Raw genomic sequence first — 46,731 nt, forward strand, 5'->3', positions numbered from 1 at the left:
GCCACGAGCTTGTACTTGGTGCCGCGCTCCAGTTGGGCGCCGGGCTTCCAGGACGAGCCGTCGGACGATATGGCCCCGGCCACGGCCGTGCCGGATTCCGCCTCGGTGAGCTTCACATCGGTCAACTTGCCACCGGTGACCTTCACACCGGTGTCGTGGATTCCGGCGTCCATGGCGCCGTCCTTCGACGAGACCTTGATCCTGGCGGCGGAGGTGTCCTTGGCGGTCGCAGCATCCGCCCCGGGTTCCTTGCCGGCGCCGCTACAGGCCGACAGGGCCAGGGCCGCCGCCGCGAAGAGGGCGGCCACCACCGGCGTGCGGTGCGTCCGATGCGTACGGTGTGGGGCGCCGGACGTCTGCCGCTGCGCCGACCGGGGCAGCCGGTGCGGGGCACGGGGCCGAGCGGGCGTGGGGGTGTCCGGCGTCGTCACGAGCTGCTCCCTGCAGGGGTGTGGTGGTTCCGTGCCCCTCAACGGCAGACGCAGGCGCACTTCGGTGAGGGACACGGCCTCCTTGTGTCCGAAGGCTTCACCGCCACCGGGCGGCGACCTGCGGCAAGTTCACCTCGAAGATCTAAGAGACGAGCTTAGAAATCGTCGCCTTCGGGAGAGCCGCGTACTCCGAGGAGGAAAATCATGTGCGTGTGACACCTTGCGCTGTCACGCTACGCAAGGTGAATCGTGAACTGGTCTCCAGAATCGCCCATGCCGACCACCCGATAAAGGCCCCGCTCGACGATGCCTCGGTACACCGGCTGCTGGAGCGCGGCCTCCCGCGCGGCAACGAGCGGGTACTCGACCTGGGGTGTGGGGGCGGGGAATGGCTCCTGCGCGCCCTGGCCATGCACCCCCAGCTGCACGCCGAGGGGGTCGACATCTCCGAGGGGGACCTGGCGCGGGCCCGGCAGGCCGCGACCGGGCTCGGCGTCCAGCAGCGCCTCGTACTCCACCACCAGGAAACCGAAAGCTTCTCCTCGCCGCACCCGTTCGACCTGGTGCTCAGCGTCGGGGCCACGCACGCCTTCGGCGGTCTGCTGCCCACCCTGGCTGCGGCACGCCGGCACCTGGCTCCCGGGGGACATGTGCTGATCGGTGAGGGTTTCTGGGACCGCGAGCCCTCACCGGAAGCCGTCGAGATGCTGGGGGACTTTGCCGACCTGGCGACCACGGTGGACCGGGTCGTCGCCGACGGGTGGACACCTGTGCACGGCCATGTCAGTACCCGCGGTGAGCTGGACGCATACGAATGGGCCTGCTGGGGCTCGCTGGCTTCATGGGCCCTGGACCACCCTGCCGACCCGGACAGCGCGCAGGCACTCGGGACGGCCGCCACCCGGCGTTCCGAATGGCTACGCGTCTACCGCGACACCTGGGGTTTCGTCTGCCTGGTCCTGCGCCAAACCTCCACCTGACGGCTGACGGCTGACGGCTGACGGCTGACACCTCACGCCGGAGCTGGTCGGTCCCGACGTCGTCCCGCGCCGGCACGGCGCTCATGCCGACCGTACGGGGCCCATGCCCTCCACCTCGAAGGCCACCTGGTCCTCGTAACACCACCACCACGCCTCGCCGGGCTCGTAGGACCGGATGAGCGGGTGGCCGGTGGCGTGGTGGTGGGCCGTGGCGTGCTTGTTCTTGGAGGAGTCGCAGCAGCCGATGTGGCCGCAGCCCTGGCACTCGCGCAGGTGCAACCACACATCACCCAGCGCGACACACTCCGGACAGCTGTCGGGGCTGTCAGGGCTGACCTCCGTCACCTCATCGAGGTGCTGACAGATCAGGCTTCCCGTCGTTCCGTCACTGAAAGCCATGGTGCCTACTCATCCCTCGCCCGGCTGCCCCCCTCGCCCGGCTGTGACGCCAGGATCCGTACTTCCACCGTGCCACTCGGCGTCATCCTGTCAAACGGTGGGCCGGACCACCTCAACGGCGACCGACCAATCCGGATCCCGGCCGGCGACGAATACCCGAGGTGAGGACGTCCTGACAGCCGTGCTGCGCTGTGCCGTGCGGCTGCCCTGCGATTCACCGGTTCCCGGGCTCCCGGCTCAGGGCGCCGGACAGTTGGAAGGAGTGCACGTAGACGCGCCTCGCACACCTCCCGCTTCCCCAGTGAAGGGACACCCCCATGGCTTCCGCAGCCCCCCGAATCGGCATGCCGGTACCCGACTTCACCCTGCCCGGCGGTGTGCTGACCGGCGATCGCTTCGAGCGTCGCGACTACACCCTTTCCCTTCAGCGCGGCCGCCCGCTCGTCCTGGCGTTCTATCCGGGTGACGACACCAGCGTGTGCACCAAGCAACTGTGTTCCTACTCCGGTGGCCTTGAGCAGTTCCAGGACCAGAACGCGGAAGTCTGGGGCATCAGTCCGCACGACGTGGACACCCACGATCGGTTTGCGCGCAAGCACGACCTGCGGATGCCGTTGCTCGCCGACACCGACCGCGGCGTCGCCCGCATTTTCGGCGTCGCCGCCCCCGGCATCGGACTGCGCAGGGCCGTGTTCCTCATCGGATCCGACGGCACCTTGCACTGGAAACACATGGCGCTCCTCGGCGCCACCTTCCAGCCTCTCGACACGCTCGCCCGGCGTCTCTCCGGCATGACAACCGCCTGACCGGGTGGGGGCCGGGCGCGGATGACCGCCCGCGCCGTCGGCCGCTGAAGTCGCAAAGAAGGGAGGGAGCGATTGACCGATCCGCTCCCGGCGAGTTCTGCATACGGATAGTGAGTACCCGGCGACAGCAAGTCACGCCTTGCACGGTTCCAGGCGCATCGAGTGCCCTCGTGGCCGAGCGGAAGGCCGAGCGGAAGGCCGAGTGCATGGCCGACTGCATGGCCCAGTGCATGCCGAGTGCGTGGCCGTGGCCGCGTCCGCTGCGGAGCCGGCATCCGCTGCACCCGGTCTCGACCGGCCATGTGTCCCGGCTCCCGGGCGTCGTAGCTGTTTCCGTGGCCGGTGTGGCCTGGGCACGAGAGGAGCGATTCCCAGGTCGTTGCCGGACGACCGCGATTACGTCCCGGTCGGCCGTATCGGCAAGCGCCGGGTGAGGTAGGGGGTCATTCAAGGCCATCGATGGTCCTCCGGCGCGAACAGGGGGGAAGGGACGAAGGGTGCGCGAAGTTACCGATCCCTTGCTGGACCTCGTCCGATGGCACAGTGAGCCTGTCGTCGCCCAGACGCTCCGCTCGACCGTGGCCGCCGTGATTTCCTACGTCGTCGCCCTGCTGCTGAGCAGCGAGCCGGCGCCGCTGACCGCACCCCTGACCGCCCTGCTCGTCGTCCAGGTCACCCTGTACACCACCCTGACCACCAGTGTGCGCAGGGTGAACGCCGTCGTGGTGGGTGTGGTCATCGCCATCGGCTTCAGCTCCCTGGTGGGTCTGACCTGGTGGAGCCTGGGGCTGATCATCCTCGCGTCGTTGGTGATCGGGCGTTTCGTCCGGGCCGGTGAGTTCGTGCCCGAGGTCGCGATCAGCGCGATGCTGGTGCTCGGGGTGACGACGACACGGGTGGCCGCGACGGCCTGGGACCGGGTGTTGGAGACGCTGATCGGGGCGGCCGTCGGACTGCTCTTCAACATGCTGTTCGTACCACCCCTGTGGGTGCAACCCGCCAGTGAGGCCATCGAGGGCCTCGCCGGCCGGATGAGCCGGTTGCTGCTGAGTCTCGGCGAGGAGATGACGGGCCACACGCCCGTGGCGGAGGCGGCAGCCCGGCTGCACGAGGCGCGGCACTTGGATCACGACATCGTGCAGGTGGACGCGGCGCTGCGGCAGGCGGAGGACAGCCTCCGGCTCAATCCCCGGGTCAAGGAGGGCTTGCTCTCCCGTGTCGTTCTGCGCACCGGGCTGGACACCTTGGAGATCTCCGCGGTGGTGCTCCGTACGGTGTGCCGCACCCTGACCGACCTCGCCAAGGCGCGGACCGACGAGCCCCTCTTCCCGGCGGCCCTCGGCACCGCCCTGCGGGAGCTGTTCGGCCATATGGCCCGCGCGGTCGAGAGCTTCGCGGTCCTCATCACCACGCAGGTCAGGGCCAATGCGGAGGAGGCCGAGGAACGGCTGGGCCAGGAGCTCGCCGCCAGCCGTGAGAGCCGCGAGATCGTCGCACACCTGCTCCTCGGCAGTGTGCAGGAGCATCCGCGCCAATGGCAGCTGCACGGCGCGCTGCTGGCCGAGATCGACCGGATCCTGGACGAGCTGGATGTGACGAAACGATCCGAGCGGCTCGTGGAGGAACTGAACCGCCAGGCCCGCGAACAGCGGGAGAAGTACCCGTTGGTGGACAAGCTGCGGGGCCGGTTGCGCCTGGGACGGCCGGGGCGCCGCGTCATGGACGTTGCGGACTAGGGGGCGTCGTCCTCCGTCCGGCTCACGAAGCCTGATACGGCGAGCCCGGGCGTGGCCACCCAAACCACGCTCGTTGTGCTGTGGTGCCGCCCGGAGGGGCCGACGGCACCACAGCAGATCCACCCCCTCAGGCGCTCACGCAGGGGTTGCCTGATGCCGCGTTCAGCAGCGCGATGATGTCAATGGAGTTGCCGCACAGATTGATGGGCACATGGACCGGAACCTGGATCACATTGCCCGAGACGATGCCCGGTGACCCGGCGGCGACGCCTCCGGCTCCACCGTCGGCGCCGGCAGGGACGGCGAGTGCTCCCAGCAGAGCGGCGGTTCCGAGAACGACTGCAGCGGTACGGCGCATGGGTATTCCCTTTCCCAGTAGAGCAGTTGGGATGACTCGGCGGCTGGGCGAGTCGCGGGAGAGCTGCCCACGCGCATTTGCCTGCATGTGCCTTTCACTCGAACGAGAATGCCTCATCGATCCGCCTCATCGATCGGCCTCATCGGTCCGCCTCGTCGATCCGGCTCATCGATCCGGCTCATCGATCCGGCTCATCGATCCGGTTCTTCGGTGCGAGGGTGTGGCGGTGGACGGGCGGCAGGCCGGGCAGACGGCCGGGCCACACGACGTCCAGCACCTGGGCACTGGGCGTGAACAGCCCGCAGGGCAGAGTCGGCAGGTCGGCGACGTCGTGCCATTCCCAGCGGTGGATGAGCTTCGGCTCTCTGACGGCCGGCTCGCCGCGGAAGGCGACCACGCGCACGGCAGCGGTTACCCGCGGGATGCCGTGGATGCTGTCCATCAAGATCGCTAGCAGCCGCGCGTCGGCCACCTCGGCGTGCAACCCGGTCTCCTCTTCAAGCTCGCGCACGGCAGCCTCGACGAACGATTCGGCGCCGTCGTTCTTGCCCCCGGGCAGCTCCCATACCCCCCGCACGGACCGGCCCAGCAGTACACGGCCCGCTTCGTCCGTGACCACGACGCCCGCACCGGTCAGCGCGTGCGGGGACGGGCGCCCCTTGCCGCTGAAGGCCACCGCGCACGAGGCAGGGTCCCGCAGCACGATGATCGCCAACCCTTCGGCATCACGCCGTTCGACCGTGCGCCATCCGGCAGACAGCAGACCGATCTCGTCCTCGTCGAGCGCAATATCGCGTCGCTCGGCAGGTACCGCGTCCACGACCGGCGTGATGACCACCATCGTGCCGCCGGGGCTCAGCCGTTCACGCAGCCGGTACATGACGCGCGTGCGGTCGTGGAGGAAGGCGTAACTCAGCCGGAACACGATCAGGCCGTACGAGCCGTGCAGGCCGTCGAGGGAGTCCCGCTCGATGTCGCACTGCACAAACCTCGCCGTGCCGGCCGCGGGCGGCGTCTGAGCGGCGATGGCGATGGCCGAGGCTGCGTAGTCGACGGCATCGACGGTGTAGTCGAGGGTGGCGAGGTGACGGGCAAGTTCTCCCACGCCGCAGCCCACGTCAAGGGCGCGGGCACCGCGAGGAGAGGCTGAGGCAAGATCACGAAACAGGGTGTGTTCAGCCTCGCCCAGCGGCCGGAAGGAACGGCCCTCGCCGTAATGGGTATCCCATTCGTCCTGCGCGACGTATCTCATGGTGGAAACCCTTCGGCCTATGGGGGATACCGGAATCGTGGGAACGGGCAGTGGGCATACCCCGGTTGGCGTGCCATGACCCCCACACAGGCGGCAAGCTGCCTTCCCCGGCCGGCCCGGAGACGTGGAGCAGACCCTCGCTGAGGGCCGACCTCGCCAACGCCCAGGATCGCCGCGCGGGCTGCCGGCGGGCGGCCCGTCGACCGGCTGCGCGACCGAGGTCGTCGTCCGGTGGGCCGGGCTCGACGTCCTCGGGTACGTGTCGGCGGACTCCACGTTCAAGAAGCGAGCGTGACCTCGACCAGCTGAGACCAGTTGGTCCGCGTCCCCTCCCGGGTCGCCTCGGCGAACCGCGCATCGCCGAGGCGGCATCGCGCGGTCTGCTCGATCCGGGCCACGTCCGGGTGGGAGCGGTCCGGCAGCCCGCGCACGCCCGCGCTCGCCGCGAGCAGCCGCGCGGCCTGCTCGTGGTCGTCGCGGCGCAGTGCCAGGTCCGCGACCCCGACGAGTACCTGCGCGGTCAGGGGCGCGTATCCCGCCTCGGACGCCGCCTCGCAGGCCGCCGCGCGGTGAGCCCGGGCCTCGCCGAGATCGCCGGCGAGGTAGCCGAGCAGGTCGTGCTTCATCGCGCGGATGTTGGGCTGCTCCGCTTCGTCGCCCAGTACGGCGGTCGCGACGCCGAGTTGCTTGTACGCCTCCTCGGCGTTGCCGCCCCACCGGGCGAGTTCCGCCTTCGACAGGGCCAGCTCGGCCAGCGCGTCCGGCCAGGTGACCCGCTCCGCGCACCGCTGCGCCTCGGCGAGGGCGGCCGCGCTTGCCTCCTTGTCGCCCAGCAGCCAGTACAGCTGCGCCTGCCGCGACCGCATCCGGATGACATCCTCGGTGGCACCGACCTCGGTGACGACCGCGATCGCCTGCTCGTAGTGCTCACACGCACCGGCGAACTCGCCGCGCACGGCCCTCCGGTCGGCCAGCTCGGTCAGGGCGAACGAGATCCCGAACCGCTCGCCGAGCACCCGGAACTCGGCGAGGGCCCGCTCCAGGTGCGCGTCCGCGTCCGGCCCGTCCTGGCCGAGCACGATCCGCATCTTGCCCAGCTGCAGCCGGGCCAGCGCACGTACCCAGGGGTCCTCGTTGTCGAGCAGCGGTTCGAAGGCGGGAAGGAACGCGTCCGGCGTCTGCAGCAAGCGTTCCAGCGCGGCGACGAGTGCCAGCAGCGGGGAGCGGCGCCGGCTGCGCGTGCTGAACCGGTGCGCCTTGCGGATCCACTCCTCCGCCTGGCGCTCGTCGCCCCGCCCGGAGCTCACGAACAGCACGACCAGCGCGTATGCCATGGCCCGGACCTCGTCGGTCACTTCGCCGGGTGTCCTGGCGGCCGCGGTGATCAGCTCCATGCCCTCGGTCCGGTGCCCGCCGAGCCACCAGTACCAGCCGGCGCCCGCCGCGAGCCGCATCGCCGCCTGCGCCTCGCCCGCCGCGAGCGCGCCGCGCATCGCCGAACCGATGTTGTCGTGCTCGGCGACGAGCATGGCCAGCCACTCCAGCTGCTCGGCGCGGCGCAGGTGCGGCTCCGCGGTCTCGGCGAACTCGGTGAAGTAGGCCAGGTGCGCATGGCGCGCCAGGTCCGATTCCCCCGCCTCGGCGAGCCGTTGGCCGGCGTACTCCTTGATCGTGCCGATCATGCGATAGCGCGGGGCGCTGTCGACCTCGGCGAGCAGCAGCGACTTCTCGGTGAGCGCGGTGAGCAGTTCGAGCACCTGCTCCTGCTCGACCGCTTCGCCCGCGCAGACCCGTTCGGCCGCTTCCGGGCTCGCCCCGCCGGAGAACACCGAGAGCCTGCGCAGGACCATCCGCTCGGCGTCGGTGAGCAGCTCCCAGCTCCAGTCGACTGCCGCGCGCAGCGTCTGGTGCCGCGGCAGTGCGGTGCGGCTGCCGCTGGTCAACAGGCGGAACCGGTCGTCGAGCCGGTGGGCGAGCTGGTCGATGGACATGGTGCGCAACCGGGCCGCGGCGAGTTCGATCGCCAGCGGCATCCCGTCCAGCGCCCGGCAGACGCGCACCATCGTCGCCAGCGTGGGGGCATCGACCGCGAGGTCCCGGCGCACCGCGCCGGCCCGGTCCCGCAGCAGCTGAACGGCGGATGAGGACTCGATCTCGCCGGGGCCCGCGTCCCCCTCCGGCAGCGCCAGCGGCTCGACCGGCCACAGCGCCTCCCCGGTGATGCCGAGCGGTTCCCGGCTCGTCGCCAGGATCCGCAGCCGCCGGCACTCGCCGAGCACCCGGTGGGCGAACACCGCCGCGGACTCGATCACATGCTCGCAGTTGTCCAGGATCAGCAGCGCCTCCCGCTCGCGGATCGCGGCGATGAGCCGGTCCGTCGGCTCCGCGTTCGCAGCCCCGCCGAGCAGGGCGTCCCGCAGGCCCAGACCGGCGAGCGTCGACTGCGCCACGTCGCCGTCCGCACCGATGGCGGCGAGCTCCACCAGCCAGGCCCCGTCCGGGAGGTCGCCGACCAGCGTGCGCGCGGCCTCCGTGGCCAGCCTGGTCTTCCCCGAGCCGCCCGGCCCGATCACAGTGGTGAGCCGGTGCTCGGCGATGAGCTCGCGGACCGCGGCAACATCGGCACCTCTGCCGACGAAGGTGGTCAGCTCGGCGCGCAGGTTGGTCCTGCGGCCCTCCTCCCGCCGCCCCACCTCGCCCCGCAGCAGCGCGAGGTGCAACGCGGCCAGCTCCGGCGAGGGATCGACGCCCAGCGCGTCGGCCAGAGCCTCCCTCGCGCGCTGGTACACCAGCAGCGCCTCGCTGTCGCGACCGGCCGCGGCGAGCGCACGCATCAGCGCGGCGACGAGCCGTTCCCGCACCGGGTGCGCGGCCACCAGATCGGTCAGCTCCATGACCAGCTCCGCACCGCGCCCGAGGGTGACCTCCGCGCCGGCCCGCTCCTCCGTGGCGGTCAGGCGCAACCCCTCGAGCCGGACGACCGCGGCATCGAATACCGCGCTGTCCTGCAGACCGACGTCCTGCATGGCCGCACCGCGCCACAGCTCAAGTGCCTCGCGCAGCAGCCGCACCCGCCGGGAACCGTCCTCGGTGCAGGCCTGGGCCGCGGTGACGAGGCTTTCGAACCGCACGGCGTCGACTGCGTCGGGCTCCAGCGCCAACCGGTAACCGTCCGTCCGGCTCTCGACCACCCCGTCCGGCAGAGCCTTCCGCAGTCGGGAAACCAAGCGCTGCAGGGCGTTCGTCGCATCGGCGGGCAGGTGCTCCCCCCAGATCCAGTCGACGAGCGACGCCTTCGGGACCACCTGACCCGGCTTGAGCGCGAGGGCGATCAGCAGCCCACGCAGCCGCGCGCCCGGCACGTCGGCCGAGCCGCCGTCGTCCGTGCGCACCTCGAACGGACCCAGCATCCCGATCTGCACCCGCTGATTTTGCCACGTGCGTTCGGCAGGCACCCAACTGCTGACGCGCTACGGGACGTTGTCGTGGTGACGGCCCCTGCACAGGCGCGCCTCACTGCGGCTGCTCGCTCCTCGCCGAGGGGCAGTGCATCTTCCCCGAGTCCCCCCTCCACATGTTTCGACCAGGGCACGTCCTGTGGCACTTCATGCGGGCTTCGCCGCTCTCCGGAATGACCCACAGGAAACGACCCAGAGGAAACTACCCGCAGGAAACGACTCACAAGAAACGACCCACAAGAAGTGACCCACAAGAAGTGACCCACAAGAAATGAGCCACGAGGCAGGCCCCAAGAGCGCAGTTCCTGCACGGGTGACGCGCTCGGCCGACGGCCTTACCGGGCCGTCTCCGTCCAGGTGACCGGCAGTTCGTGGACGCCGTAGATAGTCATGTCGGTCCTGAGTTTCACCTCCCCGGCGGGGATGGCGAGCTTGAGGGCCGGGAAGCGGCGCAGCAGTCCCTCGAAACCGGCGCGCATCTCGATGCGGGCCAGTTGCTGGCCGAGGCATTGGTGGATGCCGTGGCCGAAGGACAGGTGACCACGGGCCTTGCGGTGGATGTCCAGGGTGCCGGGGTGGTCGAAGCGCCGGGGGTCGCGGTTGGCGGCCAACAGGGAGACAACGACGGTCGATCCCTTGCCGATTGTCTCACCGCCGAGTTCGATGTCCTCCGTGGCGTAGCGATAGAGGACGTCGACAACGGACAGGTAGCGCATGAGTTCCTCGACGGCATCGGGCAGCAGATCCGGGTCGGCGCGCAGTTCGGCCAGCTGTTCGGGGTGCTCCAGCAGCGCGAAGGTGCCCAGTGCCAGCATGTTGGCGGTGGTCTCGTGGCCCGCGAGCAGCAGCAGGAAGGCGATGCCGGTCAGTTCCTCGACGGTGAGGTCGTCGTGGCGGGCAAGGTCGGAGAGTATGTCGTCGCCGGGGGCGGCGCGCTTGCGTGTGACCAGCTCGGAAAGGTACGTGGTCAGTGCGCCGTACGCGGCCATCTTCTCGTCCAGCGACACGTCCTTGACCAGGAACTTGGCGGAGTTGACCTGAAAGGTCTCCCGGTCCTCGTAGGGGACACCGAGCAGTTCGCAGATCACCAACGAGGGCACCGGCAGCGCGAACTCCTTGACCAGGTCGACCGGCGGGGTGCGGCGCGCCATCTCGTCCAATTGCCGCTCGACGATGTCGGTGATGTGCTCTTCGAGCATCTTCATCCGCTTGACGGTGAAGGCGCCGGTGAGCCTGCGCCGCAGCCGGGGGTGGTCCGGCGGGTCCATGGCGATGAACATGCCCGGAATCTGCGGGGACGGTTCGGTGGGGGCGGGCATGCCGGGGGTCTCGTACGGCACGTGGAGAATGCCGATGTCCTGGCGGGAGCTGAACCGGGTGTCGGCCATGGTCTGGCGGACCGCGTCGTAGCCGGTGACGATCCAGCCCTCGTGACCGTCGGGGAAGACCATGGGACTGACCGGGCGAGCCTCGCGCAGCCGGGTGATGTGGCGGGGCGGGTCGAAGGGGCCCGCATCGCGCTCCATGGGGAGGCCGTGCGGGACGGGAACCGTTGGACTCATCGGAGGTCCTTTCGTGGCGGGTGTTGCGACCACCCTCGCCGACGGTCCTGACATACGACAGACACGGCCCTGACACCGACCGTGCCGGAGATCCGGTCGGCCGGGGCCGGTCTTTACAGTCCGTCTGTGAGCAGTCAGAGGTCCGGCTCCGCGGTGCGGCTCGGCGGCCGGGCGGACAGCCGCGCGGATAACCCGCGGACAGCCGGGGGCGGGCGGTTCGGGGCGCGTGCCGCTGGACCCGCGTGCGCAGGCGACCTCATGCCTGGCTCGCGGCTGGGTTTCGGCGGGTCGAAAGCGGCAACCTGTTTGTCATGTCCAGACACGTTCACAACGGCAGAAGCGAAGCAGCGAAAGTCATCGTCGTCATCGCAGACCTCACCGCGGTGATCCTCGGTCTATGGATCCTGTTCGTCCTCCTCGATGCGAACCGCGCCAATGACCTGGTCAGTTGGGTACAAGCCGCGGCCGGCTGGCTGGCCGGATGGTCGCACGATCTGTTCACCATGGATACGGACTGGGTGCGGACCGTGCTGAACTACGGGCTGCCCGCCGTGCTCTACGTCCTCATCGGGCATGTCCTTGCCGGTCGGCTCCGCCGCGCCTGATGACCTGATGGCCTGGGTCACGGGATTCACGGATTCACGGATTCACGGGATTCATGGGAGCCACGGATTCACGGGCTCGGGGCCCCGGAGAGGCGCTCGCCCAGGCGGCCGCGGCCCTGTTCTGGATCTCGCCCCGGAAACGGGTCGTTTCCGGGAACGGTGCCTGTCGAGTCCCGGCCTACTCGGCTGCCGGGACAGCCCCGGCAGGCTCAGCTGGGGGGCCGGCCACCTCCTTCCCCGGGGACTCCGGACGGCGGGTCAGCCAGAACACGCAGGCGGCACCGGCCACCGCCAGAGCGCCGGCGGTCAGGGCGAGGGTGTTGTGGCCGCCTGCGAACACCGCGTGCAGGGTGTGGTCGAAGGCGGCTCGCTGCCCGGCCGGGGCGGCGGAGAGGAGAGTGCCGGCCCCGCCGCCCGACAGGGTCTGCGCGGCACCGGCCGGGTCGGCGACCGTACCGTCGAGGGAGTTGGTCATGACGGTGACGCCGAGGGTGCCGAAGACGGCGACGCCGAAGGCGTAGCCGAGTTGTTCGACTGTGCTGTAGATGCCGGAGGCCATGCCGGCGCGTTCCACGGGGACGGAGTCGAGGGCGAGGGCGGCGGCGACCTGGAAGACCAACCCCATGCCGACGCCGCTCAGGACGAGGCCGCCGACGAGGGCGGGCCAGCCGGAGTCGGGACCCAGGAATCCTTCGGCCCCGACGCCGATTCCGGCCAGCAGCAGACCGAGGACGGCGCCCAGACGGGGTGACGGCTTGGGCATCCAGCGTCCGCTCAGTATCGCCACCAGGGCCGCGGCCAAGGCGTGGGGGAGGACGACGAGGCCGGCGCCGATCGGGGCGAGGTGCTGGACGGACTGTAGCCAGATCGAGGTGTAGGGCAGGATTCCGTAGACCGCTCCCTCGCCGACGGCGATCGTGAGCATCGCGGCGGCGAACGCCGGACGGCGGAACAGGGACAGGTCCAGCAGCGGGTGCGTGCCGCGGCGCTGCACTGCGAGGAAGCCCACGAAGGCCGCCAGCCCTACGGCCAGTGGCACCAGGGTTCCCGCAGAGCTCCAGCCGTGGGCGTGGGAGGTGGTCAGGGCGTAGACGAATCCGCCCGCGGCGAGCGCGAACAGCACGATGCCGGGGACGTCCGGACGCCGCCCGGCGCCCCGGCCGGGGGCGGAGCGGGGGATGTAGCGGAAGGTCATGGCCAGCGCGAGCGCGGTGACGGGGACGTTGACGTAGAAGATCCACCGCCAGTCCAGAGCCTCGGTCAGCAGCCCGCCCATGATCGGGCCGAGCGCGGAGGCGCCGGCGGCGACCGCCGCCCAGACGCCGAAGGCCGTCCCGAGGCGGCTGCCGGAGTACAGGGTGCTGATCAGGGAGAGGGTGGTGGTGAACATCGCCGCAGCGCCCACGCCCTGCACCAGCCGGGCCGCGATCAGCCACCCCATGCCGGGCGAGAGCGCACAGGCGACCGAGGCCAGCGCGAAGACGACCAGCCCCGCGACGTACACGCGGCGCCGGCCATACAGATCGGCGAGCATCCCGACTCCGAGCAGGGCGGCGGCCACCGCGAGGGCGTACCCGTCGGCCACCCACTGCAGCTGGGAGAGGGAGGAGCCCAGGGACTCCGACATGGACGGCAACGCGACCAAAACGATGGTGATGTCGATGAGCAGCATGAACGTGCCCAGACAGACGGCGGCCAGCGGCCCCAGATACGCATGACAAAGACTCCCGCAAGGGCGAGGTGGAACAGGACCCGCCCACTGTCCGGGCACCCCCGGGACCGCCCCTAGCCGTAGCCTTGCCCGTGCAAGATTCCGGCACGGAAGCGAGGCCCAGCGGTGGATTCCAGCCCTTTGAAGGCGTTCGACACCCGTCTGCTGGAGGCCCTCCAGCTCGACGGCCGGGCCCCCTTCAGTCACCTTGCCCGCTGCCTGGACGTCTCCGAACGCACCCTCGCGCGGCGCTACCAACACCTGCGCACCCTGGGCCTGCGCATCGTCGGCCAGCCCGTCCCCGCCCGCCTGGGCCTGGTCCGCTGGCTACTGCGCCTGCGCTGCACACCCGACGCGGCCGGCACCATCGCCGATGCACTGGCCCGCCGTCCCGACACCAGCTGGGTCACCCTTGCCTCCGGCGGCACCGAGCTCTACTGCGCCGTCAACACCCGCACCGCCGACGAACGCAACGCCTTGCTCCTGCAGAAACTCCCCCGCACCCCACACGTCCTGTCCGTCAGCGCCCACTGCATGATGCGGATCTTCGTCGGCGCCACCAGCACCTGGCACGCCACCCGCTTCCACACTCCGGGCCCCGCCCCCGCGGTGGATTCCGGCATACCCGATGCCCCACTGACCCTGGACGCCACCGACCGCACCCTGTTCACCGAACTCGCCCGCGACGGCCGTGCCACCCTGCCCGAACTCGCCAAAGCCAGCGGCCGCTCGGCTTCCAGCGTCCAACGCCACCTGGAGCGGCTGCGCTCCGAAGGCGCGCTCGGCCTCTCTGTGGACTTCGACCCCCAGCTTCTCGGCTACCACATGACCACCCAGCTCTGGCTCCATGTGACCCCCGCCCACCTGCGCACCGTCGGTGAGACCCTCGCCAGCCACCCCGCCATCGCCTTCGCCGCCGCCATCACCGGCACCTCCAACCTCGTCGCCAGCGGCGTCTTCCGCACCCCGGCCGACCTCTACGACTACATCGACCGGCACATCGGCCCCCTGCCAGGCATCCAGAGCATCGAAACCGCCCCCACCCTGCGCGAGGTCAAACGCCTTGCCCCCGCCCTGCCTTGACCCGCCCCGGGCCTCCTGTACGAGCGCCGATACGCTCCGCCGACGGCCCGAGCAGGCTCCCGCGCGGTATGTCAAGGAACGTCATGTCCAGGAACTCGCCGACGAGTTCGCCGTCCCCTCAACTCAACGGAACCTTGGGCGCCTTACTGCTGCGGTTCATGGCGTGTGCGGGGGCGGGGGGCTTAGGGGGCTACGGGGACGACGGGGAGGACAGGGAGGACGGTGGTGCCGTTTCGTCCTCCGACAGAGGCGACCGGGAATCGTTTCGGGCCAGATGGCCGACGGCCGACTCCGCCAAGGCGCGGATCGCCGGATGCCAGGGGCGGGCAGGTGGCCCGGTCAGTACGAGGCGGCGTGAGGTCTGGGGTTCCAGCGGCAGCAGGACCAGGTCAGGGGGATCAGCGAGCGGGAGACCTCGGACAGGACGGTCACGCCGATACCGGCCTGCACCATGCTGATCAGGGTTGCCAGGTCCCGTACCCGGTGGGTGGGGGAGAAGCGCAGTCCGGCCAGGCCGTGGAGCGTACGGATGCGCGCTTCGCAGCCGTTGGGGGAGATCAGGAACTGGTCGTCCTCCAGGTCACGGAGGTCGACGTGCGGTTCGTCCGCCAAGGGGTGGTCCCGGGGCAGCAAGGCCCGGTAACGGTCCACGGCGAGCTCGATGCCGGGGCCGGACTGGGGGCACCTCCCAGCGGTGGCTGGGGCAGGGTCGATCAGGACGGCGGCATCGGTCGTCCCGTCCTCCAGCCAGCCCGAAACTTCGGCACTGTCACCCTCGAAGACCCGCACCGTGATCCGCGGCTGGTCCGTACGCCAGTGCCGCAGCAGGCCGGGGATCAGCCCCTGGCAGACCGTGGGTGTGGCAGCCAGCCGGACGGTGCCCGTCATGGAGTCGGTGGCCTCGGCCGCGATCTGCTCCACGGACCGGGCCGCCGACAGGGCGATGCGGGCGTGCGGCAGGATCCGCTCCCCGAGTGCCGTGGTCCGGGCAGGGGTGGCACGGACCAGCAGCGGGGCGGCCAGCATGCGTTCCAGGGAGGCGACGGCATGCGATACCGCTGATTGGCTCATGCCCAGTTCCGCGGCGGCCGCACCAAAACCACCCGCATCGACGACTGCGAGGAAAGCCCTCAACTGGGGAATGTTCACGGTCATGCGAGGGCCTCATGGGTCTATGACAGGTATGCGTTGGATTCATGGTGCCAGGCTGGCGACGCTTGATCCGTGCCGCCGACTCCGGCGGACGCGTACCGAGCACATGCGGAGGAGAGCCATGCCGTACTTCCGGGTCACCATCCCCGACCCCGACCTCCCAGCCGACGTCCAGTGTGCCCTTGCCGAGGGTCTGACCCGGCTGGCGGTCTCGGTTCTGCAGAAGTCCAGCGCACGAACCATCGTCCACATCAATCTGGTCCCGGCCGGCAGCTACTTCGTCGACGGCAGGCCCCTGACCGGCAACCGCGATGCGCACGTGGAGGCCAGCCTCACCCTGGGCACGAACAGCGCCGCGCAGAAGGCTGCCTTCATCGCCAGGGCCGGTGAACTGCTGTCGGACGTCCTCGGCCCGCTTCCCCGGTCCGGCGTCGCGCTGCACGAACTCCACCCCGAGAGCTACGGCTACAACGGCGTGACCCAGTTCGACTACTACCGTGGGGCTGGGGCTGGGGCTGGGGCTGGGGCTGGGGCTGGGGCTGGGGCTGGCGCTGGCGCTGGTGGCACCGGGGCTGGGGCTGCGGCCGGGAGCGGGGCCGTGCCGGCTGCCCCCGCTGCCCACTGAGCATCCTGCAGCCGTCCAACTGCGCTGTGCGGGTGCCTGTGGCCGGCTCTCGGCCGACCACAGGCACCCGTGCATGCGGCATGCCTGAGCCGTGCGACTTGCCCAAGTGGCAACGCCGTCCAGCACATCGAAGCGGTGGCCCACACCGCTCGACTTGCCGCCCGAGCCCTATGGCCTTGTTCGCCCCGGCGCTCCCAGCGCACTGGCCAGGCCGATCACGTCGTCGGCGACGAGGTCGACCACAGCGGGCGGGTCGACCCGCCCGGCGGCCGGCCCCCACTCCAACGGGCGCGGGATATAGGCGGTGCGGAGCCCTGCCTTGGCCGCAGCTTCGAGGTCGTCGGGGTGGCAGGCGACCATGAGGAGCCGTTGCGGTTCCACCTCGAGCAGTTCGGCGGCCGTTCGGTAGGCCTGGGGATCGGGCTTGTAGGACCTGGCCAGCTCGGCCGAGAGGATGCAGTCGAACCGGAGCCCCGCCTGTTTGGTGAGGCGTGCCAGCAGGCCGACTCCTCCGTTGGACAGCGTCGCGGTGACCACCCGGGTGTGGTGGATCAGCTCCAGACCAGGCGAGGCGTCGGGCCAGGGGCGCAGACGGTGCCAGGCCTGCACGAGCGCGTCCCGATCGGCCTCACCGAGGGCGTCGAGCCCGTGCTCGGCCAGGACCTCGTCGAGCGTGAGCCGGTGCAGATCGTCCAGCGGCCGCCAGGACAGCTCTCCAGCCAAGATCCTCCTGAGCGCCGGGCGGTAGCGGTGCCGCCAGGCGTCGGTGACAGTGGGCCAGTCGGCATGCAGTCCTGCCTGGCCGCCGATATCGGACAGCACGTCGGTCACGCTGGACCGCCAGTCGGTCAGCGTCCCGAAAACATCGAACACGGCGGCATCAACGTCCATACGACATCCCCGACCCTCAACTCGTCATGCACATCGGTAACTTGGTGCGTTAACGATCATGCCGCACTTTGCTTCCTCTTGTGCGTGATGAGGGGCGTCTCGGTTACCCCACCACCCTCGTCAAAGCGCGACGGCAGCCTTCACACACGAGATGCTGCCCGCCATCGAAGCGACGGCACCCGACCGCATCCACCCGTGTGCGCGGCGTGCGCCTGCTGCCCTGAACCGTTGTCCGCCGACAGCGTGTCGGCTGTCGGCGGACAAGGGGCAGGGCAGGGCAGGCGCAGTCCGCTGCCGGGTGTCAGCTCTTGCCGAGCAGCTTGTTCATCTGCGTGATCTCCGCGTTCTGGGCCTTGATGATGTCCGCGGCCAGCGTCTTCGCCCGGCCGAAGGAGCCCTTGTCCTTCTCGGCGCCGGCCATCTTCACGGCGCCCTGGTGGTGCCCGACCATCATCTCCAGGAAGGAGGTGTCGAAGTCCTTGCCGGACTTCTTCTTGAGCGCGTCCATCTCCTTCATGCCCATCATGCCCGGCATCTCCGAGTGGGCGGAGTGGTCCATGCCGGGCATCTCCTCGGGCACCTGCTCGTGCCAGGCGGTCAGCCACCGGGACATGGTCTTGATCTCCGGGCCTTGAGCCTTCTTGATCTTGTCGGCAAGTTCCTTGACCTGGGGCGATGCGGCCCGGGTGACGGCAAGGTCGGCCATCTCCACGGCCTGCCGGTGATGCGGGATCATGCCCTTCGCGAAGGCCACATCCGCGGCGTTGTGCGTACCGGACGGGGCCTGGGCGCTCGGCGAGGAGGCGGGCTTCGCGGGGGAATCGTTACCGGAGTGGCTGCCGCTGTCGTTGCTGCCGCATGCGGCCAGTGCCAGTGCGGAAGTGGCAGTTGCCGCAACGAGTGTGATGCGGCGCATGCGGGGACGGGTGTGCTTCATGGGTGAACTCCTGAACTCCTGAAGAAGTGCGGTGTCGGAACATGCCGGACGGCGACGCCGCCCCGGAGTGGGGCATGAGCGCCGTCAGGGCGTCCTAGATCCGCAGGAGTTGGAGTTCGGCCAGAGAGGGGGGTGCGCGCCCGCCGTTCTGGCCCTTCGATTCGCCGGTGCCCGCCGCGTCCTCGGGCTCTGCCGGGCGGACGGGAGACGGAACCAGGGCAGGGGGCATGGGTGGCCCGTCGAGAGCCCCGGACGCACAGGTCGTGTCGGCGTGATGGACGTGCCCGCCGCTGCCGCAGTCTCCCTCCCCGTCGCAGCCTCCCTTGCAGCCACAGTGCGCGTGGGCACTGGCTGCCACGGCCATCCGGTGTTCGTGCGGGGGAGGGGCCGAGGTGATGACAGGGCCGAGGGCATGCATGCCCAGCAGGCCCGCCAGCAGCGCCAGTACGAAGAGCGCGCGACACCGCCGGGCGGGCGGTGTCGGCTGGTACCGGGGGCGGGGCATCACGCCCCCATAGTAGGCAACGGGACGGACGGAGGGAGATCCGCCCGGGCACCCGGCGTGCGTCCCGGCACCGGAACCGGTGCCGGAACCGGTGCCGGGACGCACTACCCGAGGGGTGTCTACTTCACATTGACGCCCGTCCATGCGGCGCCAACCGCCTTGTACTCGGCGCTTGTCGTGCCGTACAGAGCACCTGCCGCCTTCAGTGTTGCGGCGCGTGCGGCCTTGTAGTTGGTGGTGGAGGTCATGTAGGTGGTGAGGGCCTTGTACCAGATCTTCTCGGCCTTGGCCCGGCCGATTCCGGTGACCTTGGAGCCGTCGGAGGTGGGGCTGTTGTACTTGACGCCGTTGATGGTCTTGGCGCCGCTGCCCTCGGACAGCAGGTAGAAGAAGTGGTTGGCGACACCGGACGAGTAGTGCACGTCCTTGTTGCCGACGCCACTGGACCAGTAGTCGGCCGAGGCGCCGTCCTTGCTGGGCTTGTCCATGTAGCGCAGCGGAGTGCCGTCGCCGTTGATGTCGATCTTCTCGCCGATGAGGTAGTCGCCCGGGTCCGAGGCGTTCTTGGCGTAGAACTCGGCCGACGTGCCGAAGATGTCGGATGTGGCCTCGTTGAGACCGCCCGACTCACCGCTGTAGTCGAGTCCCGCGGTGGCGGCGGTGACGCCGTGGCTCATCTCATGGGCCGCCACGTCGAGGGAGGTGAGCGGGTGCGCGTTCCCGTCGCCGTCGCCGTAGGTCATGCAGAAGCAGTCGTCGTCCCAGAACGCGTTGACGTAGTTGCTGCCGTAGTGGACGCGGGAGTAGGCCCCCTTGCCGTCGCCACGGATACCGTTGCGGCCGAAGGTTTTCTTGTAGAAGTCCCAGGTGACGGCTGCCCCGTAGTGCGCGTCGACGCCGGCGGTCTGACGGCCGCCGCCCCATACGTCGTTCGCGTCGGTGAAGAGCGTGCCGGTGCCCGAGGTGTTCTGCTTGAGGTCGTACGTCTTGTGGCTGCCGCGGGCACCGTCGGTGAGCTGGTACGTCGATCCGCTCTTGGTGGTGGTGAGCGTGACCTTGCCGCTGTAGGTGCTGGTGCCGGAGCCGGTCTCGATGGCCTCGTTCTGGAACAGCTTCTTTCCGGTGGTCGCGTCGGTGACGACGTGCAGTTCGCTGGGCGTGCCGTCCTTCTGGACGCCCTTGACGACCGTTTCGTATGCGAGAACGGGCTTGCCGGTAGCGGCCCAGATCACCTTGCGCGGCGCGGATGAGCTGCTGGTCTTGGTGTCCTGCTGCGCGGCGGCAGCGCCGAATGCGCTCTTCTGCGCGGCGGAGGGGGCGAGCGCCGCGGACGTACTGGCCACCGATATCGCAGCATTGGTTGCCTTGGTGACGCTGTGGGTGCCGTCCTTCGCCTCGTGTACCACCAGGTCGCCGCCGAGGACCGGCAGCCCTCCGTAGGTCCGCTCGTACCGGGTGTGCACCGTGCCGTCCGCGTCCTTGATGACGTCACGCACGACGAGCTTCTCCCGCGCGCCGAGGCCGATCTTCGCGGCGACGGCGGAGGCGCTGCTCTGGGCATCCTTGAGCGCCGATGCCCGCTGCGCGGTGGAGAGTTGGACCGCCGACGCGCCGTTCGCGCGGTCCGGCTGAGCGCTGGCCGAGCCGGCCTGGACGCCGATGGCGACCATGGCGGCGGAGGCGACCAGGGCGGCGGCGCGCAGGGTGTTCGTGCGGGGGGTGGACGAGATCCGTCTCAACTCGGTCTCCCTTGTGAGGACCGCGGGGTCGCGGCCCAAGAAGCGGCCGGGCAGCCGAGGGGGATGCCCGGTGGAGCAGAAGGAGTGAATCGAGGGGAGCGTGCCAGTAGTTGACACCTTTTGACAGATGTTCAACACAGAAGAAACAACAATTTCACCAATGGAGCTGCTTTGTGGTGCCTTTCGAGGTCATTTGCCACTTAGCTCCGATGCTCGGGCTTGGCCGCTGCCGCTGCCGCTGCCATCGCCGGTGGCGGCAGCGGAGGGGCGCCGCATGGGCCGGGCCGGGCGGGGCCGGGCGGGCCCGGCCCGGGCGGCGGCGAGGACGCCATCAACGGCAGGCTTCACCGGCCGGCCCCGATGCCTTCGCCCCCGCCCGTCCGCCTACTTCACGGCCGGACGGCACCGGTCACCCCGCGCCGTTCTCCTCCGGTACGACCGCCATGGCCTCGACCTCGACGAGGTATTCCGGCTGCGCCAGAGCCTGCACCCCGATCCATGAGGACGGGGGCGGGTTCTCCGTTCCGAAGGTATCGACGAGGACCCGGCCGATCAGATCCGCCTCGGGACCGGACTCGAAGTGCGGAAGGTAGAGCCGAAGGATCTGGATGTCGTCCGGAGTGCCGCCGACGGCTTCGAGAGCGATGAACACATGCTTCAGCGCCTGGCGAAGCTGTGCCTCCCGCCCCACCGCCGTCACCTCGTGGTTGCTGTCCCATGCCACCTGTCCCGCGATATTGACGATCTTTCCCGGTGGGGAGACGGCGACCTGGGAGAAGCCCCACGGCCTGCTGGAGAAGAGTTCCTGAGGCTGGAGCGTTGTACGCGGCACGTCACACTTCCTTGATCGTATAGAGCGGATTTCGCACGTGATCCACTCTATGCGGCTAACGTCCACACCTGAGATGGTCGAGCCGCACAGACCTCACGGCGGCGTTCAAAACACCCCCTCCCCTTGTCGTTCAGCCCCTGAGCACTTGAGCCTCTGAGTCCTTGAGCCTCTGAGCCCTTGAGCTTGACGGGGTCCTTGAACCACAAGTCGCGGCGTCCGGCCGCAGCCCGGGTGAGACGTCGACCGCCAGGAGCAGGCGGCGCGATATGCAGATCACGGCCAAGACGCCCGCAGGGACCGGCACGGTCCAGGTCACGGTCACGGCGCCGACAGGGATCAGCACCCAGAACGTATTCTTCACCTACGCTCCGGCCCCCGTACTCACCACACTCAGTCCGACTTCCGGTCCGACGGCGGGGGCAATGTGGTGACGCTCAACGGCAGCAATCTCTCCGGTGCGACCTTGGTGCTCTTCGGTGCCGGCCCGCCACCATCCTCACCAATACCGCCACCCGGATCACCGTCAGCGCCCCGGCAGGCACCGGCACCGTCAATGTCACGGTCAGCACGGCGGGTGGTACGAGCAACGCCCTTGCTTACACCTATGCCGCAGCTTCCGTCCCGGCCCTCAGCAGTCTCAGGCGCGGTGTCCTTCGGCGGTGTCCCGGCCTAGTTCTCGGCGATCTCCGACACCCAGGTCGTCGCGACCTCCCCGGGCGGAGCGCCCGGCACGGTGAATGTCGTGGCGCACACCCCGGCCGGAAACAGCAACGCCCTGCCCTACGTCTACGACCCGTCCTAGAGGAGAGGATTGTTCTTCTCGGGCCTTGCGACGAGTTGTACGTACGTGGACGGCCTGGTCGATCGAGGTGACGCAAGGACCAGGGACTTGGTGGACTGACGACATGACGCCGTTGCCGCACCAACTCCTCCGAGCCCTCGACCGGTTCAATGCCGCCCACCCCTGGGACCACAACGCCCACTACCACCGGTGGATCCTGCGGCAACTTCCCGAACGCTTCGGCAGTGCCCTGGACGTCGGCTCCGGCAGCGGCGACCTGGCCCGGCTCCTGGCCACACGCGCCCACGAGGTCCAGGCAATCGACTCCGACCCAGTGATCATCTCCCGGGCGCAGCGGCCGACTTCTCCGGCAACCCCAGTCACCTTCACGGTCGCAGACGCGCTGACCGGGATCCCTGCCGGTTCCTACGACGTCATCACCTGTGTCGCCACCATCCACCATCTGCCCTTCACCGAAGCTCTCACCGTGTTCCGCCGGCACCTGGCCCCCGGAGGAACCCTGGTGGTCGTCGGCCTTTCCCGGGCGCAGACGGCCGGGGACTATGTGCTCGGCGTCGCCGCCAGCCCACTGAATGCCGCCACGGGCTGGCTCAAGAACAAAGGCCGCAGGGCACCCCGCCCGGTCTCGATGACCGCCCTGACCCGACCGGCGGACATGAGCTTTTCCGACATCGTCAGTGAGGCCCATGACGCCCTGCCCGGCGCACGGCTGCGCCGTCGACTGTTCTGGCGCTACACGCTCGTATGGCATCGCCATTGAGCTGACCTCAAGATCGCCCTTTGGCGGCTGCGTCATGCCCAGCTGTTCCTGGCGGGTGGGCATGGTGCTGGCGCACCCAGGGTGACCGGGGGCGTCGACGGATGACTGCCAGTGCTCAAGTTGTCAGCGCTCGAGCCGTCGGTGCGGGGGCACCGCCGGCGGTCACACTGCCACGATCACGGCGTATGCGATGAAGAACGCTGCGCAGAGCACGACGACGACGGCGAGGATGATGACGGGGCCTGTGGCCCAGCCCCGGGTCTGCTTGTCGCGGGGGCCGGTCTCTGCCCCCGTGCTTCCCTCGCCCGGTGGGGTTTCCCCTGGGGGTACCCCGACTCCTGGCGCGAGGCCGGGGCTGTGGCGTGGATCCGGATCGGAATATTGAGAGCCCATGCCTGCAGTTTGCCCCGTTTTGCCTGAAATAAGTGACGGGGTGGCGGCGGCTCCGGTCAGGACCGGAGCGCTAGGACGACACGCCTGGATCCATGCAGTTCAGGGGTGCAGGCAGCGAAGCCGCACGCGGGCGGGTCAACGGTCGGCGATGTCCTCACGGAGGCCGTCGGAGAACTCCCACCACGACAGCGGCAGCCAGTCGCCGTTCACAAAGGCATCGACAGTCGCACCGCGACCGCGGACGGTCACCGTCGTCCCGGGCGGGTACGAGGCGCCGGACAGGCCGAGCACCGGCACCAGCAAGGTCCCGAGTCGCTGTGCTGCCACGTGTCGACCTCCCTCTTTCGTTTCTCGGTGCGGCATTGCGATACCCAGAGTGGATATCCCCTCTCACGTTACCGGCTTGCCGCATCCAGTAGACCGGAGAATCATGAGGGATAGGTCACGTCAAAAAGGGGGGAATTCTGCATGCTAACCGCCGAGCGGGAGGTGGCAGCAAATGAAAGCCGTCGTCTACAAAGGGCCGTACTCCGTGGAGGTCGAGGATGTCGAGAAGCCCCGCATCCAGCACCCCAACGAAGTGATCGTAAAGGTCACGTCAACCGCGATCTGCGGCTCTGACCTGCACATGTACGAAGGCCGCACCGCGGCCGAGCCGGGCATCGTCTTCGGTCACGAGAACATGGGGATCATCGAAGAACTCGGTGAGGGAGTCACCTCGCTCAAGGAGGGCGACCGGGTGGTCATGCCCTTCAATGTCGCCTGCGGGTTCTGCACCAATTGCGTCGAGGGATACACCGCTTTCTGTCAGACCGTCAATCCAGGATTTGCGGGCGGCGCTTACGGCTATGTCTCCATGGGGCCCTGGGCAGGCGGCCAGGCGGAATATCTTCGTGTTCCCTACGCCGACTTCAACTGCCTGAAACTGCCGCCGGGCAACGAGCACGAGACCGACTTCATGCTGCTCGCTGACATCTTCCCCACCGGATACCACGGCTGTGAACTCGCCCAGGTGCGCCCGGGCGAGAGCGTCGCGGTGTACGGCGGCGGGCCGGTGGGGCTCATGGCTGCTTATTCGGCTCTCCTGCGCGGAGCCAGCAAGGTCTTCGTCGTCGACCGGGTACCCGAGCGGCTGGAGAAAGCCCGGGAGATCGGCGCGGTCCCGATCAACTTCGCCGAGGGCGACCCGGTGCAGCAGATCAAGGACCAGACGGACGGTGCCGGAACGGATAAGGGTGTGGACGCGGTCGGCTATCAGGCGATGGCGCACGGAATGGGCCGCGAGGAACCGGCCACGGTCCTGAACTCGCTCGTCGGCACGGTGCGGGCCACCGGCGCCCTCGGTGTGCCGGGCTTGTACGTTCCGGCCGATCCGGGAGGTCCTGACGAGCAGGCCAAGCGGGGCATGCTCTTGGTGTCGATCGGCAAGCTCTTCGAGAAGGGTCTGCGGATGGGCACCGGGCAGTGCAATGTGAAGCGCTACAACCGGCAGCTGCGCGACATGATCATCGAGGGCCGGGCGACGCCGAGCTTCGTCGTCTCGCATGAACTGCCGCTTGATCAGGCTTCCTCCGCGTACGACAAGTTCGACAAGCGCATCGAGGGCTACACGAAGGTCGTCCTGCATCCGTAGACATCGCGGCGGTGCGGTTCCGAGGGGCGGGCCGGTTCCGGCTGGGCTCCGACCGGGCGTCTGCCGCCGGCCGAGGGGGCCTGACCGGGGCTCCCGGTCGGCCTGCCCCGCCTTGGCCTACGCCTCAGGCACCCCCGCCGACGCTCAAGACGTCTCCGCCCACGTCGGCGCAGGTGGGGAACCCGTCGGCCGACCCGCCGTCGCTGACCGCGGCTGCGGCTTTCTGCCGTGCCCCGTGGCAGGTGGTGGGCGGCATCTGCGGACTGTTGTTCCGGCTCTGTCTGAACCAGGGATGACGGGGTACGCGAGCTCCACCGATCAACGAAAACCGATCATCGATAGCCGATCAACGGAAAGGTGGAGGTCGTGTCCGAGTCGTACGAGTTGAACGTCGAGGTGAAGGTCACCGAGCCGGAGGTGGCGGTGGTGACCGTGTCGGGGGATCTTGACGGCGCGACCGGCACATCCCTTCACCACCAGCTGGCCAACCAGATCGTGCACGGCAGGCGGTATCTCGTGTTGGACCTGCGAGCCGTGCCGTTCATGGATTCCTCGGGGCTGAACATCCTCATCCGTGCGTCCAACGAGGCCAAGGGCCTTGACGGGAGCCTGCACCTGGCGGCGGTGTCCGATGTGGTGCTGCGCCTGCTCGATCTGACCGGGATCAGTGTGACCACCCCGGTCCACGCGAGCCCCGAGGACGCCCTCGCCGTGATCGCGTCACAGCGCTCGGCCGAGCCCGGGCGGGCGGGGCCGGCGGCCTGCCCGGCGTCCTCCGCCTCGCATCCCGCCTGACCATGACGAAACATCAAAGCCACCTCCTGACCGCAGCCCGGGCGCACCCACCGCTCCTGCTGCCGGGCGGGAGAAGACTCGTGACCTCCGCGACCGGTTCGGACGACGACGGCTTCACAGCTGTCCCGAAGGCCCTGCCCCATGACGGGCATCAACCGACCGGAGAACCCGTTCAAGGGCGTTCCCCGGACCACACTGCGGCCAAGGACTGGAACCGGAGCCCCCTGCATTCGGCGTCGTACGGCTCATGAACGACAGCATTCGAGTGCGAGAGGCCTCGACCGAGGATGTGGAAGCGATGTCGGACATCCACACCAGAGCCCGCAGCGTCTACTACGCCGCCGGTGGGGTGGCCGCAGTGGAACTGGCCGACCCGGTTGCACGGGAAAAGCGGCAGAACGGGTGGGCAAGGGTAATTGCGTCGCCCGGCATGACCGCACTGTGCGCGGAGGCCCCTGAAGGCAGAGTGGTAGGGGCCCTCGCGATGGGGCCACCGAAGGACGTGGACGTCGACGCATCGGTCTATCGGCAGTTGTTCCAGATCCACGTCCATCCGGACGCTTGGGGACGCGGGGCAGGCGGTGCGTTGCACGGTGCGTTCACCGGATGGGTGGTGGCGGGCGGGTTCGGCGGCGGGATTTTGGAGGCGTGGGAGGCCAACGCTCGGGCCCGGAGGTTCTCCGTCCAGCACGGCTGGCGGGCAGACGGCGGGTGACGGCCCGGCCCCGGGGGAGCCGACTATGTGCGGATGCGGATGCGGATGCGGATGCGGCTCGGCTGACAAGACGATTGCGGTTCAGCTGACAAGCAAGAAGGAGCGGCGGGTTCCTCGGGGTCTGGCGCGGTCGACCGGGCTGGGCCCGATTTTGGCTACGCCTACGTGCCTGCCGGTTGCGTGCCTGCTGGTGCGATCCCTCGAGCGCCGCCCCGGGGCCGGTCCACCGTCCCCGCCTGGTGCAGCCCGGTCAGCGACAGCTGGTGGAGCCGGTCCCACACGCCGGCCTCGTTCCAGTCCACGTCCTGGACCGCACCAAAAGCGGCGGCTCGGCCCGCACCGGAACCGGCGGTTCGGCCCGCACCCACAATTCGTCCGTCACCAGGCAGGTGGGCCGTGTCCCTTCCGTGCGGCCTGTCCAACGAGTCCTCCGGGCAGGGACATGGCAACCAAGACCTTTCTGTGAGCTCCTCCTGCAGGTCATGGGCGCCGCGCGACGAAGACGAACTCTCGGCCCGGCCGGTCAGGGGCATCGCGAACGTCCTCCACCGCATAGCCGAGCGCGACCAGGTCCCTCTCGACCTCCTGCCGTTCCCGGAAGCGCAACGTCGCATCCGAGGTCAGCACCTGCCCGTCCGCAGCGAACACATAGGTCCACCGGAAAGTCACCAGCGGCCGGCTCACCTCGATCAGTTGGACCCAGCTCTCGACGACGCCGATGCCGGGAATCTCCGCCACGCTGTAAGAGCGTTCGCGGCGCCATTCCTCCCAAGCGCGCCTGGCCGGATCCCGGGTCTCGAACACCAGATGCCCGCCGGGCCGCAGCGCTTCGTAGGCCCGCCGCAGCGTCTTCTGCCACGCCGCCGGATCGGCGATTTCCTGGGCAACGTTCGCCGTCATCGTCGCAAGGTCGACCTGCAGCGGTGGGAGGGCGGTGGCATCACCGCAGATCCAGCGCACTCGCTCGCTGCCCGGTTTGGCCCGAGCGACATCGATGGACGCCTGGGCGGGATCGATGCCCACCACATCGATCCCTCGATCGGCCAGGAGGAGGGCGAACACCCCTGTCCCGCAGCCGATGTCCAGCACTCGATGTGCCCTGAACTCCTCCGCCATCCGGGCGTATACATCGAGATCGCTGCGATCAGGGTCGAGCGGGTCGTAGAGCGCGGCGAGCCGTGGATGCCCAAAGCACTTGTCAGCCATGCTGCCGAACGTAGGGGGAGCCGGCCCCGGATAGCCATCTGTTTTCGCCGGCACCCGGAGGCGCGGGACGAACAACCGGAGGCTCCCTCAATGTCCGGCACCCCAGAATGTCCGGCCCCTCAGGATGTCCGGCACCCCAGGATGTCCGGCACCCCGGGGCAGAAGATCGTCTGGCGCATCGCCGTGACGGCCACCTCGGCCGTCGTTCCGTACTGCGACATCGCGCGGATTGACCGGTGATCGTCCGGTCGCCGTATCGGTGGGTCCCGGCCCGGGCCATTGGGCCGTTCGGCCGGAGTGGAGTGTCTCTGCGGCCAGCTCCGCTGTCACGGGGCCGCCGGGAGGGCAGAATGACCTGATGAGGGTGTTGCCGGTGTGGTCACAGGTACGCCGTTGGGTTCCCGCCGCGGTGATCGCTCTCGCGGCGTTGGTGAATCTGCTGACGCCTCCTTCGGTGTCGTCCGCTGCCCTGCTGGCCGTGGCGCCGGTGACAGCGGTTTCGCTGCTCAGCCCGGCGGGCATCGTCGGCATCGGCCTGACGGCGATGATGGTGCAGGGAGGTCTGGCGTTCGCCGACGGAAGGTACGACTGGCAGGGCGACACGGCTGTCCAGATCACCCTGGCGGCTGTCACCGTGCTGGCAGTCGGGCTGAACCGGTCGCTGCGTACCCAGCATGTGAGCGCGAGCCGGGCACGCTACGCCGCGGAGGTCGCCCAACGAGCCGTGCTGCCCAGACCCCCGAGCAGGCTGGGGGACCTGCGGATCGCCGCCCGCTATGTACCGGCCGAAGACATGGCGCTGATCGGTGGCGATCTCTATGTGATGCAGGAGACGCCGTTCGGGGTGCGCGCCATGGTCGGCGACGTGAGAGGCAAGGGCCTGTCCGCCGTCACGACGGTCAGCGTCGACATCGGGGTCTTCCGCTACGCCGCCGACCACGAGCCTGACCTGCCTGCCCTGGTGGACTGCATGGAGGAGGCCCTGTTGCGCGAAAGTCAGCGCCGGGAGGGCCTGGATGCAACGGAGGGGTTCACCACTGCCCTGATCGTCCAGTTCGCCACCGACCTGGCCCAGGTCCACATCGTCAACCGCGGCCACCCCGCTCCTCTGCTGCTGCACGCGGACGGCCGAGCGCACTTGCTGGAGCCGGAGGAGGAAGCGCCGCCCCTGGGCATCACCGCCCTGGGGGCCTGGACCTCACCCGTGGAGACGCACCCCTTCCCACCTGGGGCGATGCTGTTGTGCTTCACCGACGGCGTCACCGAGGCCCGCGACCCGGCCGGCGCCTTCTACGACCCCGCCGACCGCGTCCCCCGCATGATGCAGTCCTACCGGCGCCAGACCGGCCATTTCCCGGAACCCTCGACGGTCCTCGATTTCCTCGCCCGCGACGTCAGCCGCCACAGCGGCGGCGCACCCCAGGACGACCAGGCCCTCCTCGCGCTGCACCGGCCCCTGCCGCAACAGGACCTCCTCGCCCGGCCTCTCTGACCGGGCCGGCGTTCGTGCCCGGAAGGCAGTTGACGAGTGCGGTCGCGGGCCCGACTCCGGCTGGAGTCGGGCCCGGGAGAAACCCGAAGGCCCGCCGGTGTCAGAGCGCAGGCCCTCGCAGTGCCTTCTCATGCTGCATGCGTGTGAGGCGGCGTACGAAGAAAATGGCAAGGACGGCGGCCATGATGTTGAAGACGTCGCTCGCCATGAGCCCGGCGATCGCCCCCTTGATCTCTTCCGGCTCCCTGGCCCCCGAGTAGCGCTGGGCGGCCAGGCGCCCGAAGATCAAGTTCACGATCCACAGCACCCACCACCAGTTGAGCAGCGCCCTGGACCGGGACTTCTCGTCGGCGCTGGCGTTCCAGATGTCGGCGGCGATCTGCCGGGGGAACCACAGGTTGACCACGGGCACGAGCCAGCCCCATATCGCCCAGCCGCGCTTCCTCGCGTGGTACTCGGGGGCAAAGACCTCGGCGTTGACGCGGGTTCGATGGAACCAGACGACAAAGACCACGGCGGTCGCGAGGACAGTCGCGAGCTGCACGGTCCCGGACGCCTCGTACAGTGCGTCCGCCCGGTCGATCTCCTGCGAGGTCACGGAGCCGAAGTTGCGGATGAGTCTGCCGACCAGCTCGTACGAGTGGTTGCCCTGCCACAGCGCGAACAGATCTGCACCGATGACGAGGCCGAGCAGGATCGTTACGGCCTTCGAGAGCCCGACGGGCGAGCGGAGAACAGCCTGCGGACCGCCGGGTGGAACGGACCAGCCGGATGGCGGCGGCGGTGGTGCGACGGGCATGTGAGACATGCGAAACCCCCCACGGGTTCGAGAACACGGTGTTTGCGCACGCAGTGGGACGTCTCTCCCCGAAACGGTCCAAGCGGCAGGCGGAATTTACGCGTTCCCCATACCCCCTGTCCACTGAAAAGGGGCAGATCGGAGCGCCCTGCTCGCTTTACTCCAATCGCCACACCCGCCCCTCGGTGCACAGTCCACCTGTGGGGGCGGATACCGGTGGAGGGCGGGTGGCCCCCGGGCTCAGATCAGTCGACGTCCAAGGGGAGGGACGGAAGGCGGAGGTGCGCGAGATCTGCGGGGGGCGGGCTGGTGTGGGGCCACAAGGGGGTGATGTCGGTGTCGGCTGCCGCGGGGGCATCGGTCAGACGCATGCGTTCCCGCAGCCGGCCGTAGAAGTCGGTCGGTCCGAGTCGTGCGACGCGCAGGCGCTGCGGAGCCGCGTAGACGCCGATCCAGTCACCCGGATCGAGGACGCCGCGCAACTGGCCGTCGACGCTCACCGCCGCGCGGCCGGAGTGTTCCAGGACGCGCAGGGCGACGGCCTCGTCGGGGGCGGTGACCACCGAGCGGTTGAAGGTCATGTGCGGGGCGACGGGGGTGAAGACGATGGCGTCGGCGGCGGGAGAGATGACGGGCCCGCCGGCGGCGAAGCTGTAGGCGGTGGATCCGGTGGGTGTGGCGACCAGGACGGCGTCGGCGGAGTACGAGGCGAGCAGTCGGCCCGAGAGGTACACCCCGAGGGAGACCTGCCGGTCGCGGGCCAGTTTCTCCAGGACGATGTCGTTGAGGGCGGTCACGTTGAGGGCCACACCCCAGTCGAGGGCGACGGCACAGTCGGGGCGCACCAGCGGCGGCGGGAGCGCGGGACCCCGGCCGTAGCGCAGGAGGGCGTCCATTCCCTCGGGGAGTCCCAGTGGCCGGGACGCCCGCATCGTCAGCATCAGCCGGGTCTCGACATCCACCCGACCACGGTGGACGGTGTCCAGCGCGCACTCGACGTCGTCGGCGGGGACTTCGGTCAGGAAGCCGAGGGTGCCCAGGTCGACGCCGAGGACCAGAGCGTCGTTCTGAGCGGCCAGGCGCGCTCCGCGGAGGAAGGTGCCGTCTCCTCCGAGCGTGACGATCAGGTCGGGGTCCCCGGCAGCGTCGACCTCTTCCCGCGCATCGCGCCGTTGCTCGTCCGGACTCCACACGTCGATGGCGACGCAGCCGACGCCCTGGCGCACGCACCACCGCCGGACGACGTCGGCGGCCGCTACGGCGGCGGGGCGCCCCTCGTGGACGACGAGGCCCACCTGTTGCACGCTCACGCAGTGTCCTCTCCCTCTGAACGCCCGTGCGCACACCGGCGAGCGGACACCCGCCTCGGATGGCTGCGGTGTCCCGGCAACCGGCGCGGGAGCCATGCACGCCGTGACCGCACCCGGCCCACCAGGAATGCCCACTGGGTGAGCGAATTCCGCAGGGATACAGCGTGCGACGGTCGGCGACCCAGGAAGTAATTTCACCCCGTACAGGGCTATGAGTGGGTATTCACGGCGCATCTTAACGGGCGAAGTCACCCTCATGGGGTGCAGCCTCGCCAAGGCGCTGGTATCTGGCTATCTGGCCCATGGCGGCACCATGATGCGGACGTGCCCGTTGGCACCTCGTCAGCACGCTCACCTGTGAGCCGGAAACGCCGTCATACCGCACCCGCGTCCGCACCTTTCCCCTGACACGACGTCAAGACGCAGGCTTCGGCGATTGAGGTGGCCTTCCGGACTCCGCCTCGAGAACGCAACCTGACGGCCCCGCCGCAAGGCACTCACTCATGGCATCAATTGCCGGCGTCAAATGTCGGCATCAAGTGTCGGCATCAACCTTTCCGATCCGGCGAGTCCGTGGGGGAATCCCGGTGGGCGCGGTCTTCCGGGCCAGGCGGGTGCGGGCGCCCGGCACCGGCCAGGTCGCCGGCGGTCAACGCGATCCACAACGACAGCACCGCAAGAGGAAGTTCGACGAGGAAGGCGGTGGCCAATGCGACGAGCAGGCCGCCCGCCTCCCCACGGGGTGTGGTCATCACGTCGAACCAGGCATCGACCACCAGCATGGTCGTCACCGCCACGGCCGCAAGATTCACCTGCCGGTGCCGCCGGTGGGCGAGCACCGCCGTCAGCAGAACGACGGCGGCCAGGCCGATGTCGAAGCCCACCCACGGTGCGTCGTAGGAAGCCAAGGTGGCTCGCCGGGGCAACGTGAACGCCAGATACAGGGTCCAGGGGACGAGTGCCACCCCGAGGGTCGTGAACAGGGGAACGACCCACCGCGGTGTCGGACGGATCCTCAGAATGCCGCCGACCCCGGATTTCCGCACCGCTCTCACACCCGCACCTCTGCATCGTCGGTACCGCTCAGTCGCTACCGAAATATCATGAAGAGGTCCTACTCGCCCGCAGCCCCCCGGGTGCTGGTGCACGGGAACCAAGGTCCGGTCCCGGGCGCCGGTGCCCGCCGAGAGTGGCGACACCGATCGTGGACGGTTCCTCCGCGCCTGCGAGGTGCGCTGGAAACCTGTCCCGGCGGCCCCGGCGGCCCCGGCGGCCCCGGCGGCCAGAGGGCGACCAGGGGGCCAGGGAGCCTTTCGCCGTTCCGGCGCTCTGTCAGGTCGCCGTGCAGGTTATCCCGCGACCGGCCCCGCAAGGAGGCCCGGCTCAAGGTCACCGGCGAGGGCGCGGGCCGTGAGGTGCCTCAACGGGTTCTTCAACCTCGGGCGAACACGACCGGGTGCTCCGGCTGCGGTTGGTCGTAGTCGCAGAGAACGGCACCGGACCGCAGGCATCCAGGAATACGGAGCCTCCGGCGAGGCGTGTGGTCACATGAGCCCTTGTGCCGGTCCGGGGGGAGAGGGGCGGTAGTGGTCGATCAGACCTGCGTCTCGGTCGGGCCGGGCGGCTCGGTGGGCTTCTGGGTGGTCGAACCGGGGCCGCCGTCCGTGCAGCAGGAATGCTGCGGCGCGTGAGGCCAGACGGCTCAGGGGGGTCTTCATCGGTCTCCGTTCGTAGCATCCGGTTACTTCGAGTTGGGTACTTCGAATATACGGAACGCAGGGGGAGAGCGCAGCGATCTGAGTGAGACTTGAGGGTGTACAGCAGGACGTGCCAACCGCCGGTGGTTCCCGCGGATGGCAGGCACCCTGCACCCTCCGACCATCACCGGCACACCTTCGGCGTCTGCGCCGTATCGCCCCTTCCGCAGGGCACCATGCGGGCTTGAGCCGGCGCGGCCTGCCCGCCGCCGGTACCTGGGCCCAGAGTGACCGCTGGGGCTGGATCCGGTCGTCCCCTCGAGTGTCCCGGGCACCGCCGACACCACGTGAAGAGCGTCACAACTCTCCTGCTACGGGGGTGGGTTGACGTTGACCGGCCTGGGCTAGAAGTTGCTGCATGACAGCTGCTGGAGTCGAAGTGGTGGCCCGCGGGGCGAGCGTGCGAGGGCCGAGAGGCCCGGTGTTCGAGGGAGTGGACCTGGATGTGCCGGCGGGCGGACTGCTGGCCGCTCATGGCCCGGCCGGATCCGGCCGTACCTCTCTGCTGCTCGCGCTCGCCGGGCGGATGCGGCTCTCCGGCGGAGCCATCCGGGTCGGTGGGCACGTGCTGCCCGCCGAGGGGCGGCGGGTACGCAGGCTGGTCGCCGTCGCCCGGGCCGCACCCGCGGTCGATCTCGAAGGGCGGCTACGGGTGCGAGAGGTGATGGCCGAACGCTGCCTGACCAGTCCCGGTGTGACGGAGCGCCGTATCCGCCAGGCATTCGAGACCCTGGACCTCGCCTCACGAGGGGCGGACCTGGTCGAGGACCTCGGCCCCGCTGACGGGCTGCTGTTGGCGACCGCACTGGCCCTCGCCGAACAGCCCGGTGCCCTCGTGGTCGACGACGTCGACGACGGCCTGCCGCCCGACGCGCACCAATTCGTGTGGGAGGCCCTGCACCGGGTCCAGGACAACGGCCCCACCGTGCCGGCCGGCTGCCTCCGCCCGCCCCCGCCCCCGCCCCCGCCCCCGCCCGCGTCCCCGTCCTGCTCTGCCTGGTGCCGTTGCTGTACGGCGCCATGTACCTCTGGGCGAACTGGGATCCGTACGGCAAGACCGACCGCATGCCGGTCGCCGTCGTCAACCAGGACCACCTGGCGCATGCGCAACAGGGCCGCCGGGTGAACGCCGGGGACCAACTGGTGAGCAGCAGCTCAAGGCATCCGGCACCTTCGACTGGCACTTCGTCGGCCCCGACGAGGCCCGGGACGGACTGGAGCACGGACGCTACTTCTTCACCATCGCCATCCCACCCGACCTCAGCCGCAAACTCGCCACTGGTGCCGACACCCGCCCGCAACAGGCGGGCATCCATATCGAACTCAACGATGCCCACAACTACATCGCCGGCATCATGACCGAGGTGGTGCAGAACAAGTTGCAGGACCAGGTCAACTCCGCCACGCACGCCGCCTATGTGCGCAGCGTCTACAGTGAGTTGTCGGACGTGCGGGGGCAAGCTGTCCACTGCGGCGGATGGCGCACACCGGCTGGTGGGGGCCACCCGCCTGGCGCAGCAGGGCACTTCCACGGTCGCGTCGGCGACGTCCACCCTGCACGACGGCGCCGACGGCGTCTCCGCCGGAGCGCAGCAGATCGCCCGTGCCACCCGCCAGATCGACGACCTCTCCGGCCGCCTCGACCGGGCCGCGGCCGACCGCCTGCCCGGAACCGTCTCCGCCCTGGTGACCACCGCCCGGCTGACCACCGACGGTCTGGACGCGGTGCACACCGCCACCAGTGCCACCCACAAGGGCACTTCACGTGCCGTGGGCGACCTCATCGATCTCGCCGATAGCCACCCCGAACTACGGGACGACCCGGTCTAAAGACAGGTCCTGGCTTCAGCGCCGTACCGGAGCGCTCGGGTGCACCTCACGCTCGATGCGCGGCATGATCTCGGGCAAATAGATCTTCTGGATGGCTTCGCCGGCATCGTGGGTCTCCCAGTGCGCCCGAGTCGCCCAGTGCTCGACCAGGACGAACCGGGCCGGATCCTCCTGCGAGTGGTACGCCTCCCAACTGACACAGCCGTCCTCGGCAAGGCACAGCGGGCGCATTCGGGCCAGGGCGTCAGCGACCGGAGTGATGTCTTCGGCCTTGGGAACGTGCGCGATGACGATGAGGTCGAACATCACTACTCCTCGATATGTGCATGCGTGGCGGCTAGCGGCAGACAGGCTACAACTGAGCTCGGAGGAGCGGGTTTTGGGCGGGAGCTGCCATGGGGCGAGCGACCGTGGCCCCTTACGCCGGCCGCGATTCGGGGTGACTCCATGGCCTGCCCGCAATAGCCCGAACCGGGGCCATACTCTTGGAGGATCGCCCGATGGTGGCTGTCTAGCAGGGCCTAACAGCGCCCTACTAGGTCCTGTCTCGACCACGACTTGAGACAGCATGCGCCGGCACTTCGTTCACACACGGTCGGAGCCCGATCGGAGCCCGATCGGAGCCCATGTCAATACTCTTATGTGTCGCTCTTTCTGCTGGAGCGGCAGGACCGACCGTACTGTCGCCGCATTATGGGGATTTCCCGCCGGAGACGGTGTGATCTGTGGCAGGGTCGGCATATGACGATCAAGGATGAGCTGAGACCTGTTCCCGATGGCTATTCGCGCATCGACCCTTGGGTGATATCGCAGGACACCGGTGCGGAGATCGAGTTCCTGCGCCAGGTGTTCGGGGCCACAGAACGCGGTTCCCGCATGTTCAACGAGGATGGGACCGTGGGCCACGCTGAAGTGGATGTGGCGGGGGCGGTGGTGCTGATGTTCGACCGACAGCCCGGTTGGCCGCACCTGCCCGCGCACCTGAGGATCTACGTCGAGGATGCCCAGAAGACCGTCGAGAAGGCCCTCGCCTGCGGGGCCCGGCTGGTGACGCAGCCGACTGAGCTGGCGTTCGGGCAAATAGCCGCACGCATCCGTGACCCCCAAGGCCACTTGTGGTGGGTCTTTGAGCGCCTGGAAGAGATCTCCGCCGAAGAGATGGCCAAGCGGTTCGCCGACCCCTCCTACCAACGGGCCATGGACTATGTGCAGACGTCTCTTGCAGAGGAGCTGGCAGGCCCCACCCCGTAGCCGTGCCGACTGCTTCGGCTGCCACCGATCCGTCTCCCGGCGGGATGTCGGGATGGTGCTCTGGGTACCGACCCATCGATCACGACGGGAGCCGCAGGACCAGGAGCGCGGCGGCTGCGACGGCCCCCAGACAGACGTATGCACGCTTGTCCTAGCGGGTGGTGATACCTCTGAACTGTTTGAGGTTGTTGATCGCCCGCTCGACAGCGTTCCGGGTTTGCGCCTGGCTTGGCCAAAACTGAATGGTCAGCCTCCACATAAACCTCTGCGAAAGCGAGCTGACGTGGCGTCGCACGTCTCCGGGACCACGTACCGAATGCCTCGTCGTCGCAGAGAGGCGCGGATCACGCCGTTGCCGTATGCACCGTCGGTGCCATCGCTGTCCGGCAGCCCTCGCGGCCTTCCTTTGCTGAGGCGGGGGACGCGGATCTTTTCCATGAACGGCTCGAACCGGGTGCAGTGCAGTCCGCCCGTAGCCCGGGCGTGACGATCAGGGAGAGCGGGTGACCCTAAGAGGTCGTTTTCTCCTGATGTTTCATCCTGGACTAGGTGTTTGATCTTGTGGTGTCGGCTCGCGCCAGGAGATGGTGACTTCGACGGTGTGGCGGCGGGCCGTCAGGTCGGGCATGGCCAGCTGGATCATGGCTTCGGAGCGGGTGGGCAGGGCTTCGTAGCCGCGTGCGGGACGGCGGTGGAACATCAGCCAGCCGAAGGTCCGCTCGACGATCCAGCGCTTCGGCACCGGCGTGAAACCCCTGGTACCGGCGGCGCGTTGGATGATTTGCAGGTCGATGCCGAGACGGGCTGCGTGCTCGACGAGGTGCCGGGGGTAGCCGCCGTCCACCCAGGCCTTGCGGATGACGGGATGCGCTGCGGCCACCTGGTCGATCACGCCGGTGCCGGTGCCGGTGCCGGTGTCGGTGCCTGTGCCTGTGCCGGCGACGGAGTCCTGCACGCTCCCAGCTTGACCAGCACCGCCAGCAGCAGTCCGAGAGTGTCGGTGACGTCGCCCGACCCGGTCGTGCCGCCGTGCCCCTACGTCTTGGCCGACCTGGCCTCGATGATGCCGATGGTGTTCCGGGCGCGGGCGCCCACTTCGTCATCGGACTTGGCATGGTCGCGGAGTACGGGCAGCGCCGGGAGAGCGGCGATGCCCATGAAGCCCAGGTTGTTCAGCGCCCCCTGCGGATCGTGCGGGATCTGTTCGATCAATGCGCGCCACGCGCCGTCCGCGTCACCGGTGATCCGCCACAGCGCGTAGGCCGCGGCCACCCGCGCTTCGGCCGGCTCCGCCGCGCCGTCACGCAGACCGCGGAGGGCAGCGGCGGCGAGCTGCGCCCGCGGGCCCAACTGACCCAGTTGATTGCAGGCGTTGACTTCGAAACGCAGGGCACGGCGGCTCCCGGTACGCAGAGTGTGGCCTCGCCGCGCGAGGACGTCCAGCAGCAGGCGCACCACTTCGTCGTCCGCCGACACGCCGACTCCGCTCAGCGCCCCGATGCCGGACAGCCGGAGCTCCGGGTCCGTTCCGGCGGCGACCCGCCGCAGGGCCGACCTCGCCGGCTCGTCGGACAGCCCGTACCGGCGCAGGAACAGGCAGGACTGGTGCGCCGCCTCCAGATCGTCGTAGTCGGGACGGTCGGTGGCTTCGATGCGTCGGCACAGCCGCTCCAGCGTGCCGATGACCTGAGGGACGGCCTGACCGCCGCCGCGCCATCCATAGGTTTCGGTCAACAGCAAGCACACCTCGGCGGACGAGATGTCCTCGGCGAGCCGCTCCTGGAGGTGCGGCCACACCTGGTCGGCCAAGCCCTTGGCCGACCGCAACAGCCCAGCAGGGAGGGTGCCCTGACGGATCCGTTGCTGTATCAGCGGCAGGCTCCGGGGATCGCCCTTCCCCGTGAGAATCGCCAGCGCCTGCTCGAACACGGCGGGGTCGGGGACGGGGGCACACAGAATCGTGGCCAAGGCATCGCGGTAGCCGTCGTGACGGCGCAGGTGGATTGTCTTGAGGGCAGCGCGTCGCACTTCGGGATCGGGATGGCCGAGCAGACCCGTGACCGCCGCTGCATGATCCCCACAACCCTCGCGGTCCTTGGCGAACAGCCGGTCGGCGGCCTCGACGAGTACGGGGGCCGTGGCGGCGTCGAGGCGGCCGTCCCACAGGCCGGGGAGCATGCGGGTCAGCCAGCGGGAGCGCAGCGCGGGGGTGGGGCGGAGCCAGGTGTCGACCCTGTCCACGGGGCCGCGCGGCGCCGGACCGCTCCATTCCGGGTCGCCCCATGCCAGCTCCGCCAGCGCAGCCCCGGCCTCATCGGCGCACCGGGCGAGCACCTCGACCGCTTCGTCGATCACCGCGTCATCGGTTTCCAGGATCGGCGGCAAGAGCAGGCCCAGCGCCGCCCCCAACGCCCCGGCCGGTTCACCTGCCAGGCGGTGGCGCAGATAATCACGCACCTGCGGGGTATCCGCGTACCGCCCGAGCGCCAGCAGCAGCCCGAGCCTGACCGGCGCGTCGGGGTCGTGCTCGCTGTGCGCGCGGAGCTCGGGGACGATGTCGTCGGGGAGGGCGTCCGTGTAGGCCAACACCACGGCAAGGATGCGGCGCACCGCGGGGTCCGGGTGGGACAGCTGCCCGAGGAGTACGGGCAGCCCCGCGCTGACGGCCAGTGACAACTGTTCCGCCCAGTGGCCGGCAAGGAAGAAGCCCTGGGCATCGGGGGCCGTTCCCAGCTCCGCGTTCAGCGCTTCCAGCGCCGCACCGCTGCGGTTGCCAGGCTCGTCGAGTTCGACATCGAAATCCCGGTAGATGACGGAGTGCCAGTCGAAGGCGACAGTGTCGGCCCCTGATCCGTCACCTGCTCCCGGCCGGCCCGAGGCGTCAGTGGCCCCGGGGCCTGTGGTGTCGGGAGGCACGGCGCCCGGCCCGTCGACTGATGAGTTCATTACCGGACTCTAACGAGGGAAGCCCCGTGAACGCCGCCGAGTTCGCCGGTCGCGGTGACCATGTGGAGCGAACGGTGCAGCCCGCTCCGCATGGCCGTTCCCCCTGCCCGATGCGCCGGACACCGGCGGCTTCTCTCAGCACCACGTCGAGCAGCAGCTTGGCGGCCACCGTCGCCCGTCGGACTTTAAGTACGAAGCGCGGACGCGCTCGGTTGGCATGGCGCGTTGCCCAAGAGGCGGAGGGGAGGCGGCTGGCCTGTCGGCCGGAGTCGGTCTGCTGTTGGCGCCGGTCGGAGGAACGCTCAGCAGGGCTGGGATGCCGGGCCGGTTCTGCCTCCGGCGACGCCTGTCCCTGTGCTGCGGGAATCCGGGTGACCGGGGCTGCCTACGCCGCGCCCGGTGTGTCCGGCCCGTTCAGAGCGAGCCCGCCCGCCTGTAAGAACGCCCATTGGCCGGGAACGCCCGTCGCTCGGGAACGCCCGTCGGTGGGGAACGCCCGTCGGTGGGGAACGCCCGTCGTCGGTGGGGAACGCCCGTCGGTGTCTTGGGGAGCGAGGGCGTGGAGCGTTCGGCCGGCTGCCTGCGCCTGCCGGGTGGCTTCGGCGAGTGTGGAGGTGTCAGCTACCGCAGGCAGCCAGCTTCTGCAGGCGACGGGCCGAGCGGAAGGAGCCCTGGGGGAGGTACTTACGCGGATATGAGTCATCATGCTGATGCACCGTCGGCGGCAGGGCAGTTGGCTTCAGGTCATGAAACCCGATGAGCACCCCGATGAGTACCCCGAGGAGACCCAGGTCGCTCACGGGGAGACGGGCACGGTTTCGCTGGTGCTGGGGGTGGCTGCCGTCGCGATGTACGGGAGTCCCTTTCTCTTTTTCCTGCCGTCGTGGATCCGTTTTCTCCCCCTGTACCTCACGGTACCCATGGGTATCTGCGCGATCGTTTTCGGAGCCTGTGTTCTCTACCGAATGCGGGGTGATGAGAAAGCCGACCGTCGTCGGGCACGGGCGGGATTCGCGCTCGGGACGGTGCCCCTTGCGGTCCCGATCGTCTTGCTGGTGTGGCTGGAGTGGGCACTACAGCGTTGACACCTTTGAAGTCCTGCATCGTGCCGCCGCCGGCGGCGGTCCGGCCGGCGCCTCTGAACGCCATCCGCACTCACTGCACTCACGCACTCACGGACCAGGTCCCCTTGCCCAGCCAGCACCGGACCGCCCCGAAGTCGACAGGTATGCCTGCTGGATAGGGGGACGATGAGGGACGGGACCAGCCGGTCGTCTTCACCCTGCCGCCATGTGCCGGCCGCGCGCTCGCGGGTGCGGCCAGGGGCTGCCGTGTGGATGTGGCGCCCTATCGGAGCGATCATGCTGAGCTAAGACCAGTGCGGATATAGCCGTGGTGACAGGTGCCAACCAAGGAATCGGGCGGGAAGTTGCCCGACTGCTGGCTGCCGAGGGGATGGTCGTCCATCTCGGCGCGCGAGATCGTGAACGGGGGCGGGCGGCTGCGCGTGAGCTGTCGAGTGGCGGAGCGGATGTGCGATTCGTTCCACTCGACGTGACGGACCAGTCGCAGGTCGATGCTGTGGCGCGGTTGATCGGTGAGGAGTTCGGCAGAATTGACGTGTTGGTCAACAATGCGGGGATCGGGGGCAGCCGACCCGATGTGGAGGAGACCACTGCCCACGATTTCACGGCTGTCTTGGACGTGAACCTGCTGGGCGTGGTCCGCACGACCCACGCCTTGCTGCCGCTGATGCGCAAGGCGGAGCACCCGCGCATCGTCAATGTGACCAGCGGCCGGGGATCGTTCGCGGTCAACGACGACCCGCAGCGGATGGCGTCACGATTGCAGGGACTGGTCTATCCCGTATCAAAGACGGCCCTCAACATGCTGATGTACCAGTACGCCCGCGCGTTGCCGGGGTTCCTGATCAACGCCGTCGACCCGGGCTTCACCGCGACCGCGTGGAACGGACACACGGGCACCAGCACCGCTACGCAAAGCGCCGGAACGATCGTGCAGCTTGCCCTCTCGGTCAGTGGGCCGAGCGGGCGGCTTTTCGACTCCACGGGAGAGATCGGCTGGTAGCACGTGGCGCCCCGACGGGCTGATCAGGGCGATGCGCATCAACGGAGCTTTGTTGTGGGGGCGGGGCGGGGCGGGGCGGGGCGGGGCCTGGCGTCAGCGGACGCAGGAGCGCTGCCACCGGTGCGCGGTGCCTGGTGACTCACGCCGGTGCTGCCACCGGTGCCGGGCGCCGCGACGCGAGCCAAGGGCGCGCCGGCCTTTCCGACCGTGACCGTGCGCAGCTGCTCCCAGTCGACCTCCTGGCGGGTGAGCGGCAGCGCGTCGACGTCGGCGGCCCGGCAGCGTGCCGAGGCCGGCTGCCCGGTAGCGCGTCACGTCGGTGGCCCGGTGGACGAGAGCACCTGGTCGCGGTCGTCGGCACGGCGCCCCCCTACGCGGGCCAGCCCTCGGTCGGCGTGGACCAACTCCGGCGGGCGGCAGCATCGTCACGGGACAACACACCAGGGCAGCTTCAGTGAGCTTCGGCTGACCGTCACCGATCAATGGGCCAGCCGACCGTCAGACCGGCGGGCCCACCACCGTCAGGTCGTCGAGCGAAACCGATCCAGTTCGTTGCCGATCGCTTCCCGCAGCACGGCATGCTGCGGACCGAGCGTGAACTGCTCGTCGCTCCACCGTTCACGCGGATAGAGCCACACCGGAGCACGCACCACATCTTCCGGCTCCCACTCGAACCGCGGCCAGACATGCGCATGCAGGAATGATTCTTTGTTCCCCAGGATCTCCAGATTGACCCGCCGGAAAGCCGGGTCCCATCGTCGGCAGGCCCGCTCAACCGCTTCGCCAAGCTCGTCCATGTCTGACAGGAACGACAACCGCTTTGCCTTCGGCAGGTCCGACAGTCGCTGCACATCCGGTTCATCCACCAGCAGAACCGAGTATCCCGGCAGGAACTGAACATCCCCGATCACTGCGAATCCCGACGTCAACCGCCGCATCACGGTCGGGTTCTCACCCCTTAGCGCAGTCCCGATCCGATCCATCCGCCAGTCACTAGTCATGACCAGAACCTACCTGCTGGTGATCAAGGCCGCCGCGCTTCGTACCCCACCCCTCCTCACACAGTTCAAAGAGCATGCAAGCGGAGAGGAGCGCCCCGGCCGTTTCAAAGATCCTTATCAGTGGTGATCGATTTGGCGAACTGACGTGGATTCAACCCGGTAAACGGGCCTGTCCACGACGGCTTGAAGGCTGAGCACGCCAGTCACAGGGGGAGATCTTTTCGGTTGCCGTCGCCCTTTTCCATCGCCGATCCTGTGTGTTCGGTCAGCGAGGAGGGCATGATGGGGCTTGTTCTGTTCCCAGGCGACGGCGACACCGGCAGTCCGGACGTCTCCTGGTCCTACACCAGCTTCGGAGTGTTTCGGCGGTGGCTGGCGCAGGCCGAGGGTTTCGCACTCGACGAGATGCACGGCTTCGGAGGGCAGCGGCCCTGGAGCGATGTCTCCACCACACTGGAACCACTTCTCGATCATCCCGACGATGACGGCCCCGACCTCACGCCGCCCCAATGCGCCGCGATCCTGCCCCGCCTGAAGGAGATCGCCGACCAGCGGCAAGAGGAAAGCAACGATCAGCTCCTGCAACGACACATCGACGACGCCCGCCAGTTGGTGGTCGTCCTGCAGCTCTGCGTCGAAAGCGACGTCGCACTCCTCTTCAGCTGACGCTGGCCAACGCTACCGGCCTCCAGATGACCGGCAGTTACAGGACAGCCCTCAGGCGGGCACTGCGGTGATTGGTGTGCTGCCGGCGTGTTGTCCGGTGACGGGCAGGCCAGCCCACACGGTCTTGCCTGTGGCGCCTTGTGCTGTGTATCTCCAGCTGTCGCCGAGTGCGGTGACGATGATCAGCCCGTGCCCGTTGGAGGCGAGGTGGTCTGCAGGAAGTGGGATGGGTGCATCGGGGGTTGGATCTTGGACAGTGCATGTCGCCGTGCCTGCGGCATACCTGAGCCCCAGCCACTCGAAACGACAGGACGGACCCTGGGAAGGCTGCGGCGGAGAGCGTTTGCCACAAGCTCGTTGACGATTGCAGTGTCCAGCGCCTGCGACAGCCGCTTCTCCAGCTGCTGGATGCGGGCGGTAGGCGGCGAAGAGCCCGATCGGGCCGACACAGCCCCGTCGTCCCTCATTCCCACCTGCTATCCGGTGTGTCTTTCAGCGGCTGCTCCTCCGCGCCGAGCGCGGGAGACGAGCGCTTGAAGCTTGCCTCGGTAGTCGTGTTGGTCAGGACAGGGGAACAGCGTCCGGGTGATGTCTTCAGTGCCTGCACCGAACGACCAGAACGTCACTGCTCCCGCGGTGAGTAGGCGATCGAGAGCGACGGCCAGGACCCTCGGGGTCACTGCACAAACACGCCCGAACCGGTGCGCCTCGATGACCACCATGCAGGCTGCCGGGGGAGAGGCGGGTGGCAAGCGGCAATCCTGCTAGCCCTTGCGCGGCGGCTGGCCGCCCTCCTGCTCCACCCATGGCGCGCGCTCCGCCGCATCCGCTTCCAGGACCTCCGGCACTCGGCGGCGACCCTCCTCCTGGAGCAGGGCGTCGAACTCGTCGTGATCAAGGAGCTGCTGGGCCATCCCCACATCGGCGTGACCGCGACGGTATACGCCCACGTCCTGCTCCGCCTCCAACGCGACGCCATCGACCTCCTCGGCAACGCCCTCCGCAACCCCGACCTGCCCATCGCCCGACCCGACGACGGCGATGACCCACCGCTTTGTGCAGCACTCGTCCACTGACCTTGCCGTCAACTACTGCCGTCAGAAACCGCAGCGGCCCCACCGGAGACACATCCGGTGGGGCCGCTGGAATCTGAGTAGTGTCATTCAGATAGCGCCATATGCGGTCTACTCGTATACGACTGCTGCGCGAAAGATTGCTGCAATCAGTGCCCAGTCTGGCGCCTCGGGAACTGGTTCGCCGATGACATTCTTGAAGAATCCGTCCATCGACTTTGTCCAACGCGCGGAGGCATCTACAAAGTCCGAGGTGGACGGATTTTGCAGTTCCAATTTTCCATCACGGAGAAGGGTCGCCAACCCTTGTAGATACTTGGCGAGATCCTCCCGAGTGTTGATCTCGTTCAATTCCGGGTCGGGCCAGTTCACGGCCACTCCACTGGGTCGAAGTGATTAATCTAGATCGATGCTCCGTCACCCCGTCAGTGCGCTCACCCTCGGCCGCGCTGGGTGGGCGCAGACTGTCAACCTCCTCTTCACGGGCCTGCTGTCGCTGATCTTCGCCGTGGGTCTGTGGCGTGTCGGACCTTCCCGCTGGGGTGCGCTACTGATCGGCGTGTAGGCGGTCGGCCTGCTGGGTGCAGGTGCCTTCCGGACAGATCCGGTGAGCGGCTACCCTCCCGGCACCCCTGGTCAGTTCCAGCGCCACAGCCGTGCAGGGGCGCTGCATGATCTGTTCTCCCTCATCGGATTCCTCGCTCTTGCCGTGGCCTGTTTTGTATTTGTCCTGTCCAGCACGACTGGTTGGGCCGTCTACTCGATCGCCAGCGGTGTGGTCTGCGCCATGACCATGGCGCTGGCCGGTGCGGCGTTCAACCAGCATCAACGCTGGGTCGACCTCGGCGGACTGATCCAGCGCATCTCACTCACTATCGGCTGGACGTGGCAGACGTTGCTCGCCGTGCGCATACTGCACGCCTAGTGGCCCTTCCGTGGTGCCTGGGCGGCCGGCACGCCAACCGCCAACCTTTCTGAACACCGCCGAGCAGGGCGTCAGCCCGGAACTGCTCAGCCCCTACTTCGAGCTAACGCGCCGCCGCCTGGCCGAAGGCAATGGCGAGCAGGACCTGACGGGCGCGTGATCGACCCTGCTGGTGCACTGACCGGCCGCTTGCCCCGCTTGCCCCCCGAGACGACCGTGCTGGTCACAGTCCTCCACCACAGGCTGTGACCGACATTTTCACAACACCCCCTAGCCGAACAGGTGGCTGATGCCGCCTCGGCCATCTGCTCCGTTCCACATCGTGGCCCCCACCCAAAAGGGGAACCAGCGCACCTGCTCCGGTAGCAGTGGAGCGGCGATTAACCAGACGAGCGGTAGGACAGCGAACATCAGGCAGCAACACCAGACACTTCTGTCAGAAGCGGAAAAGTCTCGCGAATTCCTAGTCATCTCGCGAAAGTAAGCGGTGCCTATGACGCCCGCATGAGTACCCGTACTTACGGCATCGCTTGCGGTAGCTCTGGGAGGTCCTCCGTGGTTGGATCTGCGGCCGTGGCCAGCCGGTGATCCGCGCGGGTCGACGCCGCGGAGGAAGGCGTCAGAGCGCGGCCTGGCCGACGGCCACCAGCCCCATCGGGGCCTCGGCCAGGGTCGTTCAGGACGCCGCGGCCAGCACTGCCGTGTTGACGGGCGGCGTGAACACGGCCTCGGGGAACGCCTGACCGGCAACTTCTCTCCACATACGCGCAGCTTAGACATACTGGCCGACCTGCCGCTCGCCAGTGCCGGGTGCCGGGTTCAGGGGCAGGGCCGTCTCGATGCGGCGTGCTTCTGCCGCAAGTCTCTGCCGTCACACCGTTCCACCGATTAATCGCGGCTTTTTCGCCGCTGCCCTTCACCACGGTCGTTCCTCGCCCCGCACCCAGCCGCGGTGCCGACGGCAGCGGCACCCGGTCGGCCCGGTGGTGCCGGCGCTTCGTATGCTCGCAGTGCGGGAACCGGAAGCTGACCACCTTCGGAGGCGAACGACCATGTCGGAACAGCGTGTTGTCCTGGTGACGGGCGGGGGAACGGGTATCGGGGCCGCCACCGCCCGGGTGCTGCGCACCGCCGGGCACCAGGTGGTGATCTCCGGGCGGCGGCCCGAGCCACTGCGCCGGGTGGCCGAGGAGACCGGAGCGCTGGCGCACCCTTCCGACGCCGCCGACCCCAACGCCGTGCGCGAGCTCGTCGAGACGACGGTGACGACCTACGGGAGACTCGACGGTGTGGTGCTCAACGCCGGAATCGGGCGGGGCGGCGCGATCGGCGACACCGCGGTCGAGGACTGGGAAGAGCTGATGCGGACCAACCTCACCGGCCCGTTCCTGCTGCTGCGTGCCGCGCTGCCGCATCTGCTGGCGGCCCGCGGCGCGGTGGTCGCGGTCGCCTCGGTCGCCGCGCTCCGCAACAGCGTCGGCAACGCCGCCTATGCGACGTCCAAGGCGGGTTTGCTCCACCTCTGCCGCTCCCTCGCCGTCGACTACGGGCCGCAGGGGCTGCGGGCCAACACGGTGTGCCCGGGGTGGGTGCGTACGGAGATGGCCGACCAGCGGATGGCGCGGTTCGCGTCGGAGGCGGAGCTGGCGGGCGGTGCCGAGGCGGCATACGAGGAGGCGAACCGGCTGACTCCCGCCCGGCGGCCGGGTGATCCGGAGGAGGTCGCCGAGGCGATCGACTGGCTGCTGTCGCCCGCCGCGTCCTACGTCAACGGGGCCGTCCTCACCGTCGACGGCGGAGTGACCACGGTCGGAGTCGGTGGTGCCGCCTTCGACAACCGGATCGAGGCGCGCACCCCGCGCCTGTAGCGGACTACCGGACAAGCCCGTTCCACAGGGCCCGTGGCGGGGCTGGAACCCATGGCGGAGCCAGGAACTCATGGCGGGCCAGGGTCCCGGAAAGAGGCTGGGCTTGGGCGGCGCCACCCCGGCAGCCGTGCTCGTCCCGGGGAATTCGGTGCCGACGGCGCGGGCGAGGCTGGCGAGGCGGTGGCCGACCTCAGCCCACTCCGGTCCGGCCCACTTCGGTCCGCCCACTTCGGTCCGGGACGGTCGTCGGGATGGAGCCGGATGTCGCCGTGGTGGGTGGCCACCGGAAGCGGATCAGGGCCGACGGTCACCTGCACCGTCCAGGTCGGCGGCGGCACAGCGCGGGCGGCCGCCTGGCG

General features: G+C 68.9%; 43 protein-coding genes and 4 pseudogenes. 23 read left to right on the plus strand and 24 right to left on the minus strand.

Annotation, left to right across the window (positions count from 1 at the left end):
- Positions 1–431, minus strand: a 431-nt coding sequence (locus tag ACF088_RS40335) for an Ig-like domain-containing protein (RefSeq protein ID WP_392380972.1), incomplete at its 3' end; no start/stop codon positions are given.
- Positions 432–673: 242 nt separating this feature from the next.
- Between ACF088_RS40335 and ACF088_RS40340 the strand changes: the two genes are divergently transcribed.
- Positions 674–1,411 carry an SAM-dependent methyltransferase gene (locus tag ACF088_RS40340; protein ID WP_392380973.1) on the plus strand — a complete coding sequence of 246 codons (738 nt, stop codon included), beginning with the start codon at positions 674–676 and terminating at the stop codon, positions 1,409–1,411.
- Positions 1,412–1,492: 81 nt separating this feature from the next.
- Here ACF088_RS40340 and ACF088_RS40345 read toward each other — a convergent pair whose 3' ends face one another.
- Positions 1,493–1,810: a UBP-type zinc finger domain-containing protein gene (locus ACF088_RS40345; protein ID WP_392380974.1), complete on the minus strand. Its 318-nt coding sequence runs from the start codon at positions 1,808–1,810 to the stop codon at positions 1,493–1,495.
- 317 nt (positions 1,811–2,127) lie between these two features.
- Between ACF088_RS40345 and ACF088_RS40350 the strand changes: the two genes are divergently transcribed.
- Together ACF088_RS40350 and ACF088_RS40355 are read left to right on the plus strand one after the other, a co-directional pair.
- Entirely contained in the window at positions 2,128–2,616 is a 489-nt protein-coding gene (locus tag ACF088_RS40350; protein WP_392380975.1) for a peroxiredoxin, read from the plus strand.
- Positions 2,617–3,113: 497 nt separating this feature from the next.
- Positions 3,114–4,352 (plus strand): aromatic acid exporter family protein, encoded by a 1,239-nt coding sequence (locus ACF088_RS40355; protein WP_392380976.1) that lies wholly within the window; start codon positions 3,114–3,116, stop codon positions 4,350–4,352.
- Positions 4,353–4,479: 127 nt separating this feature from the next.
- On the opposite strand, the gene ACF088_RS40360 is transcribed toward ACF088_RS40355, so the two are convergent.
- The 4 genes from ACF088_RS40360 to ACF088_RS40375 form a co-directional block, all read right to left on the minus strand.
- Positions 4,480–4,710, minus strand: a complete 231-nt coding sequence (locus ACF088_RS40360; protein ID WP_392380977.1) for a chaplin — start codon at positions 4,708–4,710, stop codon at positions 4,480–4,482.
- 178 nt (positions 4,711–4,888) lie between these two features.
- Entirely contained in the window at positions 4,889–5,962 is a 1,074-nt protein-coding gene (locus ACF088_RS40365; protein WP_392380978.1) for an NUDIX domain-containing protein, read from the minus strand.
- A 278-nt stretch (positions 5,963–6,240) separates the two neighbouring features.
- The gene (locus ACF088_RS40370) at positions 6,241–9,384 is read right to left on the minus strand and encodes a BTAD domain-containing putative transcriptional regulator (protein ID WP_392380979.1); all 3,144 of its coding nucleotides are present in this window, start codon (positions 9,382–9,384) and stop codon (positions 6,241–6,243) included.
- A gap of 371 nt (positions 9,385–9,755) precedes the next feature.
- Entirely contained in the window at positions 9,756–10,982 is a 1,227-nt protein-coding gene (locus ACF088_RS40375) for a cytochrome P450 (RefSeq protein ID WP_392380980.1), read from the minus strand.
- Between the two features lie 311 nt (positions 10,983–11,293).
- Here ACF088_RS40375 and ACF088_RS40380 point away from each other — a divergent pair, with 311 nt between their 5' ends.
- Positions 11,294–11,587, plus strand: coding sequence for a hypothetical protein (locus ACF088_RS40380; RefSeq protein ID WP_328390696.1), 294 nt, complete (start codon positions 11,294–11,296; stop codon positions 11,585–11,587).
- A gap of 178 nt (positions 11,588–11,765) precedes the next feature.
- On the opposite strand, the gene ACF088_RS40385 is transcribed toward ACF088_RS40380, so the two are convergent.
- Entirely contained in the window at positions 11,766–13,259 is a 1,494-nt protein-coding gene (locus ACF088_RS40385) for an MFS transporter (protein WP_392380981.1), read from the minus strand.
- Between the two features lie 165 nt (positions 13,260–13,424).
- Here ACF088_RS40385 and ACF088_RS40390 point away from each other — a divergent pair, with 165 nt between their 5' ends.
- Complete coding sequence (locus ACF088_RS40390) at positions 13,425–14,381, plus strand: Lrp/AsnC family transcriptional regulator (protein ID WP_392380982.1); 957 nt, start codon at positions 13,425–13,427, stop codon at positions 14,379–14,381.
- 339 nt (positions 14,382–14,720) lie between these two features.
- Here the strand turns inward: ACF088_RS40390 and ACF088_RS40395 are convergent, their stop codons facing one another.
- The gene (locus ACF088_RS40395; protein ID WP_392380983.1) at positions 14,721–15,536 is read right to left on the minus strand and encodes a LysR family transcriptional regulator; all 816 of its coding nucleotides are present in this window, start codon (positions 15,534–15,536) and stop codon (positions 14,721–14,723) included.
- Between the two features lie 118 nt (positions 15,537–15,654).
- Here ACF088_RS40395 and ACF088_RS40400 point away from each other — a divergent pair, with 118 nt between their 5' ends.
- Positions 15,655–16,158 carry a 4-oxalocrotonate tautomerase family protein gene (locus tag ACF088_RS40400; RefSeq protein ID WP_392380984.1) on the plus strand — a complete coding sequence of 168 codons (504 nt, stop codon included), beginning with the start codon at positions 15,655–15,657 and terminating at the stop codon, positions 16,156–16,158.
- Between the two features lie 168 nt (positions 16,159–16,326).
- Here ACF088_RS40400 and ACF088_RS40405 read toward each other — a convergent pair whose 3' ends face one another.
- From ACF088_RS40405 to ACF088_RS40425, 5 genes are all read right to left on the minus strand, one after another.
- Positions 16,327–17,049 carry a haloacid dehalogenase type II gene (locus tag ACF088_RS40405; RefSeq protein WP_392380985.1) on the minus strand — a complete coding sequence of 241 codons (723 nt, stop codon included), beginning with the start codon at positions 17,047–17,049 and terminating at the stop codon, positions 16,327–16,329.
- A gap of 301 nt (positions 17,050–17,350) precedes the next feature.
- Positions 17,351–17,986: a DUF305 domain-containing protein gene (locus ACF088_RS40410; RefSeq protein WP_392380986.1), complete on the minus strand. Its 636-nt coding sequence runs from the start codon at positions 17,984–17,986 to the stop codon at positions 17,351–17,353.
- A gap of 94 nt (positions 17,987–18,080) precedes the next feature.
- A complete protein-coding gene (locus ACF088_RS40415) occupies positions 18,081–18,491 on the minus strand; it encodes a DUF6153 family protein (RefSeq protein WP_392381011.1) in 411 nt (136 codons plus the stop codon).
- A gap of 119 nt (positions 18,492–18,610) precedes the next feature.
- Positions 18,611–20,161, minus strand: a complete 1,551-nt coding sequence (locus ACF088_RS40420; RefSeq protein WP_392381012.1) for a M4 family metallopeptidase — start codon at positions 20,159–20,161, stop codon at positions 18,611–18,613.
- 478 nt (positions 20,162–20,639) lie between these two features.
- Positions 20,640–21,062 carry a RidA family protein gene (locus ACF088_RS40425; RefSeq protein WP_392380987.1) on the minus strand — a complete coding sequence of 141 codons (423 nt, stop codon included), beginning with the start codon at positions 21,060–21,062 and terminating at the stop codon, positions 20,640–20,642.
- A 905-nt stretch (positions 21,063–21,967) separates the two neighbouring features.
- Here ACF088_RS40425 and ACF088_RS40430 point away from each other — a divergent pair.
- A complete protein-coding gene (locus tag ACF088_RS40430) occupies positions 21,968–22,624 on the plus strand; it encodes a class I SAM-dependent methyltransferase (protein ID WP_392380988.1) in 657 nt (218 codons plus the stop codon).
- A 162-nt stretch (positions 22,625–22,786) separates the two neighbouring features.
- On the opposite strand, the gene ACF088_RS40435 is transcribed toward ACF088_RS40430, so the two are convergent.
- Both ACF088_RS40435 and ACF088_RS40440 read right to left on the minus strand, forming a co-directional pair.
- Positions 22,787–23,017, minus strand: coding sequence for a DUF6480 family protein (locus ACF088_RS40435; protein ID WP_392380989.1), 231 nt, complete (start codon positions 23,015–23,017; stop codon positions 22,787–22,789).
- Positions 23,018–23,152: 135 nt separating this feature from the next.
- Positions 23,153–23,344, minus strand: coding sequence for a hypothetical protein (locus tag ACF088_RS40440; protein ID WP_030985652.1), 192 nt, complete (start codon positions 23,342–23,344; stop codon positions 23,153–23,155).
- Positions 23,345–23,516: 172 nt separating this feature from the next.
- On the opposite strand from ACF088_RS40440, the gene ACF088_RS40445 reads away from it, so the two are divergent.
- The 3 genes from ACF088_RS40445 (at position 23,517) to ACF088_RS40455 (ending at position 26,160) form a co-directional block, all read left to right on the plus strand.
- On the plus strand, positions 23,517–24,650 hold the full coding sequence (locus tag ACF088_RS40445; RefSeq protein WP_392380990.1) for a glutathione-independent formaldehyde dehydrogenase: 1,134 nt from the start codon (positions 23,517–23,519) through the stop codon (positions 24,648–24,650).
- Positions 24,651–25,016: 366 nt separating this feature from the next.
- Positions 25,017–25,445, plus strand: a complete 429-nt coding sequence (locus ACF088_RS40450) for an STAS domain-containing protein (protein ID WP_392380991.1) — start codon at positions 25,017–25,019, stop codon at positions 25,443–25,445.
- A gap of 247 nt (positions 25,446–25,692) precedes the next feature.
- The gene (locus tag ACF088_RS40455) at positions 25,693–26,160 is read left to right on the plus strand and encodes a GNAT family N-acetyltransferase (protein WP_392380992.1); all 468 of its coding nucleotides are present in this window, start codon (positions 25,693–25,695) and stop codon (positions 26,158–26,160) included.
- Between the two features lie 480 nt (positions 26,161–26,640).
- On the opposite strand, the gene ACF088_RS40460 is transcribed toward ACF088_RS40455, so the two are convergent.
- A complete protein-coding gene (locus ACF088_RS40460; protein WP_392380993.1) occupies positions 26,641–27,366 on the minus strand; it encodes a class I SAM-dependent methyltransferase in 726 nt (241 codons plus the stop codon).
- 90 nt (positions 27,367–27,456) lie between these two features.
- Between ACF088_RS40460 and ACF088_RS40465 the strand changes: the two genes are divergently transcribed.
- Together ACF088_RS40465 and ACF088_RS40470 are read left to right on the plus strand one after the other, a co-directional pair.
- Positions 27,457–27,606 (plus strand): hypothetical protein, encoded by a 150-nt coding sequence (locus ACF088_RS40465; RefSeq protein WP_392380994.1) that lies wholly within the window; start codon positions 27,457–27,459, stop codon positions 27,604–27,606.
- 118 nt (positions 27,607–27,724) lie between these two features.
- On the plus strand, positions 27,725–28,858 hold the full coding sequence (locus ACF088_RS40470) for a PP2C family protein-serine/threonine phosphatase (protein ID WP_392380995.1): 1,134 nt from the start codon (positions 27,725–27,727) through the stop codon (positions 28,856–28,858).
- Between the two features lie 100 nt (positions 28,859–28,958).
- Here the strand turns inward: ACF088_RS40470 and ACF088_RS40475 are convergent, their stop codons facing one another.
- From ACF088_RS40475 to ACF088_RS40485, 3 genes are all read right to left on the minus strand, one after another.
- Complete coding sequence (locus ACF088_RS40475; RefSeq protein WP_392380996.1) at positions 28,959–29,657, minus strand: DUF4328 domain-containing protein; 699 nt, start codon at positions 29,655–29,657, stop codon at positions 28,959–28,961.
- Between the two features lie 245 nt (positions 29,658–29,902).
- Positions 29,903–30,967: an NAD(+)/NADH kinase gene (locus ACF088_RS40480; protein ID WP_392380997.1), complete on the minus strand. Its 1,065-nt coding sequence runs from the start codon at positions 30,965–30,967 to the stop codon at positions 29,903–29,905.
- A 548-nt stretch (positions 30,968–31,515) separates the two neighbouring features.
- A complete protein-coding gene (locus ACF088_RS40485; RefSeq protein WP_392380998.1) occupies positions 31,516–31,932 on the minus strand; it encodes a hypothetical protein in 417 nt (138 codons plus the stop codon).
- Between the two features lie 1,150 nt (positions 31,933–33,082).
- Here ACF088_RS40485 and ACF088_RS40490 point away from each other — a divergent pair.
- A complete protein-coding gene (locus tag ACF088_RS40490) occupies positions 33,083–33,850 on the plus strand; it encodes an ATP-binding cassette domain-containing protein (RefSeq protein ID WP_392380999.1) in 768 nt (255 codons plus the stop codon).
- Between the two features lie 368 nt (positions 33,851–34,218).
- Entirely contained in the window at positions 34,219–34,554 is a 336-nt protein-coding gene (locus tag ACF088_RS40495; protein WP_392381000.1) for a hypothetical protein, read from the plus strand.
- 15 nt (positions 34,555–34,569) lie between these two features.
- Here ACF088_RS40495 and ACF088_RS40500 read toward each other — a convergent pair whose 3' ends face one another.
- The gene (locus ACF088_RS40500) at positions 34,570–34,860 is read right to left on the minus strand and encodes a putative quinol monooxygenase (RefSeq protein WP_392381001.1); all 291 of its coding nucleotides are present in this window, start codon (positions 34,858–34,860) and stop codon (positions 34,570–34,572) included.
- A gap of 435 nt (positions 34,861–35,295) precedes the next feature.
- Between ACF088_RS40500 and ACF088_RS40505 the strand changes: the two genes are divergently transcribed.
- Complete coding sequence (locus tag ACF088_RS40505) at positions 35,296–35,805, plus strand: VOC family protein (RefSeq protein ID WP_392381002.1); 510 nt, start codon at positions 35,296–35,298, stop codon at positions 35,803–35,805.
- 535 nt (positions 35,806–36,340) lie between these two features.
- Here ACF088_RS40505 and ACF088_RS40510 read toward each other — a convergent pair.
- Positions 36,341–36,810: pseudogene (locus ACF088_RS40510) on the minus strand (IS5/IS1182 family transposase); the annotation flags it as partial.
- Positions 36,811–36,840: 30 nt separating this feature from the next.
- Positions 36,841–38,751 carry a HEAT repeat domain-containing protein gene (locus ACF088_RS40515; RefSeq protein WP_392381003.1) on the minus strand — a complete coding sequence of 637 codons (1,911 nt, stop codon included), beginning with the start codon at positions 38,749–38,751 and terminating at the stop codon, positions 36,841–36,843.
- 704 nt (positions 38,752–39,455) lie between these two features.
- Here ACF088_RS40515 and ACF088_RS40520 point away from each other — a divergent pair.
- A complete protein-coding gene (locus ACF088_RS40520) occupies positions 39,456–39,836 on the plus strand; it encodes a hypothetical protein (RefSeq protein ID WP_392381004.1) in 381 nt (126 codons plus the stop codon).
- A 310-nt stretch (positions 39,837–40,146) separates the two neighbouring features.
- Positions 40,147–40,839 (plus strand): SDR family NAD(P)-dependent oxidoreductase, encoded by a 693-nt coding sequence (locus ACF088_RS40525; RefSeq protein WP_392381005.1) that lies wholly within the window; start codon positions 40,147–40,149, stop codon positions 40,837–40,839.
- 521 nt (positions 40,840–41,360) lie between these two features.
- Here ACF088_RS40525 and ACF088_RS40530 read toward each other — a convergent pair.
- A complete protein-coding gene (locus ACF088_RS40530) occupies positions 41,361–41,840 on the minus strand; it encodes a diadenosine tetraphosphate hydrolase (protein ID WP_392381006.1) in 480 nt (159 codons plus the stop codon).
- Here ACF088_RS40530 and ACF088_RS40535 point away from each other — a divergent pair.
- The 3 genes and pseudogenes from ACF088_RS40535 to ACF088_RS40545 all read left to right on the plus strand — a co-directional run.
- A complete protein-coding gene (locus ACF088_RS40535) occupies positions 41,839–41,967 on the plus strand; it encodes a hypothetical protein (protein WP_392381007.1) in 129 nt (42 codons plus the stop codon). The genes ACF088_RS40530 and ACF088_RS40535 overlap by 2 nt on opposite strands.
- Before the next feature lie 155 nt (positions 41,968–42,122).
- A complete protein-coding gene (locus ACF088_RS40540) occupies positions 42,123–42,506 on the plus strand; it encodes a hypothetical protein (RefSeq protein ID WP_392381008.1) in 384 nt (127 codons plus the stop codon).
- An 815-nt stretch (positions 42,507–43,321) separates the two neighbouring features.
- A pseudogene (locus ACF088_RS40545) lies at positions 43,322–43,582 on the plus strand (tyrosine-type recombinase/integrase); the annotation flags it as partial.
- A 108-nt stretch (positions 43,583–43,690) separates the two neighbouring features.
- Here ACF088_RS40545 and ACF088_RS40550 read toward each other — a convergent pair.
- The gene (locus ACF088_RS40550) at positions 43,691–43,951 is read right to left on the minus strand and encodes a hypothetical protein (RefSeq protein ID WP_392381009.1); all 261 of its coding nucleotides are present in this window, start codon (positions 43,949–43,951) and stop codon (positions 43,691–43,693) included.
- Between the two features lie 37 nt (positions 43,952–43,988).
- Here ACF088_RS40550 and ACF088_RS40555 point away from each other — a divergent pair.
- The 3 genes and pseudogenes from ACF088_RS40555 (at position 43,989) to ACF088_RS40565 (ending at position 46,372) form a co-directional block, all read left to right on the plus strand.
- Positions 43,989–44,504, plus strand: a pseudogene (locus tag ACF088_RS40555) (DUF998 domain-containing protein).
- Between the two features lie 40 nt (positions 44,505–44,544).
- Positions 44,545–44,664 (plus strand): annotated as a pseudogene (locus tag ACF088_RS40560) (NAD(P)-dependent oxidoreductase); the annotation flags it as partial.
- Between the two features lie 892 nt (positions 44,665–45,556).
- Complete coding sequence (locus ACF088_RS40565; RefSeq protein WP_392381010.1) at positions 45,557–46,372, plus strand: SDR family NAD(P)-dependent oxidoreductase; 816 nt, start codon at positions 45,557–45,559, stop codon at positions 46,370–46,372.
- The last annotated feature ends 359 nt before the right edge of the window (positions 46,373–46,731 follow it).

It is taken from the genome of Streptomyces sp. NPDC015125, assembly GCF_043080045.1.
Classification (GTDB): Bacteria; Actinomycetota; Actinomycetes; order Streptomycetales; family Streptomycetaceae; genus Streptomyces.

Excerpts from the sequence above, each read along its gene's own strand:
- ACF088_RS40535 (WP_392381007.1), top strand. The coding sequence starts at position 41,839 with ATGACCAGAACCTACCTGCTGGTGATCAAGGCCGCCGCGCTTCGTACC.
- ACF088_RS40530 (WP_392381006.1), bottom strand. The coding sequence starts at position 41,840 with ATGACTAGTGACTGGCGGATGGATCGGATCGGGACTGCGCTAAGGGGT.
- ACF088_RS40435 (WP_392380989.1), bottom strand. The coding sequence starts at position 23,017 with ATGGGCTCTCAATATTCCGATCCGGATCCACGCCACAGCCCCGGCCTC.
- ACF088_RS40445 (WP_392380990.1), top strand. The coding sequence starts at position 23,517 with ATGAAAGCCGTCGTCTACAAAGGGCCGTACTCCGTGGAGGTCGAGGAT.
- ACF088_RS40395 (WP_392380983.1), bottom strand. The coding sequence starts at position 15,536 with ATGACCGTGAACATTCCCCAGTTGAGGGCTTTCCTCGCAGTCGTCGAT.
- ACF088_RS40405 (WP_392380985.1), bottom strand. The coding sequence starts at position 17,049 with ATGGACGTTGATGCCGCCGTGTTCGATGTTTTCGGGACGCTGACCGAC.
- ACF088_RS40375 (WP_392380980.1), bottom strand. The coding sequence starts at position 10,982 with ATGAGTCCAACGGTTCCCGTCCCGCACGGCCTCCCCATGGAGCGCGAT.
- ACF088_RS40365 (WP_392380978.1), bottom strand. The coding sequence starts at position 5,962 with ATGAGATACGTCGCGCAGGACGAATGGGATACCCATTACGGCGAGGGC.
- ACF088_RS40500 (WP_392381001.1), bottom strand. The coding sequence starts at position 34,860 with ATGTTCGACCTCATCGTCATCGCGCACGTTCCCAAGGCCGAAGACATC.
- ACF088_RS40465 (WP_392380994.1), top strand. The coding sequence starts at position 27,457 with ATGTCCGGCACCCCAGAATGTCCGGCCCCTCAGGATGTCCGGCACCCC.
- ACF088_RS40350 (WP_392380975.1), top strand. The coding sequence starts at position 2,128 with ATGGCTTCCGCAGCCCCCCGAATCGGCATGCCGGTACCCGACTTCACC.
- ACF088_RS40360 (WP_392380977.1), bottom strand. The coding sequence starts at position 4,710 with ATGCGCCGTACCGCTGCAGTCGTTCTCGGAACCGCCGCTCTGCTGGGA.
- ACF088_RS40380 (WP_328390696.1), top strand. The coding sequence starts at position 11,294 with ATGTCCAGACACGTTCACAACGGCAGAAGCGAAGCAGCGAAAGTCATC.
- ACF088_RS40410 (WP_392380986.1), bottom strand. The coding sequence starts at position 17,986 with ATGAAGCACACCCGTCCCCGCATGCGCCGCATCACACTCGTTGCGGCA.
- ACF088_RS40470 (WP_392380995.1), top strand. The coding sequence starts at position 27,725 with ATGAGGGTGTTGCCGGTGTGGTCACAGGTACGCCGTTGGGTTCCCGCC.
- ACF088_RS40455 (WP_392380992.1), top strand. The coding sequence starts at position 25,693 with ATGAACGACAGCATTCGAGTGCGAGAGGCCTCGACCGAGGATGTGGAA.
- ACF088_RS40430 (WP_392380988.1), top strand. The coding sequence starts at position 21,968 with ATGACGCCGTTGCCGCACCAACTCCTCCGAGCCCTCGACCGGTTCAAT.
- ACF088_RS40475 (WP_392380996.1), bottom strand. The coding sequence starts at position 29,657 with ATGCCCGTCGCACCACCGCCGCCGCCATCCGGCTGGTCCGTTCCACCC.
- ACF088_RS40520 (WP_392381004.1), top strand. The coding sequence starts at position 39,456 with ATGCTGATGCACCGTCGGCGGCAGGGCAGTTGGCTTCAGGTCATGAAA.
- ACF088_RS40540 (WP_392381008.1), top strand. The coding sequence starts at position 42,123 with ATGGGGCTTGTTCTGTTCCCAGGCGACGGCGACACCGGCAGTCCGGAC.
- ACF088_RS40345 (WP_392380974.1), bottom strand. The coding sequence starts at position 1,810 with ATGGCTTTCAGTGACGGAACGACGGGAAGCCTGATCTGTCAGCACCTC.
- ACF088_RS40565 (WP_392381010.1), top strand. The coding sequence starts at position 45,557 with ATGTCGGAACAGCGTGTTGTCCTGGTGACGGGCGGGGGAACGGGTATC.
- ACF088_RS40505 (WP_392381002.1), top strand. The coding sequence starts at position 35,296 with ATGACGATCAAGGATGAGCTGAGACCTGTTCCCGATGGCTATTCGCGC.
- ACF088_RS40420 (WP_392381012.1), bottom strand. The coding sequence starts at position 20,161 with ATGGTCGCCATCGGCGTCCAGGCCGGCTCGGCCAGCGCTCAGCCGGAC.
- ACF088_RS40460 (WP_392380993.1), bottom strand. The coding sequence starts at position 27,366 with ATGGCTGACAAGTGCTTTGGGCATCCACGGCTCGCCGCGCTCTACGAC.
- ACF088_RS40490 (WP_392380999.1), top strand. The coding sequence starts at position 33,083 with ATGACAGCTGCTGGAGTCGAAGTGGTGGCCCGCGGGGCGAGCGTGCGA.
- ACF088_RS40385 (WP_392380981.1), bottom strand. The coding sequence starts at position 13,259 with ATGCTGCTCATCGACATCACCATCGTTTTGGTCGCGTTGCCGTCCATG.
- ACF088_RS40400 (WP_392380984.1), top strand. The coding sequence starts at position 15,655 with ATGCCGTACTTCCGGGTCACCATCCCCGACCCCGACCTCCCAGCCGAC.
- ACF088_RS40415 (WP_392381011.1), bottom strand. The coding sequence starts at position 18,491 with ATGCCCCGCCCCCGGTACCAGCCGACACCGCCCGCCCGGCGGTGTCGC.
- ACF088_RS40515 (WP_392381003.1), bottom strand. The coding sequence starts at position 38,751 with ATGAACTCATCAGTCGACGGGCCGGGCGCCGTGCCTCCCGACACCACA.